Origin of the sequence: Brevundimonas sp. (assembly GCF_013912065.1) — a bacterium.
GTDB lineage: Bacteria > Pseudomonadota > Alphaproteobacteria > Caulobacterales > Caulobacteraceae > Brevundimonas.
The window spans coordinates 167,122-224,052 of record NZ_JACESA010000002.1 but is presented as its reverse complement, the minus strand read 5'-3'; the positions used below and the strand labels follow the sequence as shown (position 1 = coordinate 224,052).

Annotated in this window: 50 protein-coding genes and 1 pseudogene (1 of these 51 only partly in view); 21 read left to right on the top strand and 30 right to left on the bottom strand. The window is 68.1% G+C overall.

What is annotated here, in order from left to right:
* Positions 1–20 carry the 5' end (the start) of a hypothetical protein gene (locus H2037_RS02950; protein ID WP_292117522.1) on the bottom strand. 466 nt of this gene lie to the left of the window's left edge, so only the first 20 of its 486 coding nucleotides appear in the window; its start codon is at positions 18–20; the stop codon falls past the left edge of the window.
* A 64-nt stretch (positions 21–84) separates the two neighbouring features.
* On the opposite strand from H2037_RS02950, the gene H2037_RS02945 reads away from it, so the two are divergent.
* Positions 85–1,974 carry a hypothetical protein gene (locus tag H2037_RS02945; protein ID WP_292117520.1) on the top strand — a complete coding sequence of 630 codons (1,890 nt, stop codon included), beginning with the start codon at positions 85–87 and terminating at the stop codon, positions 1,972–1,974.
* A gap of 273 nt (positions 1,975–2,247) precedes the next feature.
* On the opposite strand, the gene H2037_RS02940 is transcribed toward H2037_RS02945, so the two are convergent.
* The 9 genes and pseudogenes from H2037_RS02940 to H2037_RS02900 form a co-directional block, all read right to left on the bottom strand.
* Entirely contained in the window at positions 2,248–2,850 is a 603-nt protein-coding gene (locus tag H2037_RS02940; RefSeq protein WP_292117519.1) for a BRCT domain-containing protein, read from the bottom strand.
* Positions 2,851–2,859: 9 nt separating this feature from the next.
* Positions 2,860–5,091, bottom strand: coding sequence for a DEAD/DEAH box helicase (locus tag H2037_RS02935; protein ID WP_292117517.1), 2,232 nt, complete (start codon positions 5,089–5,091; stop codon positions 2,860–2,862).
* Positions 5,092–5,093: 2 nt separating this feature from the next.
* Positions 5,094–6,407, bottom strand: a complete 1,314-nt coding sequence (locus H2037_RS02930; protein ID WP_292117516.1) for an ATP-binding protein — start codon at positions 6,405–6,407, stop codon at positions 5,094–5,096.
* The gene (locus H2037_RS02925; RefSeq protein WP_292117514.1) at positions 6,404–9,361 is read right to left on the bottom strand and encodes a TerB N-terminal domain-containing protein; all 2,958 of its coding nucleotides are present in this window, start codon (positions 9,359–9,361) and stop codon (positions 6,404–6,406) included. Before H2037_RS02925 ends, H2037_RS02930 begins: the two co-directional genes overlap by 4 nt.
* Positions 9,362–9,674: 313 nt before the next feature.
* Positions 9,675–10,085 carry a hypothetical protein gene (locus tag H2037_RS02920; protein WP_292117512.1) on the bottom strand — a complete coding sequence of 137 codons (411 nt, stop codon included), beginning with the start codon at positions 10,083–10,085 and terminating at the stop codon, positions 9,675–9,677.
* Positions 10,086–10,529: 444 nt separating this feature from the next.
* Positions 10,530–11,210, bottom strand: a complete 681-nt coding sequence (locus tag H2037_RS02915) for a TorF family putative porin (protein WP_292117509.1) — start codon at positions 11,208–11,210, stop codon at positions 10,530–10,532.
* A 5-nt stretch (positions 11,211–11,215) separates the two neighbouring features.
* A complete protein-coding gene (locus H2037_RS02910; protein ID WP_292117507.1) occupies positions 11,216–13,297 on the bottom strand; it encodes an ATP-binding protein in 2,082 nt (693 codons plus the stop codon).
* A 157-nt stretch (positions 13,298–13,454) separates the two neighbouring features.
* Positions 13,455–13,610 (bottom strand): annotated as a pseudogene (locus H2037_RS02905) (integrase); the annotation flags it as partial.
* A gap of 181 nt (positions 13,611–13,791) precedes the next feature.
* Positions 13,792–14,784 carry an AraC family transcriptional regulator gene (locus H2037_RS02900; RefSeq protein WP_292117503.1) on the bottom strand — a complete coding sequence of 331 codons (993 nt, stop codon included), beginning with the start codon at positions 14,782–14,784 and terminating at the stop codon, positions 13,792–13,794.
* Between the two features lie 99 nt (positions 14,785–14,883).
* Here H2037_RS02900 and H2037_RS02895 point away from each other — a divergent pair, with 99 nt between their 5' ends.
* Together H2037_RS02895 and H2037_RS02890 are read left to right on the top strand one after the other, a co-directional pair.
* Positions 14,884–15,828, top strand: a complete 945-nt coding sequence (locus H2037_RS02895; protein WP_292117502.1) for a zinc-binding alcohol dehydrogenase family protein — start codon at positions 14,884–14,886, stop codon at positions 15,826–15,828.
* 192 nt (positions 15,829–16,020) lie between these two features.
* The gene (locus H2037_RS02890) at positions 16,021–16,401 is read left to right on the top strand and encodes a hypothetical protein (protein WP_292117500.1); all 381 of its coding nucleotides are present in this window, start codon (positions 16,021–16,023) and stop codon (positions 16,399–16,401) included.
* Positions 16,402–16,598: 197 nt separating this feature from the next.
* Here H2037_RS02890 and H2037_RS02885 read toward each other — a convergent pair whose 3' ends face one another.
* Positions 16,599–17,228: a TetR/AcrR family transcriptional regulator gene (locus H2037_RS02885; RefSeq protein ID WP_292117497.1), complete on the bottom strand. Its 630-nt coding sequence runs from the start codon at positions 17,226–17,228 to the stop codon at positions 16,599–16,601.
* Between the two features lie 70 nt (positions 17,229–17,298).
* Between H2037_RS02885 and H2037_RS02880 the strand changes: the two genes are divergently transcribed.
* Together H2037_RS02880 and H2037_RS02875 are read left to right on the top strand one after the other, a co-directional pair.
* The gene (locus tag H2037_RS02880) at positions 17,299–18,051 is read left to right on the top strand and encodes an SDR family oxidoreductase (RefSeq protein WP_292117495.1); all 753 of its coding nucleotides are present in this window, start codon (positions 17,299–17,301) and stop codon (positions 18,049–18,051) included.
* 327 nt (positions 18,052–18,378) lie between these two features.
* Positions 18,379–19,305 carry an SDR family oxidoreductase gene (locus H2037_RS02875; protein ID WP_292117493.1) on the top strand — a complete coding sequence of 309 codons (927 nt, stop codon included), beginning with the start codon at positions 18,379–18,381 and terminating at the stop codon, positions 19,303–19,305.
* Between the two features lie 139 nt (positions 19,306–19,444).
* On the opposite strand, the gene H2037_RS02870 is transcribed toward H2037_RS02875, so the two are convergent.
* On the bottom strand, positions 19,445–20,341 hold the full coding sequence (locus tag H2037_RS02870) for a LysR family transcriptional regulator (protein WP_292117492.1): 897 nt from the start codon (positions 20,339–20,341) through the stop codon (positions 19,445–19,447).
* A 118-nt stretch (positions 20,342–20,459) separates the two neighbouring features.
* Here H2037_RS02870 and H2037_RS02865 point away from each other — a divergent pair, with 118 nt between their 5' ends.
* The 12 genes from H2037_RS02865 (at position 20,460) to H2037_RS02810 (ending at position 32,156) form a co-directional block, all read left to right on the top strand.
* The gene (locus H2037_RS02865; protein ID WP_292117490.1) at positions 20,460–21,446 is read left to right on the top strand and encodes an aldo/keto reductase; all 987 of its coding nucleotides are present in this window, start codon (positions 20,460–20,462) and stop codon (positions 21,444–21,446) included.
* A gap of 38 nt (positions 21,447–21,484) precedes the next feature.
* Positions 21,485–22,057: a flavodoxin gene (locus H2037_RS02860; RefSeq protein WP_292117487.1), complete on the top strand. Its 573-nt coding sequence runs from the start codon at positions 21,485–21,487 to the stop codon at positions 22,055–22,057.
* A 10-nt stretch (positions 22,058–22,067) separates the two neighbouring features.
* A complete protein-coding gene (locus H2037_RS02855) occupies positions 22,068–23,066 on the top strand; it encodes an aldo/keto reductase (RefSeq protein ID WP_292117485.1) in 999 nt (332 codons plus the stop codon).
* 23 nt (positions 23,067–23,089) lie between these two features.
* Positions 23,090–24,247 (top strand): aldo/keto reductase, encoded by a 1,158-nt coding sequence (locus H2037_RS02850; protein ID WP_292117482.1) that lies wholly within the window; start codon positions 23,090–23,092, stop codon positions 24,245–24,247.
* Positions 24,248–24,361: 114 nt separating this feature from the next.
* Positions 24,362–25,387 (top strand): carboxymuconolactone decarboxylase family protein, encoded by a 1,026-nt coding sequence (locus tag H2037_RS02845; RefSeq protein WP_292117479.1) that lies wholly within the window; start codon positions 24,362–24,364, stop codon positions 25,385–25,387.
* Between the two features lie 2 nt (positions 25,388–25,389).
* Positions 25,390–25,866, top strand: a complete 477-nt coding sequence (locus tag H2037_RS02840; RefSeq protein ID WP_292117476.1) for a heme-binding protein — start codon at positions 25,390–25,392, stop codon at positions 25,864–25,866.
* Positions 25,867–26,084: 218 nt separating this feature from the next.
* The gene (locus H2037_RS02835) at positions 26,085–26,999 is read left to right on the top strand and encodes an SDR family oxidoreductase (protein WP_292117474.1); all 915 of its coding nucleotides are present in this window, start codon (positions 26,085–26,087) and stop codon (positions 26,997–26,999) included.
* Positions 26,996–28,285, top strand: a complete 1,290-nt coding sequence (locus H2037_RS02830) for an MFS transporter (protein WP_292117471.1) — start codon at positions 26,996–26,998, stop codon at positions 28,283–28,285. Before H2037_RS02835 ends, H2037_RS02830 begins: the two co-directional genes overlap by 4 nt.
* Positions 28,286–28,318: 33 nt before the next feature.
* Positions 28,319–29,434 carry an aldo/keto reductase gene (locus H2037_RS02825; RefSeq protein ID WP_292117468.1) on the top strand — a complete coding sequence of 372 codons (1,116 nt, stop codon included), beginning with the start codon at positions 28,319–28,321 and terminating at the stop codon, positions 29,432–29,434.
* A 39-nt stretch (positions 29,435–29,473) separates the two neighbouring features.
* Positions 29,474–30,010, top strand: coding sequence for a hypothetical protein (locus H2037_RS02820; RefSeq protein ID WP_292117465.1), 537 nt, complete (start codon positions 29,474–29,476; stop codon positions 30,008–30,010).
* A gap of 146 nt (positions 30,011–30,156) precedes the next feature.
* Positions 30,157–31,005, top strand: a complete 849-nt coding sequence (locus H2037_RS02815) for an SDR family oxidoreductase (protein ID WP_292117462.1) — start codon at positions 30,157–30,159, stop codon at positions 31,003–31,005.
* 212 nt (positions 31,006–31,217) lie between these two features.
* A complete protein-coding gene (locus tag H2037_RS02810; protein WP_292117461.1) occupies positions 31,218–32,156 on the top strand; it encodes an AraC family transcriptional regulator in 939 nt (312 codons plus the stop codon).
* Positions 32,157–32,209: 53 nt separating this feature from the next.
* Here the strand turns inward: H2037_RS02810 and H2037_RS02805 are convergent, their stop codons facing one another.
* The 3 genes from H2037_RS02805 to H2037_RS02795 all read right to left on the bottom strand — a co-directional run bounded on the left by H2037_RS02805 (position 32,210) and on the right by H2037_RS02795 (position 35,326).
* Entirely contained in the window at positions 32,210–33,757 is a 1,548-nt protein-coding gene (locus tag H2037_RS02805) for a class I SAM-dependent methyltransferase (RefSeq protein ID WP_292117459.1), read from the bottom strand.
* Between the two features lie 67 nt (positions 33,758–33,824).
* Positions 33,825–34,328 carry a DoxX family protein gene (locus H2037_RS02800; RefSeq protein ID WP_292117457.1) on the bottom strand — a complete coding sequence of 168 codons (504 nt, stop codon included), beginning with the start codon at positions 34,326–34,328 and terminating at the stop codon, positions 33,825–33,827.
* Positions 34,325–35,326 (bottom strand): SDR family NAD(P)-dependent oxidoreductase, encoded by a 1,002-nt coding sequence (locus tag H2037_RS02795; protein ID WP_292117454.1) that lies wholly within the window; start codon positions 35,324–35,326, stop codon positions 34,325–34,327. Before H2037_RS02795 ends, H2037_RS02800 begins: the two co-directional genes overlap by 4 nt.
* Before the next feature lie 173 nt (positions 35,327–35,499).
* Here H2037_RS02795 and H2037_RS02790 point away from each other — a divergent pair, with 173 nt between their 5' ends.
* Positions 35,500–36,435 (top strand): AraC family transcriptional regulator, encoded by a 936-nt coding sequence (locus tag H2037_RS02790; protein WP_292117452.1) that lies wholly within the window; start codon positions 35,500–35,502, stop codon positions 36,433–36,435.
* 144 nt (positions 36,436–36,579) lie between these two features.
* On the opposite strand, the gene H2037_RS02785 is transcribed toward H2037_RS02790, so the two are convergent.
* Genes H2037_RS02785 through H2037_RS02775 form a run of 3 tightly spaced genes read right to left on the bottom strand, consistent with a single transcriptional unit; the run spans position 36,580 to position 39,497 of the window.
* The gene (locus tag H2037_RS02785; RefSeq protein ID WP_292117450.1) at positions 36,580–37,632 is read right to left on the bottom strand and encodes an aldehyde reductase; all 1,053 of its coding nucleotides are present in this window, start codon (positions 37,630–37,632) and stop codon (positions 36,580–36,582) included.
* On the bottom strand, positions 37,629–38,615 hold the full coding sequence (locus H2037_RS02780; RefSeq protein ID WP_292117448.1) for an AraC family transcriptional regulator ligand-binding domain-containing protein: 987 nt from the start codon (positions 38,613–38,615) through the stop codon (positions 37,629–37,631). Before H2037_RS02780 ends, H2037_RS02785 begins: the two co-directional genes overlap by 4 nt.
* A 42-nt stretch (positions 38,616–38,657) precedes the next feature.
* Positions 38,658–39,497: a helix-turn-helix transcriptional regulator gene (locus tag H2037_RS02775; RefSeq protein ID WP_292117445.1), complete on the bottom strand. Its 840-nt coding sequence runs from the start codon at positions 39,495–39,497 to the stop codon at positions 38,658–38,660.
* A gap of 91 nt (positions 39,498–39,588) precedes the next feature.
* Here H2037_RS02775 and H2037_RS02770 point away from each other — a divergent pair, with 91 nt between their 5' ends.
* Together H2037_RS02770 and H2037_RS02765 are read left to right on the top strand one after the other, a co-directional pair.
* Positions 39,589–40,491, top strand: a complete 903-nt coding sequence (locus H2037_RS02770; protein ID WP_292117442.1) for an SDR family oxidoreductase — start codon at positions 39,589–39,591, stop codon at positions 40,489–40,491.
* Positions 40,492–41,026: 535 nt separating this feature from the next.
* Positions 41,027–41,743 carry a YkgJ family cysteine cluster protein gene (locus H2037_RS02765; RefSeq protein WP_292117440.1) on the top strand — a complete coding sequence of 239 codons (717 nt, stop codon included), beginning with the start codon at positions 41,027–41,029 and terminating at the stop codon, positions 41,741–41,743.
* A 68-nt stretch (positions 41,744–41,811) separates the two neighbouring features.
* On the opposite strand, the gene H2037_RS02760 is transcribed toward H2037_RS02765, so the two are convergent.
* On the bottom strand, positions 41,812–42,726 hold the full coding sequence (locus H2037_RS02760; RefSeq protein WP_292117437.1) for an SDR family oxidoreductase: 915 nt from the start codon (positions 42,724–42,726) through the stop codon (positions 41,812–41,814).
* An 86-nt stretch (positions 42,727–42,812) separates the two neighbouring features.
* On the bottom strand, positions 42,813–43,316 hold the full coding sequence (locus tag H2037_RS02755) for a nuclear transport factor 2 family protein (protein ID WP_292117434.1): 504 nt from the start codon (positions 43,314–43,316) through the stop codon (positions 42,813–42,815).
* Between the two features lie 328 nt (positions 43,317–43,644).
* On the opposite strand from H2037_RS02755, the gene H2037_RS02750 reads away from it, so the two are divergent.
* Positions 43,645–43,854: a hypothetical protein gene (locus H2037_RS02750; protein WP_292117431.1), complete on the top strand. Its 210-nt coding sequence runs from the start codon at positions 43,645–43,647 to the stop codon at positions 43,852–43,854.
* Positions 43,855–43,908: 54 nt separating this feature from the next.
* Here the strand turns inward: H2037_RS02750 and H2037_RS02745 are convergent, their stop codons facing one another.
* The 10 genes from H2037_RS02745 to H2037_RS02700 form a co-directional block, all read right to left on the bottom strand.
* Positions 43,909–45,117: a DUF3363 domain-containing protein gene (locus H2037_RS02745; RefSeq protein WP_292117429.1), complete on the bottom strand. Its 1,209-nt coding sequence runs from the start codon at positions 45,115–45,117 to the stop codon at positions 43,909–43,911.
* Positions 45,118–45,478: 361 nt separating this feature from the next.
* Positions 45,479–46,423 carry a DUF2493 domain-containing protein gene (locus H2037_RS02740; protein ID WP_292117427.1) on the bottom strand — a complete coding sequence of 315 codons (945 nt, stop codon included), beginning with the start codon at positions 46,421–46,423 and terminating at the stop codon, positions 45,479–45,481.
* A 341-nt stretch (positions 46,424–46,764) separates the two neighbouring features.
* The gene (locus tag H2037_RS02735; protein ID WP_292117425.1) at positions 46,765–47,229 is read right to left on the bottom strand and encodes a GcrA family cell cycle regulator; all 465 of its coding nucleotides are present in this window, start codon (positions 47,227–47,229) and stop codon (positions 46,765–46,767) included.
* 132 nt (positions 47,230–47,361) lie between these two features.
* On the bottom strand, positions 47,362–47,775 hold the full coding sequence (locus H2037_RS02730) for a single-stranded DNA-binding protein (RefSeq protein WP_292117423.1): 414 nt from the start codon (positions 47,773–47,775) through the stop codon (positions 47,362–47,364).
* 37 nt (positions 47,776–47,812) lie between these two features.
* Entirely contained in the window at positions 47,813–48,166 is a 354-nt protein-coding gene (locus H2037_RS02725) for a hypothetical protein (RefSeq protein ID WP_292117420.1), read from the bottom strand.
* Between the two features lie 122 nt (positions 48,167–48,288).
* Entirely contained in the window at positions 48,289–52,551 is a 4,263-nt protein-coding gene (locus H2037_RS02720) for a bifunctional class I SAM-dependent methyltransferase/DEAD/DEAH box helicase (RefSeq protein ID WP_292117417.1), read from the bottom strand.
* A gap of 153 nt (positions 52,552–52,704) precedes the next feature.
* Positions 52,705–54,756, bottom strand: coding sequence for a ParB N-terminal domain-containing protein (locus H2037_RS02715; RefSeq protein WP_292117414.1), 2,052 nt, complete (start codon positions 54,754–54,756; stop codon positions 52,705–52,707).
* A 53-nt stretch (positions 54,757–54,809) separates the two neighbouring features.
* A complete protein-coding gene (locus tag H2037_RS02710; RefSeq protein ID WP_292117411.1) occupies positions 54,810–55,712 on the bottom strand; it encodes a toprim domain-containing protein in 903 nt (300 codons plus the stop codon).
* Between the two features lie 7 nt (positions 55,713–55,719).
* Entirely contained in the window at positions 55,720–55,905 is a 186-nt protein-coding gene (locus H2037_RS02705) for a JAB domain-containing protein (RefSeq protein ID WP_365832894.1), read from the bottom strand.
* Between the two features lie 92 nt (positions 55,906–55,997).
* On the bottom strand, positions 55,998–56,216 hold the full coding sequence (locus H2037_RS02700; protein WP_292117407.1) for a helix-turn-helix domain-containing protein: 219 nt from the start codon (positions 56,214–56,216) through the stop codon (positions 55,998–56,000).
* Between the last annotated feature and the right edge of the window lie 715 nt (positions 56,217–56,931).

Here is a 56,931-nt window from a genome sequence, read left to right as displayed (position 1 = left end):
TTCGGGAACACCTCAATCATTTTACCCTCTTTGCGACTAGCCGCTCTAGTCCGCAGACCTACAGCCACTGAGGGAGCCTTGGTAGTGATCGAACACGGAGAGATTGATCTGATCCCCCAAGAGGCGGATGGTCAGCCCTTACGGGGGTGGGCGATGATCCGGAACTTACATGCGCCGAAGGCGGCGTATTTCTACGACGTGGCCGAGCGTATTACCGACAAAGCCATCGATGAGCTGTTTCGTGATCTGAGACGCCAGGCGATTGAGCCTACGCAGAACCTCTTTCGCCATGATCGAGAGGCCCTCGACGGCACCCGATGGTCGGCCATCTGTTTTGCCCATCATCGGAACCCCGGCTTTCTCGATCCGCCTCCGCGGGTGAAGGAGCGGGTCTACGGCTTTCTCATGCTCGTCGAGCATGCGGGAAAGGTCGCCGTCCTCAGGTCCGGCCTCGATCTGACCACGGCCTTCAAGTCCAAGCATCTGAACCGGATCGATGCTGAACGGGTCGAGGCGGCGCTCGCCCATAGCGACGCGATTTTCGAGAAGATGCGGCTTCGCAACCTGAGCCCGTCGAAGCACGTCCTGCGGTCAAAGATGCTGGAATCGGAAGACTTGCGAAACGTCGTGGGGCCCGCCGGCAGCAGTCGGTTCGCGCCTCAGGGCTATACGCTGCGCCGCGACGACGGACACTATACGACCACGCCCAGCACGGGACGCATCTCCCAGCGATCCGACACAGCAGGGCACGAAGAGCTCGTGCCCTGGTGTGTGGGTATGATCGAGGAGCTCGAAAATCAGAACGCTCCGGTCGCGCCGTTTCTGCGGACATTCGCGCGCTCGGTCAGCCTGGCGACGTACGGAGACCGGCTGCAGCCCACCTTCTTTTCCGTCAACACGGCGTTGTTGGCCGAGGAGCTTCTGGATGAGCACGGCCCGCTGCGGCTCGTGAAGGAAGGAGAAGGCGGACCCGTCGCGCTGTCGCATAACGAGACGGCGGCAGTGCTCGATACGCTGGGTCCGAGTCTGTCGGTCCGCACGGTAAGGAAGGAGCTTCGTCTCGAGCCGACCGAGGGCCGGCGTCGGACACTGGGCAAGCTCAAGATCAACAAGGGACGCATCAGCTTGCGGAGCCTTGATCTGGCCGCCGCCGAAAGCCTGACCGTCGAACACAAAGCTGCGGCTCTTGGGCAGGATCCGAAGGCCCAGTCACTGCGGTCGTATATCAACCGCGAAAGCCGCTTCATCGTCCTCTTCCAGGATCTGGCCTTGGCTTACATCGACGGCGCCCTGTACCGCGACGACGGGTTCGCGGCGGGAGGCGACGACCTGTTGAGGTACCTGATCACAGAGCGCGCCCTTGCGGACGCCGTCAGCGAGAAGGGCGGACTGACGCCGGTCCAGACGACGTTTGATCCGACGTCGGTATTCGGGGTGGTGGTCAACCAGATCGCCCGCCAGGACGACGTGCTGCTGTGTGACGACCTCAGCGACGAGTGGGCGGATTTTATTGGCCTGAACACCACGGCCACACCGCCGACGGTGAGCTTCTACCATGCCAAGCACAAGGGCCTGTCGCTCGGCGCAACTCCCCTTCATGAGGCCGTGAGCCAGGCGCTGAAGAACCTGGGCAATATGGCGCTGCCGGAAAGCGAGATGGGACGCAAGGTCGCCTCCTGGAGGGGCGTCTACACCAAGGACAGGGTGACGTCGGCGATCCGTCGCGTCATCCGCGGCGACATCGCGACAGTCCCGGAGGCCATCGGCGCGGTGCGCTCGACGCCGGACATGATGCGACGCGCCTACGTCGTCACCTCCTCGCTGAGCAAACAGAGGGTGAGCGACGCCTTGGCCGACATCGCGGCCGGAAACCCTCCGTCACCCCATTTCGTCCAGCTCTACTGGCTGCTGATGACTTTCGTCTCAGCCTGCAGCGAAGTGGGCGCGTTCGGGCGGGTGATCTGTCAAGAGTAGGCTTGGGGCTAGCTGGCTCCACGAGGGTCAAACGAGAGGATAATGATACAGGCGTGAGGCCGCATCTTCTTCAGCACCTCAACGGCGCGTCCACTCGAACGCAACAGCGCGGTCGCGCCAATAGCAGTCATATGCAGTCCGCCAGGAACACGACATTCCGGCGTAGCGCGTGTGAGTGACGGCCGGGAGCAAGAGCTCAACGCGGGGGCCGCAGGAACCGCTAAGGAACATGCGGCCCAACCTAAGCAGGGCCTGCTGATCACACGCTATTCGTCACAAATGTGCAGTCCAGTGTGCCTCCGACACGATTGAAATCGGACTGCCTTCATCGCGCCACGCCGAGGCCTGGAGGATCTTGTTTCCAAAGCTGGAGTGCTTCCATGAGTCGGTCGCATAGGCGCCGACCACCAGGACTTGCGTCTTTCGACTTAACCCGCCGACTTGCCCGCCACGCTCCAAGACCGCGCTCTCACAGTGTTTCCTCTGGCCGAACATGAAGGTGCCGGTGAAGCAGTAGGTTCGCCCGCTGAACTGCAGGGCCGGAGCTGGATCGCAAAGCGGAAGGGTCGACGACTTGAGCACCTCTCCCAATTCGAAGTCCCTACTCGAGAAGCTGTTGAGCGTCTCGAGCAGCATCCCCTTTTCGTCATCGTCCAGGACGCCGTCGGCCAGGACCTCGTTGATCCGCGCATAGAGCGTGCGGATGACCGGCTGGTCGCTGACGACCGTATTGGCGGCCAGCCATTTCTGCAGGAACTCCACTTCCGCCTGGTTCAGATCGCCGTCGGCCGCGATGCCGCGCGCCAGGCCCACCAGTTCGTCGATCTGGCGCGCCGTGATCCGCTCGCTGCCCAGTTTGTTGATCAGACTGTCCATACGCGTGTCCTAGGTCGAGAGAAGATGAAGAGGGGGCGCGCTGCGGATCGCCTGGGCCGCCCCCGCGGCGACCCGGGGAAGCTCGGCGACGTAAGCGGCATGCCGATGCGTCCACAGCCGGCGCAGCACCTCCGGTGGCGCATAAGCGTCGAACTTCGCCTCGCTGAGATTGGCCACAAACCCGCTGAGGTCTGCTGCGGAGGGAGACTGTGCGGCGACGGCCTCGAGAAGCGCCCGCGCCCGATCTGGCGCCGTCTGCGCCAGGGTGACGCCGAGATCGTGCACCTCGGTCTCGGCCCCCACGGCCCGGAGCGCAACCGCCATGACGCTGTTCATCGCTCCGCCTCGCCACAACAGGAGGTGGGTATCGGGCCCATCGGCCAGGAACGCCTGTCGCGTCAGGTCGTAGGCGGCGAAGGCGTCCCGGCCCTCCTGCAGCAGTGCGGTCGCGGCGGGATCCGCATAGGCCGGAAGATCCTGGGTCAGATAGACCGACCGCATCTCTTGGGCGAGCCGATCCCCGAGGGGTTCGACCGACTGCCGCTCGAACAAGGGCAGTCGCCCGGCCCGGTGCGGCTCCACGTTCAGGACCTTCGCCCGGTCATCGACGCCGGTTACCCGCCACCGACGTCCCGCGAAGGCGAGGATACTGCCGACGAAAAGGACATTGGAGATCGGAATCTGGCCCAGAGCCCGCACGCCGTGCCGCAACGTCCATTCCTCGTCTGTGTCGAAGATGGCGTAAAACTCCCGATCCGAAGTCAGGCGCTCGCCCAGTTCGCCCAGCATGATCTGGCCGTCCGGCGCCTGTTCGATCAGGCGCACCGCCGGATCGCCCATACCCCGTAGCAGGGCGAGAAACAGGTCTCGATCCAGCTGGACGAGCGGCCCGGCGCCACAGAGCGCATTGAACAGCCCGCCCGCCGACACGCCCCCGCGCTCCACGATCAGGGACAGGATCTGATGGATCGCCACCGTGGCCAGGCCTACGCCGCTCTGCGGCGGCTCCACATAGCGCTGAAGCAACAGGCGAACGGCCGCTACGGCGCGTATGGTCTCGGGCCGCAGAGCGTCCAGGGGACCGGCGGCGCCGACCAGAAAACGTTCGCGCACATAGACGCGCAGGATCGCCGGCGCGCCCTTGCGCCGCCCGCTCCGTCCCAACCTCTGTCTCAGGCTGGCCAGAGAGCGTGGCGCGCCCAGTTGAGCTACAGATTTTACGCTGCCCAGATCGATCCCAAGTTCCAGGGTCGTCGTGGCCACCGCTGTCGTCGGCAGGACCGCCGCCTTTAAACGGCTCTCGAGAGTCTCGCGCAGCTCTCGCGACAATGAGCCGTGGTGGGGGAAGAACTCGTTGGGGACGGCGGCGGTTTCGCTGCGCAGCCGGAGCCCGTCGGCCAAGGCCTCGACGTTGCGCCTCGAACTGGCGAAGAAGAGGTGATTGTCGCCGCGCAGCACGCCGAAGGCGTGGTCGGCGATGTCGTCGAGCGCCGTACGCGGATCTTCCGCCTCAGGACCGTCCGCCGAAGGGCCGGTCTCGTTCGGCTCGAGATAGCCCCTGATCTGAAGATGGATATCGCTCGCCGCGGCGGCGTCCTCGATCAGCACCACCCGCTCCGGCGCCGTCGGATTCATCCAGGCCGACGCTGAAATCGGGTCTCCCAGAGTCGCGGAGAGACCGATCCGGCGAGGTCGTCGCCCCGTGGCGAGCTCGATCCGCCGCAACAGACAGGCCAGATGCAACCCGCGCGGCCCCTGGAGAAAGGCGTGGAGCTCGTCGATCACCACGGCGTCGATACGGCCGAACAGGCGGGACACCTCGGCGCTTCGGCGCAGGAACAGGGCCTCGATCGATTCCGGCGTGATGAAGACGACGCCGGCCGGGGTTTTGAGGAGCCGCTGCTTGGGACCCGCCGGCGCGTCGCCGTGCCACCGCACCGCCGGCAACCCCAGGCGTTCGCACAGTCCGTCCAGACGTCGATGCTGATCGTTGATCAAGGCCTTGAGCGGACTGACGTAGAGGATCGACAATCCCTCGTTTTCCCGCTCGGCCGCGCGCGACAACAGAGGCAGGAACGCCGCCTCCGTCTTGCCTGCTGCAGTCGCGGCCGAGATTATGACGTCCGTCTCGCTGCCCAGAACTGCATCGATGGCGCGCGACTGGATCGGACGCAGCCCCGTCCAGCCCTCGTCTCGGATCCAGCGCTGCACCTCGCGGTGCAGTCGATCAAAGCCCTCCAAGACTAGAGCCTGAACGCAGTCAGTTCATCGTCTGCCGCCTCCGGCTCGAGCGCATGATCATTGGCGCTCTCGGCGTCATTGGCCACGTCGATCCCGCCGATGAGCTCGGCCCACCCTTGGTGCGGGTTCTGTTCGAGCACCGACAGATAGTTCACGAACGCCTTGATGGTATTGCGCGGCGTGCGGAAATAGGCCTCCCCGATCCTTCCGTTGCAGTGTCTCATGAACAGCGGCAGAGCCTCGTCCGGCACGAGGTGTCGGGCGGGATCGCCCTGGGCGAACACACTGCGGATATTGGCCAGCAGGATCAGCAGGTCCTCGGGGGTCAGGCTCTGCAGACGCAGAACCGGACCCGAGAGGTCCACCAGGCCTTGTGTGGCGAAGGCGTTCTCGGCCAGGCGGGATTGGAGTGCCTGGTAGCTGTAGAGCCCACGTCGACTGTCCATCAGAAACTCCGGCGTGCCGCCGAACACGAAACCAAGACCCGAGGCGCTCCCTTGCAGGACGTCGTTGAGGATGCGCAGGATCTGCTCGAAGTTCTGATTTCGTGCCTGGGCGCTCTGCAGCTTGTAGAGGTTCACCATCTCGTCGAAGACAACGACGAGACCGGCATAGCCCGCCAGGCGCACGAAGGCCGAGAGCAGCTTGAAGCTGTCATAGACGCCATCGTCGTCGATGATGTTGCGTACGTTCAACGCCTGGCGCGCCTCGGTCTTGGTCGAATACTCCCCTCGAAGCCAGCGCAGGGCCGCCCCCGTCAGCGCCGCATCGCCCGCCTCGCTGCCCCGCCAGTAGGCCTTAAGCACGGCGGCGTAGTCGTAGCCGCCGACATGGTCCTGTAGCGGCGCGAGACGCGCATCGATGGCGGCCTCCACATCGACCGATCTGGCCTCGGCGTCCCGGACGCATTCGGTGACGAAGCGTTCGACCACCGTGCCCAAGGCCCCGCCCTCCGGCTTGGTCCGGGTCGCGAGATTGCGCACGGCCTCGGCGTAGAGTCCCCTTGCCTGCCCACCCGTCGCATGGATACGGCGGTCGGGTGCAAGGTCGGCGTGGACGGTGACGCAGCGGCGTTCCAGCGCGAGCAGACGCACCAGGTTCAGGAAGAAGGTCTTGCCCGCGCCATACTCCCCGATCACGAAGCGAAGCGCCGCTCCGCCCTCGCTGATCCGGTCGATGTCCCTGACCAGGGCGCCGACTTCACCGGCTCGGCCCACCTGCACATGCGCAAGTCCGGTCCGGGGCACCACGCCGGCGGCCAGGGCCTGCAGGATCGCATCGCGATCCCGGGTCTTCAGAGGGTGCTGAGTCGTCATGCGGCGGTCTCCAGTTCGATCAGGCGGGCGCGGAGGTGCTCCACGACGACGACCTGATCGTCAGCTTCGATAAGGGGCTCGTCGAAGACGTCGAAAGCCCACTCGTTGATGGTCTCCACGGCGCCGGCCGGGAGCAGTTTGAGGGCCCGGGCCTCGGCGTCGAACCGGTCCAGATCCGCGACACCGCCGGCATCGACCACACCCGCCAGCAAGGCGGCGTGGTGCGTGTCGAGCCCCGGAAAGCGGCCCTCCGCCGACGCGGGCGCCCGTGGCGACACAGGCGACGGCTGCGCCTCTTCCTCCTGGAAGATGGTCGAGAGCAGCGCAGAGACCTGTGAGGTCTCCTGGCGCAGCCGATCGAGGCGTGTCAGATCGAAAGCCAAAGGGACATCGCCCGAGGGACGTGCCGCCCCGTCATTGGCCGCGACCGGCGGCGACCCGGCGTCGGTGATCGTTCCCCGGTGGAGCGCCGCATAGACCTCGCCCTCGGGCAGACCGAGCGCCTTGTGCAGCTTCTCCAGAAACCGGACTTCCGCCGGCAGAATCCGACCGTCCGCAACGACGGCCGCGATGGCCGACCTGGCCGCTGCGGCGCGCTGGGCTTCGGAGGCCGTCGCCAGCCGCTTCAGGGCGCTTTGCTGGCGCGGCAGATCCCGGCTCAGCCAGAGCGCATGGGCCGAGAGCCTGCACCGGTCGTCCGGCGACAGCGCAGGCTCCGCTTCGAGGTCTGTGGAGATCTGATTCAACTCGGCCTGGACCACCTCGCCGTCGGAGGCTGAGGCGAGGATAGCGATCTCCACCTTGGCGCGCGTCGCGGCGTAAGCCGTCCGATCGCCAGGGGGCGCCGCCCCACAGCGGCCAGCAAAGAGCACCATATGCCCGCCGGTCTCGAGAGCGGCGTCGCTATGGCGGCGGTCGGGCTCAAAGGCGTAACCGAGGCGATCGAGCATGCCCGCCAACTGCTTCTGCTGCGCCGCAGGAACCTTCGCGCCTTCGCAGTCGATATCAAGCAGGCTCAGGATCGCCGACGTCGTCACGGTTCCACGCTCATCGGGTCCGACGAGCTCGACAAGCCGTGCCCGTACCGGGGCGATCAGGCCTTCGGCGACAGGGGTCTGGAGATCAGGTGGCAGGCAGAGCGCGCCCTCCAGGCTCGTGCGGGCGTCCGGTTTGCGCAACAGCAGACGACTGAGCCCTTCCAGCTCCTGCTGACAGGCCGCCAGCATATCCCGCAACCCGTTGAGCGGCGCGGTCACCGCGGCGATATCCGGGATATCGCCCGCTGATAGCTCGAGCTCGAACTCGCCACTGGCGCTGCGATAGACGGTGGAGAGCCGACGTTTCGGCGCTCGCACCTTGAGCCCCGCCGGATGGCGCGCCGCGAACCGGACCCGCCACAAGGCTATCAATTCGTCGAAACAGCGTCGCCCTGGGGTGTTAAGATAGGTCTCGGGCGAGGACAGGAGCCAGCGCAGAGCGTCATCGGCCTCGAAGGCCGCGCCGGTCGCAAGCCGCGCCCCGAGATAGCGCCGCACGGCGAAGGGCATCTCGTATTCGCCCGAACGAATATCCGGCGACAGGACGGGCTCGGCCACGGGATCGTTCCGGATCAGGCTGACCGCGGCAAGAAGACGGCGCGCATAACCGCGGAATGAGCCGTTGTCGCCGTACAGCGTCAGAAGACGGCCGACTTCGGCAACGACCTCGTCAGCGTCTCCCGCCTCCTCCCGCAACAGCCGGCGTTCCAGGCCGTAGAAGAAGAGGAAGACGTAGCCGATCCCGTAGCCGGCGGGACGCCCGAGCGACAACCACTGTAGATAGGTGTGCCGGGCGACCGGGGTCAGGCCGGAATACGAAGGCCAGTATCCGAGCGACAGCCCGTCCCGATCCTCGCCGCTGGGCGCGACCTGAAGACCAGGATGCACCAGATGGCGCGGCGCCTCCCAACTGCGAGCGAAGACGCCGGTGTAGATCATTGGGGACACGAGCCTAACGCCGCTGACGGTGACAGACGCTCCCTGACCGACCCAAGTCGGGCCTGTCGCCCCCTGCGCAGCAGAGGATGTCGGGCGAGCTGATACCGCCGGCGCTGAGGCGGTTTTGGGCGCCTGCGCAGGAGCCACCTCGGCATTGAGGCGACGCGCATAGGCGAGCGCCTGAGCCAGGGTGGTGAAGCGATGGTCACGGCAACGAAAACCGTCTCCGACACTCTCGACCCCGTACAGGACAGCCAGCATCCGATCCGTATCGCTCAACGGCGAAGATACCGGCGTCTTCTCGGCGGCCGGGACCGATCTAGCGACAGGCACGACCGGCGTCCCTGCGACGGGCACGGTGATGCGCGGCGGCGCGCTCGGCGTCGCGGTCTCCGCGGCCAGCCGGCGTACATAGTGAAGGGCCTGCCCGAGCGTGGTGAAGGTATAGCCACGACAGCGGAAGCGATCTCCGACCGGCTGGATACCGAACCTCGCCGCGAGCGCGCGATCGGCTTCGGACATGCGGTAAAAGAGGTCTTGCGGCTCTGTAGCCGGCGAATGGGCAGGGACCGGCACTTGCCGCTGCGCCGGAGTTGAGAGCGACTGCGGCTCGACCGAAACCGGCGCGGCCAACTCCATGTTCAGGCGGCGCGCATAGGCCAAGGCCTGTGCGAGGCTGGAGAAACTAAATCCGCGGCACCGAAAGCGATCGCCCTCCTGGCTGAGTCCGAAACGACCCGCCAGCGCACGATCATCGGCGCTAAGGCCGTCCAACAAATCGGCTTCGACCGAGATCGTGGGGACGGTCACGATCGACGTCCCCGCGTCCGACTGGCTCGTCGGAAGTTCGAGCACGAAACGCTGCGGCGACGGTACGGCGATCACATTGATCCCACGAGCCTGCGCGACTGGAGCCCGGCGGCTCGCCTTCTTCGTCGTTCGGTTCTTCTGCCAGACGACCAAGACGATGATCGTCAACGCAGCAATCCACACCCACACGCCTCAGCCCCCCAAGCCTCAGCGAACGCTACTCTTTTTCCGACGGGTGATCCAGCGAGAAGCGTATCGCCCCGCCGCAGAGGTTGCGTTGGGACGCTGCCCGCCAATCAACCGCTTTTCCTTGCGCACAGACTGCAGACGTTGAACGGTTCGAAATCAGAGGTCGGCCTTGCTCGTAGCCCCCTCCCTGTGAGCCACCTAAGCGCTACGTTCCGCTCAGACAGTCTCTCCCACTATCGCTCGCTGCCGCCCTAGTCGATAATCCGTCCCAGATAGCTCAGGGCGCTCGCTTTTAGGGTATTTTCACCGAGCTAGCTGTCCGCAACCGCTCAATCGCTTCCTCGACGGCTTCGCTGATGAAGTGAAGGCGTTCGACGTAGCCAAACATCGCCAACAGGCCGAGCGTCGCTCCTGCGCTCAGGCCTGCACTAACAAAAACAAGAGCCTCACCCCAGGCTTCTGTATCAAACTTGCCCACCTTCGCTAAAGCGACAATCCCCGCAGTGAGGGCAGCGAACAGGGTCTGGATGGATTTTCGACGTTCAGTCCGCGCGATTTCTGATCCGATAGAACGTTTCGCTGCTTCCATATCCAAAATTGCATGGCTGCTGGCGAGCGCACCAGCCCAGCCCAGTAAAGCAGTACGTTTTGCATCGGCTGTCGCCGCTTGAGGGTCTTCACCGCTCAATTGGAGGCTGAGCATCAAACCAAGCGGCAGAAAGAAGCCCCAGAGAGCCAGACCGGCGCCGAGCAGACTCCCCTCTGCATCGCCGTCGCCTCGCCCCAGACGCCTGAGCGTTCGAAGCCGATATCCGTCAGGGTCGCGGATTTGAACCGGACCAGACCCGCCATCTCCGCGCGCAGCCTGGGCGGCGCCTGGAGACAGGCCGCCCCATTGCCGTCAAACCGGAAACCGAAGCGCTGGCGCGAAACCTCGGAATGATAGCGCCTGTAAGCCGTGCCACCGGCGAGAATGCGCGTGCGGACCCAGTCGAGGATTCCCGACCAAAGCGGACTCTCAAATCAGCTGATCCTTGCACAGTATCTGTCCAGCAGAGACCCGTTCTGTGCGTCGGCGATGAGTTCGACTGGGTCTATGTTGGAGGTGGACGTGCGTAGCAGCTCGTTTGCTCGTCCTGCTGCCTTGCTAGAAGTTGACGAACACGGACGCCACGGCTTGGCCATTGTCGGGATCGCTGTCGATCCAAGACAGATCCAGGCTTACCCGCCCCAGGTCTCGCGCGACGCCAACCGACCAGTCGGTTTTTCCATCAGGCGCGAATGCGCCGTCCTCGTATCCGACACGGCCCGTCAACGACACCGGCCACGACGGGGGCGCGTAGGTCACAGACGTCCAGCCATAGCGGTTCTCCTCGTTGCCTAGAGCCGCCTGGGCAGGTGCAAAGGCCAGGCCGACAGTCCAGCGGAGCCATTCGTAAGTCCGGCCAATCTGCACCGGGAACTCGACATAGTTCACGTCGTCGCCGTCCGGGTAGCGGTAGGCGCTGGCAGCGACATCGACATCGAAGCCACCCACCTCACCCGCCCAGCCCACCGTCGCTGTAATCTCCACCTGGGCCCCATCACCGTCCAAGCCGGCGCCGTACTCATCGATGGTGGAGAAGAATACGTCGCCATAGAAGCCGGAAGCTTGACCTGCGGTCAGCCCGCCCTGAAGGGCCGGTCGTTCATCCGAGAGCGAATAGCCACGGTATCGATAGTCACTGACGACACCCACAGTGCCCGTCAGCGACCAGTCCGAGGTTTGCGCCCAAGCGGGACAGGCCAAACCGGCGAGGCCTAGAGCAACGATGATGGACTTGTTCATGCGTCTCAGGCGGCGGCGGCGGCGTGGTGCTGGGATAGGGCGAGGACGTGGTCGATCGCTTCGAGCAGCTGGGCCGGTCGGATCGGCTTGGGGAGATGAAGATCGGCGCCGGCCGCCAGACTTCGATCCACGTCGTCCGGCATGGCATTGGCGGTCAGCGATATGACGGGCGTGCGCAAAAGCCCGTTTGCGGCCTCATGAGCTCGCAGGAGCCGGGTGGCCGTCAGGCCGTCCATCTCTGGCATCTGAACGTCCATCAGGACGATGTCGAAGGTGGAGGCGGTCAAGATATCGACGGCTTCCCGTCCGTTCTCGACCAAGGACAGGTCGACGCCGAGCGGTTCCAGGATCATCGTCACCACCTGACGATTGACGGCGTGATCGTCCGCATAGAGCACCCGCAGCGAGCGGGATTTTGCGTCAGAGCAGTGGGCGGCGTCCGGCTCCGACATTATGGCCTCGGCGTTGCCGATCCTCGGCAGGGCCAGATGGGCGAAGAAGGTTGATCCCTTGCCTGGAACCGAGCGCACCGCGACCCGGCCTCCCATAATCTCTGTCAAGGATGCGCAGATCGCGAGACCGAGCCCTGTGCCACCATATCGCCGGCTGACAGATACATCCGCCTGCTCGAATCTTTGGAAGAGCCGGGAGGCAGTCGCCCGGTCAAATCCGACGCCCGTATCGCTGACCGACAGACAGAGACCCCGGTCGCTATGCCGCCGGGCTGTGACCTGAACCCCGCCGGCTTCCGTAAACTTCACCGCATTGCTGATCAGGTTGGATATGACCTGGGACACGCGCGTCCTATCGCCCAGATATACCCCAGATGCTTCGTCGTGTATCGTCAGTCCAAGCGTGATGCCCTTGGAGGCTGCAGTCGCACCATGAAGCTCAGCTGCCGCTTTCAGCAACTCGTCCAGTTCGAACGGCGCAGCCTCAAAATTGAGCAGTCCCGCCTCGATCTTGGCGACATCCAGAATGTCGTTGACCACATGTTCGAGCGTGTGACCAGATGAGATGACCGTGGCCGCCATTTCGCGCCCTCGTAGATCCGTCTGATGATCCCGCAGGAGCTCCGTCATGGCGATGATGCCGTTCAACGGTGTCCTCAGCTCGTGGCTCATATTAGCGAGGAATTGGGACTTCGCTGCATTGGCGGCCTCCGCCTCCGCCAGGCTGCGGTCTAGAGCGGCCTCATTGTACGCCAGATCTCGCATGAGCCGATAGACACGGGAGCCGCCTATAGCCAGCGCGGCCAGTAGGAGGGCGACCATGATCGACAGACCCGGAATGGCCCCAACCAGGAGTGAAGCTCCTGGACGATCCGGCGCCCAACGAACCGAGCCCAGCAGCTGCCCTGCATTGTCCTGGATGGGAACTGACGCTTCCGTTAGTTTCTCATCTGCTCCCACGAGCCTCGGAGCGGTCAGCATAAGATCGGTCGTGAGCGAGGAGACGAACGATCGAACCGAAACCCCTGACATGACGAAGGGACTCGGCGTGCCGGGCCGGTCATGCTCGGCATCTTCGGGGACGACGCTGGAGACGGTTATGAAATACGGCTCGTCGCCTACCATCACGGTGGCTTCTCGGGTCATGACGGCGTCTAGCCCATATTTGACGGGGCCGACCCGCTGGGCCTCGGCGCGGCGGCTAAGCTCGGCGACGATGGGCCTGGCCACGTCCAGCAGCGCCGCTTCCGTCTCGGGGGGCTTCTCCTCGCTGTCGCGCGAGGCGTAGATGGCACGCCCAGCCCCATCGAATACGACGGTCACTTCGTGGTGCATATAGTCGGCGTAGTAGTCGCCGTAATTCAGCTGCATCCATTCCCTGTCGCCGGCCAGGGTCTTCACGTAGGCGTCATTCCAGACACTTGCCGACAGAACATCATCGCGCAGGCCCTTGAGGCGCCGTTCGATCTTACGGTCGACCAGACTGAACTGGGTGCGGACAGCATGCTGGTCGATCACAGAGGCGGAATATGCGACCATCCCGCCGACGCTGATAATGAGCGCCGACACTGCGATCACGGCGAAGACCAGAATGCGCAGCAGCTGCGAGCGCGTTAAGGCCGATTTCTCTGACATGGTCCGCTCCTGGCGAACAGCGTCCCACGAAACCTCTTAAGACTAGATTTAACTACGTGTTAGTACGCAACGTTTCGTTGCGGCAGCGGGTCTGCTCCCCACCCCTGCTAGACATTAGGGCAGTCCGCTTTCCGGCAGGCGGCCCCAAGCGGACACAAAGGTCGATCCGCTCCGAAATCTCCAACGCGTCGTCCACTTCGATGCCGAGATATCTAACGGTGCTCTCCACCTTTCCGGGGCCGAGCAGCAGTTGGCAAGCGCGCAGGTTTCCGATCTTTTTGTAGATCAAGGCTACCTTTGTCCGTCGAAGGCTACCGTCCAGCCTTCGACGCTCTCTGCACTCCTAAGTCGCTGACTACACCGCGGGCGATCGCGACGAGACCTTTGCCACCGCTGTCCGCTTGAATATCGGAATAGCTACTTAGCCTTATGCGGGGTCCTGCAACTGGGGCCTGAGCAAGCCGAAAGCGGACGGTCTCAAGGTCTCAGCTGAGTCAGGTCCGCCCCCTCCCATCCCCGTCCGACGCCAACCGGTCCCGCTGCCCCGTGCCTTCCACCCTCCCTGCCTTTCCATCTGCCTCGCGTGCATACCGCCGCGGCGCCGCGCCCATGACCCGCTTGAACGCGACATTGAACGCGTTCTCGGACTCGTAGCCGACCGATTGGGCGATCTGCGCCAGAGAGTCCCTGGACGATGACAGCCGCTCGGCGGCGATGATCATCCGCCAGCGCGTCGCATAGCCGATGGGCGTCTCCCCCAGGATCTCCCGAAACCGCCGCGCGAATACCGTCCGCGACATCCCGGCCGTCTCGGCCAGCTCGCCCAGCGTCCAGCGTCGCCCCGGATCGGCGTGAACGGCGCCAAGCGCCGCGCCCAGCTGCGGATGCGCCAGAGCCGCGAGCCATCCCGTCCGGTCGTCCGGCGTCTGGGCCATGTAGAGCCGCAGGGTCTGCACCAGCATCATGTGCGCCAGCTGCTGGGCGACCAGAGCCGCGCCCGGCTTGGCCTCGCGCAGCTCCTGCATCATCAGTTCGATCGACCAGCGCAGCACGGCCTGGTCGGTCGCCTGTCGAAGATGGATGACAGGCGGCAGGGTCTGCAGCAGGCGCTCGGCGTGACGGCCGCTGACCTCGAAGCGGCTGCCGGCCAGGAAGACATCGCCGCCGCCGTTGTACACGACCGTCTCCCCGTCCCGGTCCGGCGAAAGGCTCCGGCTCGCCAACACCGGCTCCAGGGCTAGGTCGCTGGCGATGCGCGCATGGCGACCGCTGGGCAGGACGAAACAGTCCCCCGCCTCCAGATGGATCGGCGCCTCGCCCTCGCCTTCCAGCCTCAGCCAGCAACTGCCGCGGATCACGGCGTAGCATTTGATCCGGCCGGCGAGATCGTCGAGGCGCAGCGACCAGTCTCCCCCGGCGTCGAAGCCGGCGGTGATGTAGCTGCGCGGCTTCAACAGTGAGAGCAGCTCCGAGAGCGGATCCATCATTCGGGACGATCAGAAAGAAAATGGGGACTTCGGCGCGTAGTTCGTTCCAGACCGACTGTCTATCTCCTGCGCCGACCTCAAACCTAACGGAGCCGGACCATGAAGGCCGCTGTCGTCACCACCCTCGGACAACCGCCCGAGTATCTCGATTTCCAGGATCCCGTCGCCGGCGACGGCGAGACCGTCGTCCAGGTGCACGCCGCGCCCCTGAGCCCGATCGTGCGACAGCTGGCGGCCGGCCGCCACTATTCAAGCGCCGCAGCGGCGGGCTTCGTCCCCGGCGTCGACGGCGTCGGCATCGATCCGGAAGGTCGCCGGGTCTATTTCCTCTTCCCCAAGGCGCCCTTCGGATCGATGGGCGAGCGCGCCCTGGCGTCCGAAACCATGCTGGCCGCCGTGCCCGACGCGCTCTCGGACGTGCAGGCGGCGGGCATAGCGACCGGCGGCCTGGCCTCCTGGGTCGCCCTGACCCGACGGGCGCCGCCCGAGCCGGGCTCCGCGGTCCTGATCAACGGCGCCACCGGCGCGGCCGGATCGATGGCGGTCCAGATCGCGCGCCACCTCGGCGCGGGCAAGGTCATCGGAACCGGCCGCAACCGGTCGCGGCTTGATGCGCTCGATCTCGACACCGCGATCCCCCTGGACGACGGCGCCGACGACCGGCTCCGCGAGACGTTCGCGCAGGGCGTGGACATCGTGCTCGACTTCGTCTGGGGCGAACCCGCCGCCCGCGTCATCGCCGCCGCCGCGGCGAACCGCGGGTCCCGGTCCGGAGAGCCCCGCCTGCGCTACGTCCAGCTCGGGACCGTCGCGGGCGACCAGATCGCCCTGCGCGGCGACGCCCTGCGCAGCACGGGGCTGGAGCTTCTCGGCAGCGGCATCGGCAGCGTCGCGATCGACCAGCTCCTGCAGGGCGCGGGCGAGCTCCTGGCGGCAGCCCCTAGCGCCGGATTCAAGGCCCAGGTCGAGACCCTGCCTCTCTGCGAGGTTGCCGCCGCCTGGGCCGGCGATCCCGCCGTGCGCTATGTGCTGACATCAGGCTGAAGACATCGAAGACCGCCGCCGACCCGTCAATCATTGCTCTATCTTCGCGATGAGTTGTCCGATCCTCCCGGCGGGCGGTCAGGCGATGGAATGTCCGGTCGCGGCTGTCTAGCGGTGGGCGAGGCTGGGCGTCTCGCCCGGTCCGCCCGGCGCCGTGATCGCGCTCGGGCTTCCCTGAACCAGGAGATCCTCATGTCCGGCTTCCGCGCGTCTGTCCTTCCTCTGGCCGCCGTGGCGTTGATCTACGCCGGCGCGGCTGCGGCCCAGGCCGCGTCCGACCTGGCCGGGGCATGGCAGGGAGCCATCATCACCCCCGCGGGTCGGTCCGAACTGACGTTGACGATCGACGCCGAGGGCAAGGCACTCCTCGACAATCCCGCGATGGGGATGAGCGACGTTCCCGTCGAGGGCCCGACCATCACCGAAGGCGAGGTCCGCTTCGCGGTGCCGTCCGCCGGCGCCCGGTTCGAGGGTCGCCTGTCGGAAGACCGAAAGACCCTGACCGGCTCCCTCATCGCCGGCCGCCTGACGGTGCCGCTCGTCCTGGCCCATGGCCCCTTGCCCGCCGCCTAGCCGGTGACGTGACGACAGGGACTCCCGCCCACGCCTTTTACCCGCCTCGCTCGGGCCGGAGGCGCGGGCGGGCCTTCCCGATTTCGCCAGTCAGTGGCGGTCCACCTTGAGCGACGGACTCGCGCGAGGCCGCGGCCATTGGCCCGCGGACTGGACCCGGAAATTCGCCTCACGCCAAAGCCAAGGCCGACCTGACGCTAGATGCGGGCTGCGGCGAGATAGGCATGGCAAGCGCGCGGCAGCTCGACACGCAACCGCTCGAGATTGTCCTCGGACGGATCGGCCTCCATCACCATCCGCACCGATCCGCCCAGCAAGGCGGCCAGCATGAAGGCGACCGACGCCCGATCCGCAAATCGGGCGTCCGGCGCACTGGCCAGCAAGGCGTCGAACATCTCCATCAGCATTTTCGCCGCCCGCCCCATCGGCGCCGAAAGATCGAACTCGGAGGCGATCGCGTAGATCGCTCGCGACGACACGATGTCCGCCATCTTGGCGTCCAGCCACGCCGCCGCCAGCCCCTCCGCGAGGGTCTTCAGGTCCGCCCCCATGAGGCGGTCGGAGGCGGCGCACATCGCGTCTTCGATCAGCAGCAGCTGCTTCTCCACAATCCCGAACAGCAGGGCCTGCTTGTGCGGGTAGTACTGATACATCGTGCCGACCGACACGCCTGCCCGCTCGGCGACAAGCGTCGTCGTCAGACGCCCCACGCCGTCGGCCAGCAAAACCTGAAGGGTCGCCTGCCGGATCGCTTCGATCGTGGCGGCGGAGCGGGCCTGTTGCGGCGATTTGCGGGGCTGCAGCAGCGTGGGATCGGGCCGGTTCAAATGCGAATTCCAAAACTGAAGGATGCTTCATATTTTGAGGCCTCACGTCGTCCCCCGCAAGGAGTTTCCCATGCAGACCGTCCTCATCACCGGCTGTTCGACCGGCTTCGGCCGCGAGACCGCCCTGGAGTTCCTCGACAAGGGCTGGAACGTCGTCGCCACCATGCGCGACCCGACCGCCAGCACCCTGCCCGCCTCGGCGCATCTACGGGTGCTCCCTCTGGACGTCACCGATCCTGACAGCATCGCCGCGGCGGTCGCCGCCGCGGGTCCCGTCGACGTTCTGGTCAACAACGCCGGCATCGGCTGGCTGAACGCCATCGAAGGCACGCCGATGGAGACGGCGCGCCGCGTCTTCGACGCCAATCTGTTCGGAGCCATGGCGATGATGCAGGCGGTGCTGCCAGGAATGCGCGATCGGCGCTCGGGCGCCATCGTCAACGTCGGGTCCAGCTCGACCTACAAGCCCCTGCCCCTGCTGTCGATCTATCGCGCCAGCAAGGCCGCCCTCAACGCCCTGACCGAATCCGCCGATCTGGAGTTGGCTCAGTTCGGCATCCGCGCCCGTGTCGTCCTGCCGGGCAGAGCGCCCTCGACCGCCTTCGCCGACAGCGCGCGAAGCCAGATCATGTGCAGCGGCGGCTTTCCCGAGCCCTACGCCGCTTTCGCGCACGAGGTGATGACCCTGATGGCCGGCGCCGACGAACCTTTGACAACGGCCCGCGATGTCGCCGAGGCGGTCTATCGCGCCGCGACCGACCCCGACTGCCCGATGATGCTTCCGGCCGGGCCGGACGCCATTGCATGGGCCGCCGCGACGTAAACGGTGGCATGGCGGCTCGCGGCGAGGGGTCTGGCGGCGTCGGTCAATGATGGACCAGGGACGAACAAGGCGTCCGCCGAGACTGACGATCCGATACCGATCAAGGTCCGGGCGCCGCCTTGTCCCGCCAGGCGCCAGGATCGGTCCGCAGCGCACCAGCAGGGACGCTGGCTCTCAGCCCGCTCACGGGCTTTGGCCGCCAGTCGCTTCAGCGGAGAAGCTTCGGGCAAGAAACAAACAGCATCCGACATTCGCTTTTGCGACCGGTCGCGCAAGCTGAAGGCCTCCGCCCACTCCTGATGGGCCCTTCAGTCCGAGAACCCCGTCATGTCCCGCTGGACCACCGCGAACATTCCGCCGCAGGGCGGCCGAACCGCCCTGGTGACCGGCTCCGCCGGTCTCGGTTTCGAGACCGCGCGGGCGCTGGCCCGTGCCGGCGCCCAGGTGATCATCGCCAGTCGCGACGCGGAAAAGGGCGCGGAAGCGATCGCGCGCATCCGGGCCGAGACGACGTCGGCGTCGGTCCGGTTTGAGACGGTGGACCTGGCGAGCCTCGCGTCGGTGTGGTCCCTGACCGACCGCCTGAGGGGACAGACGGACGTGATCGACCTTCTGGTCAACAACGCGGGCGTTATGTCGCCACGCCGCCGGCTGGAGACGGCCGACGGCTTCGAGCTTCAGTTCGGAACCAACTACCTGGGCCATTTCGCCCTGACCGGCCGGCTGCTGCCGCTGCTTTCGAAGTCGGAACAGGCGCGGGTCGTGACGGTGTCGAGCGTGGCGGCGCGCCACGGCCGGATCGATTTCCAGGATCTTCAGTCCCGGGGCGCCTACCGGCCGATGCCCGTCTACGCAGCCTCCAAGCTGGCGGGCCTGATGTTCGCACTTGAACTGCAGCGACGGAGCCAGGTCGGCGGCTGGGGCCTGACCAGCCTCGCCGCTCATCCGGGCCTTTCGCGCACCAACCTGCTCTACAGCACGCCGGGTGGTCCGAGCCGCCTGCGACGCGCCATGCGGGGCCTGTTGGGGTTCCTGTTCCAGTCCGCGCCCCAGGGCGCCCTGCCGCTACTGTTCGCGGCGACGGCCCCCGAGGTCAGGGGCGGCGCCTACTACGGCCCTGACGGGAGGGCCGAACTGAACGGCTTTCCAGTCGAGGCGCGCATTCCCCGACAGGCGACGGACGTGGCCGCCTGCGCCCGCCTTTGGGCCGAGTCTCAAGAGCTCACCGGCGTGCGTTTCGAGAGGACGCTCTGACCCGCGTTAATCTCCCGCTGAGGCCCTGAAGCGGAGGTGCGATCGGAATCGCGTTCGTAGCCCTTCTCGAAGAAGCCCCGCCCGCGGGATGGCTGCAAAGCGACACGAGCGGTCATTGGCTCATGACCCGAAAGCGGACCTAGCCGCCCTCTCGGTATCGCAACGCCTCGACGAGCAGGGCGAACGCGGGCGAGGGATGGCGCCGACTCGGATAGTAGAGGTGATACCCGGGGAACGGGGGACACCAGTCCTCCAGCACCCGCACCAACTCGCCTGACGCGACCTGCGAAGCGACAATGTCCTCCGGCATGTAGGCCAGACCCAGTCCTCGGCAGGCTGACTCCAGGCGCGGCCGAATGGTGTTGAAGGTCAACTGCCCCTCGACACGCACCCTCAGTTCGCGCCCGTCCTTCTCAAATTCCCACGGAAACAGGCCGCCGTGGGTCGGCAGGCGCATGTTGATACAGTTGTGCTCGGTCAGGTCCTGCGGCGTCGCGGGAACAGGATGGCGCTCGAAGTAACCAGGGGAACCGACCACGGCCATGCGGACATCGGGGCCGATACGAAGGGCGATCATGTCCTTGGCGACCTGCTCGCCCAGCCTCACGCCGGCGTCGAAGCCGTCGGCCACGATGTCGATCAGGCCATAGTCCACGATCACCTCGACCCGGACGTCGGGATAGTCCGGGAGCAGCCTGGACAGGCCCGGCTGGAGAACCGAGCGCACCGGATGTTCACCGGCGCTGATGCGGATCGTGCCGCTGGGCCGTTCGCGCATGTCGCCGAGCGCGGCCAGTTCCTGCTCGATGTCGGCGAAACGGGGCGCCACGGTGTTGAGCAACCGTTCGCCCGCCTCGGTCGGCGACACGCTGCGTGTGGTTCGGTCCAGGAGTCGAATGCCGAGCCGGCTCTCCAGGCCCTTGATCGTTTGGCTCAGGGCCGACGGCGATACGCCCAGCTTAGCCCCGGCGCGGGTGAAACTTCGCTCCTGGGCCACGACGGTGAAGGCGGCGAGATCATCGAAGCGCTGGGCCATCTGTAAGCCTGACTAACAAGAGCATGCGGATTGCCCACCCTAATCAACATTATGCGCTGGCACTATCTTTCCTGGCGAACGGACGACGATGGTCCGAACCACGATGTTGAAGACGGATATGGACAAGCGCGAACTCGGCCGGAGCGGCCTTCAGGTTTCCAGCCTCGGCCTCGGTTGCATGGGCCTGAGCCACGGCTATGGCCGCGCCGTCGCGCGGGAAGACGGCGTCGCCCTGATCAGGTCCGCCGTGGAGCGCGGCGTCACCCTGTTCGACACGGCCCAGATCTACGGCGAAGCCAACGAGGAGATGGTCGGCGAGGCGCTTGAGCCGTTCCGCGATCAGGTCGTGATCGCCACCAAGTTCGGTTTCGAGCCCGGCCAGTCCTTTGGCGAGCAGAAACTGTCCAGCCGCCCGGACGACATCCGCCGGGCGACAGAGGGTTCGCTGCGCCGCCTGCGTGTCGACGCCATCGATCTCTATTACCAACACCGGGTCGATCCGGACGTGCCGATCGAGGATGTGGCGGGCACGGTTCGGGACCTGATCGCCGAGGGCAAGGTCAAGCATTTCGGCCTGTCCGAGGCCGGCGTCGACACCATCCGGCGGGCCCACGCCGTCCAACCGGTGACGGCCCTGCAAAGCGAATACTCCCTGTGGTGGCGCGAGCCGGAGCAGGAGATCGTTCCCGCGCTGGAGGAACTCGGCATCGGCTTCGTGCCGTTCAGCCCGCTTGGCAAGGGCTTCCTGACCGGCGCCATCGGCGCGGACGCCACTTTCGGCAAGGACGACTTCCGCAGTGTCGTGCCCCGCTTCGGGAGCGAGGCGCTGGGACAGAACCAGGCCCTGGTCGAGGCGCTTCAGTCCCTGGCGGCGGCGAAAGACGTCACGCCGGCGCAGATCGCCCTGGCTTGGCTGCTGGCGCAGAAGCCCTGGATCGCGCCGATCCCCGGCACGACCAAATTGCATCGGCTGGAAGAGAACCTCGGGGCCGCCAAGGTGGAACTGACGGTCGACGACCTGGCGAAGATCGAGACGGCTGTCGCCCAGATCACGGTTCAGGGCGACCGCTATCCCGCGCACTTGCAGGCGAGGGTCGGGCGATGACGGATGGCGGCGGTCATGGAGTCTCGCGGCGAGCGGCCTTGTCGGCGCCTGTGGCCATGGCCTTGATGGCGGGATCGACCACGGCCTGCGCCCAGGAGACCCAACCGGCGGCGGGGCCGACATCGAACATCCTGGTTGCCTATTTCACGCGCTCGGGAAACACCTGCGTCATCGCCGGTCAGTTGAAGCGCACGCTGGGCGCGGACCTGTTCGAAATCCTGCCCGCAGAACCCTATCCAGAGGATTATCAGGCGAACGTGGATCAGGCGCGACGCGAGCGGGACGCCGGCTACGAGCCGCCCTTGAAGGCCGAGGTTCAGAACCTGGCCGCCTATGACACCGTCTATCTGGGCTTCCCTATCTGGGGCGAGACCGCGCCGCCCGTAATCCGCAGCTTCCTGCGCCGGCATGACCTGGCCGGCAAGACGGTGCGCCCCTTCATCACCCACGGCGGCTACGGGCTAGGCTCCAGCCTGTCCGTCCTCGTCAGCCACGCGCCCGGCGCGCGCATCCTCGACGCCTTCGTGATGGAGGCCGACCAGGAACGTCGGACGATCAACCTGCTCACGGAATGGCTGGGCTCCGACGCCGGCGCCCAAGCCAATCGATAGGAGACACCCCATGAAGACACGCATCCTCGGAAAGTCCGGCCTTGAGGTCTCGGCCCTTGGCTACGGCTGCATGGGCCTGTCGTCAGCCTATGGCGACGCCACGCCCACACAGGACGCGGTGCGTCTGATCCGTGACGCCTTCGAGCGCGGCGTCACCCTGTTCGACACCGCCGAGGCCTATGGGCCGTTCGCCAATGAGTCCCTGCTCGGCGAGGCGGTCGAGCCGTTCCGCGACCAGGTGGTGATCGCCACCAAATTCGGCTTCGACATCGATCTGGAGACCGGCGCCCGCACCGGAGGGCTGAACAGCAGGCCCGAGCATATCCGCGCCGTCGTGGACGCCATGCTGAAGCGCCTGCGAACCGACCATATCGACTTGCTCTACCAGCACCGCGTTGATCCGGCCGTGCCCATGGAGGACGTCGCCGGCGCGGTGAAGGCTCTGATCGCTGAAGGCAAGGTCCGGCACTTCGGCCTGTCGGAGCCCAGCGTCGAGTCCCTTCGCCGCGCCCACGCCGTGCAGCCGGTCGCCGTGCTTCAGAACGAGTATTCGCTCTGGACCCGCGACGTCGAGGCGAACGGCGCGCTGACCGCCTGCGACGAACTGGGCATCGGTTTCGTGCCGTTCAGCCCCCTGGGCGCCGGCTTCCTGACCGGCAAGATCGACGCCGCGACCGAACTGGCGCCCGGCGACTTCCGCTCGGTCTCGCCCCGCTTCTCGACCGAGGCGCGGGCGGCCAACATGGCCTTGGTCGATCTGCTGAAAGGCATCGCCGCGCAGAAGGGGGCGACCCCCGCCCAGATCGCCTTGGCCTGGCTGATGGCGCAGCGGCCGTGGATCGTGCCGATCCCCGGCACCACCAAACTGCACCGGCTGGAAGAGAATCTGGGGGCGGCCAATGTCGACCTTACCACCGACGACCTTGCGACCATCGGCGCCGCCGCCGCCGCCATCCCGATCCAGGGCGAACGCCTGCCCGAAGCCGTTCTCGCCCAGACCGGCCGCTAATCCCAATTACCAGGAGACGACCCATGCAAACCAGTGACAAGACCAGAGGCGTCGGACGTCGGGGCCTGCTCGGCGCCGGCCTGGCCCTGCCAGCCCTTGCGGCGACGGCGGCGACCTCAGTGAGCGCGAGAGCACCGGCGCAGGCCGCCCGGACAACCCAGATCACCCCGCCGGACCGCCGCCGCCTCGGCAGCCTGGAAGTATCCAGCATCGGTCTGGGCGTGCAGAACATGACGCGCACCTATCAGACGACCATCCCGACCCGGCCGGAGATGATCAACATCATACGCACGGCCCATGACACCGGCGTCACCTTCTTCGACGCCGCCGAGGCCTATGGTCCCCATGAAGTGGAACGCCTGCTCGGCGAAGCGGTCGCTCCGATCCGCGACCGGGTGGCTATCACCTCGAAATTCGGCTGGAACATCGATCAGGAAACCGGCCAGCGTCGGCCGGGCCTCAACAGCCGACCCGAGCACGTGCGCCGCGTCGTCGACGGCATGCTCCAGCGCCTGAAGACCGACCGGATCGATTTGCTCTATCAGCACCGCGTCGACCCGGCCGTGCCGATCGAGGACGTCGCCGGCCTGATGAAAGAGCTGATGGCCGAGGGCAAGGTCCTGCATTGGGGCATGTGCGAGATGGGTCAGCAGACCCTGCGTCGAGCCCACGCCGAACAGCCCCTCGCGGCCGTGCAGAACGAATATTCTCTGCTGTGGCGCGGCCCGGAAGAGTGGGTGCTTGGCACCTGCGAGGAACTCGGCATCGGCTTCGTCCCGTGGAGCCCGCTGGGCGTGGCCTTCCTGAACGGCGCCATCGACGCCAACACCCGCTTCGCACCCGGCGACATCCGGGGCGGCGAGTCGCGCTTTTCGCCCGAGAACCTGCCGCATAATCTCACCCTGATCGATCTTGTGAAACAGTGGGCCGAGCGCAAGGAGGTCCGGCCGGGACAGATCGCCTTGGCCTGGCTGCTGGCGCAGAAGCCCTGGATCGTGCCCATCCCCGGCACCACCCAGATGGCGCACATGCTGGAGAACACCGGGGCCGCGACCGTCCGGTTCACCCCGGCCGAACTGGCCGAGTTCACGACCGCTGCCGACGCCATCGAGATCAGGGGCGCCCGCCTGCCCGACGCCGTTCTGGCCTATTCCGAGGTCGAAGCCCCACCGAGGACCTGAGGGATGCGCGGACTCATAGTCGGACTTCTGGCGACTCTAACCACGACCGGCGCGCAGGCTCAGCAGGCCGAGCCCCGGCCTTCGGGGCCGGTTCAGCAGCGGATCGCGCCCGGCATGGCCGCCTATACGGACGAGGTGCTGTTCGGACAGGTCTGGCCCGGACCAGGCCTGACCCAGCGAGACCGCAGCCTCATGGTCATCAGCGCTCTCATCGCCATCGACAAACCGGCGCAGCTTCGGGGTCACCTCGGGCGAGCGCTAGACAATGGCGTGACCCCCGTTGAGGCGTCGGGCGTGCTGACCCATCTCGCCTTCTACGCGGGCTGGCCGAGCGCGGTCATCTCGCTCGCCGTCTTCGACGAGGTTTATACGGCACGCGATGTCGACATCGCCGCCTTGGCTCCGTTCGCCGCACGCCCGGCCCCGTCGAGGCCGACACCCGCCGCCGAGGACGCCTTCGCACCAGACTTCGCCCGGCTCACCGACACGGTGATTAAGGACGACCTCTGGCGACGCACAGACCTGGTTCCGCGCGATCGACTGCTGGTGACGATCTCGGCGCTGACTGCTCTTGGTGAAGCGGATCAGATACCGGGTCTCATCCGGCAAACCTCCACGGCCGGATTGACGCGGGTCGAGGTCGGCGAGGCCCTGACCCATCTGGCCTTCTACGTCGGCTGGCCTCGAGTCACGCGGGCGCTGGAGGTTCTCGAAACCGTGCCCGAGTGGAGCGCCGCAGGGGCGGCCTCGACCGTCCCGTCCGGCAACTTCACCGGTCGCGTGGCCGTGACCTCGCCCTTCGAAGCAACTGGCGACTCCGCTCTCAGCGGGGCGACAGTCACCTTCGAAGCGGGGGCACGGTCCCGTTGGCATCGGCATCCGCATGGCCAGCTTCTTGTCGTCACCTCGGGTCAGGGATGGACGCAGATCGAGGGTGAGCCGGTTCGGGAGATGAACTCCGGAGACGTCATCTGGACACCGCCCGGCGTCTCGCACTGGCACGGCGGCACGCGCTCCAGCGGTCTCACCCACGTCGCCGTGTCGGAAGACCGCGACGGTGCCCCGGTGCAATGGCTTGAACACGTGACCGACGCGCAGTTCGTGGGGCCGGCACGACCTTTCAGCAGCAATCGGAGATGACCATGAAATTGCTGATCGCCATCGCCTGCCTGACGGTACTTTCGACACCGGCCTACGCCCAGTCGACGCCCCCAACCCCGGCGGTCTACGGCGATCCCATCAGTGCGGAACAGGCCCAGGCGATCATTCAACGCGGCTTGGACGAAGGCGCGCGTCGCGGCCTGCCGCTCGCCATCGCCGTGGTCGAACCGTCAGGAGAACTGGTCGCCTTCGTGAGGATGGACGGCGTCCCCTACGGCTCCATCCCGCTCGCCCAGAACAAGGCTCGAACCTCCGCTCGTTTCCGCACCTCGACGGTCAGTCGGGAAGAGCAGGTGAATAATGGTCGATACGCGCTGCTGACGGCAGATGACTTCGTGGCCATCGGTGGGGGTGTGCCCATCGTTTTGGATGGTAGGGTCGTCGGAGCAGTTGGGATTTCCGGCGGAACTTCAGCCGAAGACGCAGTCGTCGCAGCGGCTATTGCCGGTCCCCAATAGCGAGTTCGGCTCACCGCCCAGAAACAGACCTTGCGAAGGTCAGGGATGAGTCAGGCGCGGTCGTTCACCCACCCGAGATCTACCCTGCATCTCTCTCGCCCTCCCAGCCCTCGCCCCCAGTTCGGAGGATCAGGCAATTGATTTGATGGTTCGGACATTCGCATCGGCGGTCCGATCTCCGAATGTGCAAATGCGATCACCGCCGCATGAGACATCGAATGACCCCGTGGACCACCGCAGACATCCCGAGCCAGCAGGGCCGCACCGCCGTCATCACCGGACCCGGCGGGCTCGGCTTCGAGGACGCCCTGGCCTTGGCGAGAGCCGGCGCGAGCGTCATTCTGGCAGGGCGCAACTTCAGCAAGGGTGATGCGGCCGTCGCCGCCATCCGCGACCAGATCCCCTCGGCCGACGTCAGGTTCGAGCTCATCGATCTGGCCGACCTCGCCTCCGTGGACGCGTTCGCCGACAGGCTCAAAGGGCAACTCGACAGCCTGGAGCTGCTCATCAACAATGCCGGGATCATGGCGCCGCCGAACCGGGAGACGACCGCCGACGGCTTCGAGCTCCAGCTCGGCGCCAATCACCTCGGCCATTTCGCCCTCACCGCAGGCCTTTTGCCGCTTCTGGGCAAGGGCGAGGACGCCCGGATGATCAGCCTGTCCAGCGTCGCCGCGCGTCAGGGCGTCATCGACTTCGACGACCTCAATGCGGAGCGGAGCTATCGCCCCATGCCGGTCTACGCCCAGTCCAAGCTCGCCTGCCTGATGTTCGCGCTCGAGTTTCAGCGTCGCAGCGAGGCGGCCCGCTGGGGCGTCTCCGGCATCGCCGCCCACCCCGGCGTCTCGCGGACCCAGCTATTGTACAACACGCCCGGCGGTCACCCCATGCGCCGCCTGCGCGGAGCCCTGTGGTTCCTGTTCCAGCCCGTCGCCCAGGGCGCACTTCCGACCCTCTACGCCGCGACCTCCCCCGACGCCGTGGGTGGGGGCTATTACGGTCCCGACCGGCTGGCCGAGACCCGGGGCCATCCCGCCGACGCCCGGATCCCCGCCGCCGCGCTCGACCAGGCCGCAGCCGCCCGCCTCTGGGACGTGTCGGAACAGCTCACCGGCGTCAGGTTCGCCACATGATCGTGCCCGGGAAGCCCGCCCCGGCCCTGCCCTCCCCTGTCCAGGGCTGGCGCCTCGCCGCCCTCCTCGCTGTCCTCCTGCTCATCAACGCCCTGAGCCAGATCGACCGCATCCTGCCCTTCATCCTGGCCGAGGCGATCAAGACGGATCTGTCGCTCAGCGACACCCAGATCGGCCTGATGACGGGGGCCGCCTTCGCTGTCTGCTACACCCTCCTGTCCCTGCCCCTGGCCCGCACCGCCGATCGCGGATCGCCGCGTCTCGTCCTGTTGATCTGCCTTGTCGTCTGGAGCGCCATGACGGCCCTCGGCGGTCTGGCCGCAAGCTTTATGATCCTGGCCTTCACCCGCTTCGGCGTCGCCGTCGGCGAGGCCGGCGCCATGCCGTCCGGTCACGCCCTGATCGGTCGGCTGGTGTCCCCGGAGCGGCGCGGTCTGGCGATCGGCCTCTTCTCCATGGGTATCCCGCTCGGCACCATGGTGGGCTTCGCCGCCGGCGGCGCGATCGCCGACAGCCTGGGCTGGCGCACGGCCCTGATCGCCTTCGGCGTTGCGGGCGGCCTCGCCGCCTTGCTCGCCTTCCTGGTCATTCCGCCGACACCGCCCCAGCCCCGAGCCGCCGAGGACACCCGGCCCTTCCTCGCCTCGGCCTTCCGGCTCGCCACCTCCGCCGGCTTCCGCTGGCTGATGCTGGCCAGCCTCGCCCTCGGCTTCGGGACCGCCTCCTTCTACGCCTTCTCGGCCCCCTTCCTGATCCGCACCCACGAGTTTACCGCCGGCGAGGCGGGGCTGGCCTTCGGCCTGCTCCAAGGCCTGATGGGCATCGCCGGGACCCTGCTGGGCGGTCGCGCCTTCGACCGCGCCCGGGCCCGATCCGGCCATGTTCTGCGCATTCCGGCGATCGCCCTTCTGATCGCCGCGCCCGCGCTTGGCCTCGGCCTGTTCGCGCCGCACGGCTGGATGTCGATCGCCCTGTTCGTGCCGGGCATGTTCGCCTTCGCCTTCCTGCTGCCCGCCGCCTTCAGCGCGGCGCATCTGGTCGCCGGTCCCGGCCGTCAGGCCCTCGCCTCCAGCCTGGTGATGATCGCCTCCGGCCTGCTCGGGCCCGCCGTGGGCCCGGTCCTGGTCGGGATGATCAGCGACGCCGTCGCTGCGGCGGGTCTGGCCAACAGCCTGGGCGTGGGCCTGCTCATCGTTCCGGTCGGCGTCGCCCTGACCGGCCTGGCCTGCCTGGTCGCCGACCGGCGGATCGCCCGGGGGCTGCGGGACGGCGTCCTGACCGTCTGAGTCCGTTTCCGTCACCCAGCCGAGGAGACCGCCATGCGACAAGACATCGACGAGGGGCGTCCGCTCCCCGCCCGGCGGGACTTTCTGGGCGGGATGGGGGCGGGCGTCGCCGCCGTGACGGCCGCCTCGGTCTCGCGCCCCGCCTCGGCCCAGGCCGGTCCCGCCGGGACGGCGGGCCTCAGCGAGAGCCGCCGGGGGCGCCCCCCGCGCACCCGGACTGTCCCACGGACGGGGCAGGCCCTTACGACCCTGGGGCTCGGCACCTTCCTGACCTTCGACGCGAAACCGGGGAATGACCGCACCCCCCTGCGCGAGGTGTTTCGCCGCTATGTCGACGGCGGAGGCCGTGTGGTCGATACCTCGCCCCTCTACGGCTCGGCCGAGGTTTCGGTCGGGGCCTTTCTCGCCGACACGCCGGAAGCGTCAGACCTGTTCGTGGCGAACAAGGTCTGGTCGACCGGCGAATACGCCGGCGACGAAAGTCACGCCCTGGCCAGTCTCGAACAGTCGAAACTGCGCACCTGGCGCGACCCGATCGACCTCATGCAGTGCCACGCGCTCGTGAACGCCGGCGTCGTCGTGCCCCTCCTCCAGGCCTGGAAAAGGGAGGGCCGCATTCGCCACGTGGGCGTCACCCATCATGAGAGCGGCCAGCAGGATGCGCTGGCCGGGTTCGTCGAGCGGGGCGAGGTCGATTTCGTCCAGACCAACTATTCGATCTTCGACCGGTCCGCGGAACGTCGCCTTCTGCCGGCGGCCGCGGATCGCGGAGTCGGGGTCCTCATCAATCTGCCGCTGGAGAAGGCCCGGCTGCTGCACATCGTCCAGGGCCGCCCCCTGCCCGACTTCGCCCGCGAGTTCGAGGCCGCCAGCTGGGCGCAGTTCTTCCTCAAATGGGTCATGGGCCATCCGGCGGTCACAACCGTCCTGTGCGCCACCTCCAACCCCGACCACGCGGCGGACAATGTCGAGGCGATGTACGGCCCCCTGCCGGACGCGCCCATGCGGCGCCGGATGGTCGCCCACATGGAGACCCTCCCCGGCTTTTCCGAGATCGGCCGCATGCCCTGGTATCCCGGCAAGGACGCCCAGTATCAGGGCCTGATGCGCGCGGCCCAGGCGGCTGCTCGGGATCGCCTGCGGTCCTGACGTCCAAACCCCGTCCCATGCATCGCGCAGGAGTCCAAGATGCAACAGCCATTCCCTCGCCCCTCCGCCCGCCTCCCCGGCACGGGGCCTCGCCGGCTAGCGACCCTTTCCCTGGCCGGCGCCGTCTTCGTGGGAACGGCGACCGCAGCGGCGTCGCAGGATCGCGCTGCAACACTGCCTGAAGCTCCACAGACCATGCTGATCCTGCCTGCCGAGGCGCTTCGGGATTTTCGACCGCTCGTCGCGTCCAGCCCCAACGGCCCCAATATCGTGGCGATCGAGGGCGACCCCTACTCCACGCCGTCCATCACCCTCTTCCGATACACCCACAACTACGCGGGCAGCCGCCGGCTCCACACCCATACCCACACCTACCGGAGCATCCTCATCGAGGGCGAGATGAAGCACTGGGGGGCCGAGGGAAGCGAGGAGATAGCCACCATCCTGCGGCCGGGCGCCTACTGGCGCCAACCTGGCGGCCAGCACCACGCCGATCACTGCGTCACGGATCACTGCCTGGCCATGGTCATCTTCGAGGGCGAGATCGACGCGGACTTCCACGGCGCTCACCCCTAGCAGCGGCGGCCCGCGAGCCTGCAGCCCTCGCCCCGCTCCGACAGCTCCGCCCCCGTGGGATCAGGCAAATCATCGTTTGGATACGGCAAGACCCGTCCCTCCGCGGCGTGCTCCTCTCGGCTCACCCCAAACGGAGACCTCAGCCCATGTCCGACACCTCCCGCCGATCGCTCCTGGCCCTGGCCGCCGCGGCTGCCCCGGCCCTCGCCGTGGCCGGCGGCGCCCGCGCCCAGACTGCGTCCGCCGCCGCAGGCGCCCAAGCCCAGCCCGGAGCAGGCCGGGCCGCCATCGTCACCGGATCCTCTCGCGGGATCGGCGCGGCCACCGCTAAGCGGCTGGCGCGCGACGGGTTCGCCGTGACCATCAACTATCTTACAAACGCCGACCTGGCGGCCCAGGTCGTGCGCGACATCGAGGCGGCCGGCGGACGCGCAATCTCCCGTCAGGCCGACGTCGCCGATCCGGGCGCCGTCCGCGCCCTGTTCGAGGCCAACGAGCAGGCCTTCGGCGGCGTGGATGTCGTCATCAGCAACGCCGCCATCATGAACACGGCGCCCTTCGCCCAGTTCGAGGACGCCGCCTTCGACCGGATGATCGCCACCAATGTGAAGGGCAGCTTCAACGTCCTGCGCGAGGCGGCGCGCCGCACCCGCGACGGCGGGCGCATCGTCACCCTCGCCTCCACCTCCATCAAGGCCAAGCGGGCGACGCACGGCGGCTACGCCGCCACCAAGGCGGTTCAGGAAATCTACGCCGGCGTCCTCTCCAAGGAGCTGGCCGGGCGCCGCATCTCGGTCAACGCCCTGGCCCCCGGACCGACGAACACCAGCCTGCTGGACGTCCCGCCGCCGATGCGCGCCCAAGCCGCCCAGATGACCCCGTACGGCCGCATCGGTGAACCGGAGGATGTCGCCAACGCCATCGCAGCCCTCTGCTCGACCGACGGCGAATGGATCAACGGCCAGGTCGTCTTCGCCAACGGCGGCTTCCTCTAGAAGACTGCGGCCGCGCAGCCAAAGCGGGCCGATGCGGCGGGCCGCCGCCGCGTCGGCGCGATCATGCGTCCGGTTGAACGGCCCCGCCCGCCGAGGTGCGTCAATCTGTACTTGCCGAATCCAACGCCAGAATTGCCCAATCCTCCGCCTGCCGTTGTTCACAGTCCGTCGCAGGCGTAGGATCCGGTCATAAACAGCTGCGGACGTCGATCATGGCCATTGAACTGACCTCGGTGATTGCCGACATCCTGGACGCCCAGGGCGTGACCAACGGCGTCTACGACACGCCTGTGCCGGGCCTTCGACTGCTGCGCACCCACGCCTCCGTCGCGCCGCGTCACATGCACTACCGTCCGTCGCTCTGCATGGTCGCCCAGGGCCGCAAGGAGGTGCTCGTCGGCGACACCACCATCAGCTACGGCGACATGCAGTCGATGATCGTCACGGTCGAGGTGCCCGTCCTCAGTCAGATGGAGGCCTCGGTCGAGAAGCCCTACGTCGGCGCCGTGCTGGAGCTCAATCCGCAGATCATTCTGGAGGTCGCCACCCAGCTCGAGACCGGCGGCGCCCCGCGGGGCAAGCCGGGCTCCGGCCTGGTCGTCCAGGACATCGACGCCCACGTCTCGGCCTCGATCCTGCGCCTGCTCGATCTCGTTCGTCATCCGCACGGGGTCGAGATCCTCTATCCGGTCGTCATGCGCGAGATCTCCTACTGGCTGCTGACCGGGCCGGCCGGCGGCAATGTGGCGCGACTGGCCATCCCCGAAGGTCAGCCCGCGCGCATCGCCAAGGCGATCCAGCAGATGCGCGAAAGCTTCGACGCGCCGATCAGCGTGCCCGACATGGCCCGCACCGCCGGCATGAGCGCCTCCTCCTTCCATCAGCATTTCAAGATGCTGACCTGCATGTCGCCGCTCCAGTACCAGAAGCATCTGCGTCTGCTGGAGGCGCGTCGGCTGATGATGACCGACGGCGAGAAGGCCGGGAACGCCGCCCTGTCGGTCGGCTACGAGAGCGTGTCCCAGTTCAGCCGCGAGTTCGCCCGCATGTTCGGCAAGTCCCCGCGACGCCAGACCCGGGGATCCGAGCCGCGTCCCGCCCGTCCGGGGTCGGAGGACCACGGCGCCGGGATCGCCGCCATGGCGGGCTAGGAAATCAGTCGCCGTCTTCGGCCGACCAAGCCTGAAGGCCCGGCCTCCCGCGCTCAGTCCAGCACGCCCAGCGCCCGGTAGAGCGGCAGGACCACCCGGACGAACCGCTCAGCCATCTCGGCGAGCACCGTCAGGTTCTCTTCCGGCGTGACCATCTCCTGATCGTTCTTCACCGCCCGGTCGCCCGTGGTCTGGAAGACCGCCCAGGTCGAGGCCGCAAGCGCCGAAGCCTCGCGGTCGCCGGCGAGCCAGGCGCGCAGGAAGAGCTGCGCCGGCCGCGGACAGGCCAGGCCGCCGCCGGTCACGGGCGCCGCCAGATGCTTCAGCGCCGGACCGGTCACGGCCCGCTCCATCACATGGGCGTTGTAGGCGCGGGACCGCGTCACCGCCTCGGCCGCCGGGACTCTCGCCGGGCGCAAGACCTCCATCCCCACCAGGACGGTCAGGGCGGAGATGGCGTCCATGGTGCGCAAGGTCGTCAGACCCGTCGCCGCGACGATCTCGGGCAGGGTCTTGGGCCTGTAGTCCTCCGCCGCCAGGGCGTCGACGACGGGCCCGTAGACCTCGGCGGGCAGGACGGCCTCGCCCAGGGCGCCGCTCACCGCCAGGACGATCTCGTCGCGAACGCTGGACAGGACGAACCTCTGCTCGGCCCAGAATCGCTCCTGCTCGGGAATAGTCATGCGAACCAGGCCTTTCACCCAGACGTCGGGCCGGAAACGCTGGTTGACCATGAAGTCCCTGACCGACTCGCGCAGTTCCAGCGGCTTGCACCTGTCCAGCAGGGCGACGGCCTCCGGCGTCAGGTTGAGGTCGTTGACGCGGTCGAGCACCCGCGCCGAGGCCACGAAGCTCAGTTTCGCCTCCGCCATCCCCGCCGCGACCTCGGCGAAATAGGGAATGTGCCAGTCGGTGTTGAGATACTCGTGCGCCAGATAGGTGCGGCTCTTCTTCGGCAGGCCCGAGGCCAGGGTCGCGGCCGGCTTCACCTCCGCGAAATACCGGGGGCTCGCCGCGACCACGTCCTGCAGGAAGTCGAGGGCCCGTTCCACGCCGCCGGGATCATCGGCGCCGACCGCCGCGCCGACCGCCCGATCGCGTCCGAGCTCCAGCAGGTGACGCACCGGCGCCAGGGCCGACCAGCCCGGCTGGGCGTTGTAGCTGACGTAGGCGACGCCGCCGGGCCGCAGCCTCAGGCGGATCAGGTCCAGGATCGCCCGCCGGTTGGCTTCGGAGATCCAGCTCCACACGCCGTGCAGCGCGATGACGTCGAACATGGGCAGATCAGGCCGGACGCAGAAGTCGGCGAACCCTTCCTCGGACAGGACGACGTCCGCCCCCGACGCCTCCGCCAGCCGTTCGGCATGGGCCACGTGGGCCGGGTTGAAGTCCACGCCCCAGAAGACGCCGGCGTTCGCCGCCGCATGGATGTTGACCGACACCCCGCGCCCGAAGCCCAGCTCCAGATAGGTCGGCTGATCGGGAATGCGGCACCGGACGCCCGCCGCCTGGCAGACGAACCGCAGATGGTCCGGCGCAAGGTTGGGATAGTAGCCGGAGGTGTATTCCGTGCCGGTGTAATAGCCGTCCGTCCACTGCATGGAGCGCCCGATTTCTGAAGGCGTCGTGATGCGCCGGTGAATGATGAGAGACGGAGCTCGGCCCCGCCTAGAGGGTCACCCGGGCTTCCCGCAGCCGGCCGATCAGCACGGCGAGGGCGAGGCTCGCGAGACAAAGGTTCAGAACCGCGAACCCCGGCTCCGCCCGCGACAGGTGCAGGGCGCCGGTGAAGGCCGTCAGGCCGATCATGCCGATCACGGAGAAGGCCATCACCTGTCCCCCGCCTCTCCAGGCGGCCAGGGGCGCCAGCACCCCGCCGGCCAACGCGAGCTCGACCAATCCGACGGCCTGGACGACCCCGAGATCGACGCTCTCAGGCCAGCCGAGCAACAGGCTGAGCATCTCGTGCGGCTGGGTCAGCTTGGCGTAGGCCGCGCCCGCGAAGAACATCGCGAGCCAGGCCTGAAGCGTCCAGAGCGCCATATGAAGATAGAAGGCCTGCAGCCGCTGCTGGGCCGCGGTCGGACCCGAAGCGCCGCCGCGCCGCCGCCCCGCCATGAGACGGCCGATCCAGGATTTGGGGGCCGACGCCACACGATGCGCGCAGGTCACGGCGCGCTCCCGGTCCGGTCGCCGCCGGCGGGATTGAAGCCTGAAGACTCCGCGGCGCGACTCTTGTGCAATCCTCCGCAGTTCAACGCGGGCGCCTCTGCGCGCGACTGCGGCCGCCGCACGGCTGGGATCCCCGCAGCGGTCCAAGACGGACCGGCGGCGCCGACACCGTCCGGTCGGGCGCCGTCTGCTTGCGAGGAAGACTGCACCGCTGGAGCCCCTGACCCTGCGCCGATCCGCGCGATCGCCATCCGCGACACGGGGCCGTCGTTGAGGCGGGCGAACGCAAGCTTCGGCGCGAGCCGGCTCAGAAGGCGCAGGCGGCCCGCCGGCCCGATTACAGTCTCGATTGCTCCCCGTTCGATCCCCGCGATCGCCGCGCGCGCCACCGCCTCCGCAGACAAGGGCGCGGGACCGTGCTCGGCCCTATCACGCAGAAGCGTTTCGTGGACCGGAGGCGCAATCTCGAACACTTGGATCCCGGTTCCGGCCATCTGGGCCCGCAGCGACCGCGTATAGGCGCGAAGCCCCGCCTTGCTGGCGCTGTAGACCGGGGCGATCGCCATCGGCACATAGGCGAATCCGGAGGTCACATTGACGATCGCCGCCTCCGCCTTGACGCCGAGCAGCGGGAGGAACCGGGCGGTCATCCACATCGCCGCCTTGAGGTTCACCTCGATCTCCAGGGTCAGGTCGTATGGGTCCAGATCCGCCCGCAGATCGAGCCGCCGCATGGCGCCGGCGCAGTTGATCAGGACGTTCAGCGCAGGAAAGGCGTCGGCGAGCTCGACGTAGAGTTCGGCGACGGCCGCCGGGGCGGTGACGTCGCAGACCGCGATATGCAGGTCGGGCGTCTCGGCCTGCGCCGCCTCCAGAGCCGCCAGCCCGCGTCCAACGATGATGACGGTGTTGTCGCGGGCGACGAGTTGGCGCGCCAGCGCCAGGCCGACGCCGGAGGACCCGCCGGTGATCAGGACGGTCGCATGCCTCAGTCTCATGGGGACGAACCCTCGCCTGTTTCGCGATTCAGATCGCCGACGGCCCTAGAATGCGGATGTCGTCGGCAAAGCGAATGTCCAAACCGCCTTGTTTTTTGCCTGATGCTACGGACCGGCTTGTGGGCTTTCCGGGGGCGACCTAGGGTCGGTCATCGAATTCCGCGAGGCTGACCATGAACAGCGAGTTGAACGCCGCCATCACCCGGATTCTCGACGCCCACATCGGTGCGGACGGCTTCTACGCGACCCCGGTGCCGGGCCTGACGCTGATGCGCTCGTCCCTCACCCTGCCGCCCCAGCACATGCAGTACCGGCCCAAGATCTGTTTCGTCACCCAGGGCGCCAAGTCGCTTATGGTCGCGGACAGGACGGTGAAATACGGCGCAGGCCAGTCGCTGGTCGTCACCATCGAGGTGCCGGTCGTCAGCCAGATCGTCGAGGCGACGCCGGACGAACCCTTCACCGGCGCGACCCTCGAGCTGGACGCCGAGATCATCCTGGACGTGGTCACCCGGCTGGACTCGATGCCCCATCTGCACGGCCCGGCCGGCTTCGGCCTGGTGGTCAATGATCTGGACGCCCAGATGACGGGCTCGCTCCTGCGCCTGCTCGATCTCGTGCGTCAACCGCACGCCATCGAGATCCTCTATCCCGCGATCATGCGCGAGATTTCCTACTGGCTGTTGATCGGGCCGGCCGGCCGCAATGTCGCTCGCATGGTGCTGCCCGAGGGTCAGCCGCTGCGGATCGCCGCAGCGATCGCCTATATGCGCGACAATTTCGAGCTGCCGATGAGCGTGGCCGAACTGGCCGGCAAGGCCGGCATGAGCCCCTCCACCTTCCACCAGCATTTCAAGACCCTGACCTCCATGTCGCCGCTTCAGTACCAGAAGCAGCTCCGGCTGCTCGAGGCCCGCCGCATGATGGTCACCGAAGGGGTCAAGGCGGGCGTCGCAGCCGTGACCGTCGGCTACGAGAGCGTGTCCCAGTTCAGCCGGGAGTATGCGCGGATGTTCGGCTCGCCGCCCCGCCGCGAATCCCAGCACGCCAAGGCCGACCCGGCCCGGTTCGCCGCCCTTCAGGAGGGCGGGTCATCCTCGATCCACTGACGTAACCACGGCGCCCCCCCGCCGACCCGTCCGTTCCGGCGGGCCGCCCCGCCATCGCACCGGGAGCCACCACGGCCGCCGCGCTCGACAAGGCGCGGGTTCCCCCGCCGAGCCAACGTTCGGTCCGCCCGACGTCAACTGATATCACGCTTTCAGAAGACCCCGATCAACCATGCTCCTGGCCGCCGCGATGACCGCCGCCCGGGGCGGTCGCGGCGTCCAGCCCAACATCCGCCCCGCCTTCTCGTTCGAGGTGGCCTTGGCGTAGCCGAGATCATGGACGATCGGTCGGAGGTCTGCGTTGAAGACGGCGAGCGCCCGCAGCACCACGTTCGGGAGCGCGCGGGTCGGGACGCGCCCCGCCGCGGCGCCGATCTCCTGCCGGAGGATCGCTGCGATTTCCCGGAGGTGCAGCGCAGGGCCGTTGGACAGCAGAAAGCGCTCACCGGCGGCGTCCGCTCGGCCGATCGCCATCACATGGGCGGCGGCCACGTCTCGGACATCGATGACCGGAATGTAGAGGTCCGGAAAGGCCGGCATCTCGCCGCTCAGCAGCCGCTGGATCAGGTGGTTGGATCCCGACACGGCCTGCCCCAGCACGGGTCCCATCACCGCCACGGGGAGCATCGTCGTCAGGGTCATCGCGCCGCCCTCGGCCGCCATGAAGGCCCAGGCCGCGCGTTCCGCCAGCGTCTTGCTTCGTCCATAGGCGTCCACCCCCGGGCCTTGGAGATCGGTCCAGTCCGCCTCGGTGAAGGTGCGCCCGCTGCGGCGATGCCCCCAGCTGACGGCGTGGAAGGCCGAGGTCAGGACGACCCGTTCGACCCGTGCGTCCCTGGCCGCCCTGAGGACGCGCAGCGTGCCCTCGACGGCCGGGACGATCAGAGCGTCCTCGTCGGCGACACGGCCGGGCCGCACCGGGGACGCGATGTGAAGGACGACCTCGACATCGGCGACGGCCTCCGCCCAGCCGTCGTCACTCAGGAGATCGGCCGTGACGACCTCGAGCCTGCCCGACTCCACCATCCCGGCCTCGGTCAGGACGCGCCGGACGTCCGCTTCCGTCGCGAGGCTTCGAACGGTCGTCCGTACGCGATGGCCCTGGTCAAGGAGCTGGAGGATGCAATGTCCGGCGATGAAGCCGGACCCGCCGGTGACGAGGACACGTTTAGGGCGCATCAGGACAGTCTGGTTCATGGGTGGTCCTCGGCCTGCAGTGTGCGCCAGCGCGCCGGACTGGTCCGCTCCCACCCGCGAAAGGCGCGGGCGAAGGAGTTCGGCTCCTCGAAGCCGAGAAGCATGGAGATGGCGACGGGATCGAGCGCCGTGTTCAGGAGCAGACGGTTCGCCGTCACCCGTCTGACGGCCGCGAGCTCCTGCTGAAAGCCGGTGTGCTCGCCTTCGAGCCTGCGCTGCAGCGTTCGTCCGCTGACGCCCAGCCGACCCGCCACCGCGTCCAGGCCGGGGCGGCGACCCTCGCTCAGCAGACGGGCGACGGCCACGCGCACCTCTCCAACCACGGCCGGAAACCCGTCTCCCTCGGCGAGCCTGTCCTCCAGCCGCTGCAGCAACCGGCTGAAGGCGCCGCCGTCCGCCGTGACGAACGGCGCATCGAGCGCGTCGGCCTCGAACACCATGGCGTCGGCGGGCGCGCCGAACACCACGGTGCATCCGAAATGAGCGCGCAGGAGCGGCTCGTCCATCGGCCGGCGCGCCAGTTCGAGGCGAACGGGCGCGACACGTCCGGCCGTCCCCCGCCGCGCCAGGTCCCGAAGCGACGCCAGGGTCATGTCGACAAGCAGGCGCGGCGGCGCGGTCGTCGCCTGAAGCCAGCGATAGCGGACGACCGCCTCGCCCCCTCCGGTCTCCACCTCGATCCGCTCGGGGCAGGTCAGACGCTTGTATCGGGACAGGGCGGCGAGCGCGGCGCGCAGATCGGGCGCATGCAGGGCGACCAGCGCGCCCACGCCGTAGCCGCCGGCGATCCCCCCGGCGCCGAAACGAAGCCCCGCCGACCGGTCCTCCGACGCCGCATCGGCCGCCGCCCAGATCCGGAAGAAGTCGTCGGTGCTCCAGGCGTTGGACAGGGCCACGCCGGCCTGTTCGCAAAGCTGCTCCAGGGTCGCGCCGTGGCTCGCGAAGGCGTGGGGGGAGAGAGAAAAGGTCTCGGAAGCGAGCATGACCTCAGCCTTGGCAGGCCCTGCCGCGCCCGACAAATCCGATCACGCCACCCCCGCGTTCTCCGCACGGGCCTCGATCAGCCGGCGCAGGCGCGACGCATCGCCTTCAGTGGCCGCGTTGTAGACGACGAGCGCCAGCTCGGAGCGCCCGCTCACGGCGAAGGTCGAGAACTCCAGATCTATGCCCCCGACCTCCGGCAGGTTCAGGCGCTTGACGCCGCCGCCCGGGGCCGCCACGTCGTCGCCGCGCCACAAGGTCGCGAACTCGGCGCTTTCCCGGGACAGCTCCTCGGCCAGTTGGGCCATCTCGGCGCCCGCCCCGGCGCGGGCCGCGTCGGCGCGGAAGGTCGCCACGACGAAGCGGGCGACGCTCCACCAGTCGTCCTGGGCCGCCCGCACCCGGGAATCCCGAAAGATCAGCCTCAGCACATTCCGCTCCCGGGGCGGCAGCGCGCCGTAGTCGTTCAGGGCGATCGCGGCCCGGTTCCAGGCCACGACGTCCCAGGTCGCCGTCTTGATGATGGCGGGGCTCCAGGGCATGGCGTCGAGCACCCCCTGCAGCCGCGGTGTGATCCCCTCGCCCGGCCGGTAGCGGACATCGGGCGCCCGCCCCAGACCGATCAGGAACAGATGCTCCCGCTCCGCCTCGGTCAGCATCAGGGCCGCCGCGATCCGGTCGAGCGTATCCGCCGACGGCGCCCCGCCCCGCCCCTGCTCCAGCCAGGCGTACCAGGTCGGGCTGATGCCGGCGCGCTGCGCCACCTCCTCGCGTCGCAGGCCGGGCGTGCGCCGCCGTCCCGCCGGATAGCCGAGCGCGAGCGGCTCCAGGGTGGAGCGGCGGCTGCGAAGATAGGCCCCCAGCCGGCCCTCGGCGTCAGTCATCGGGTTAGACCTTATAACAGGATAAGGTCACGACTTTAACACGGTAATCAAAGGCGGCACAGAGGGATCCTCAGTTCAGAGGAGACACGAGATGCGCGTATTTCTCACCGGAGCCACCGGCTTCATCGGATCACGGATCACCGGCGAGCTGCTGTCCGCCGGCCATGAGGTGCTCGGCCTGACGCGGTCGGCGTCCGGGGCGGCGGCCCTCGAGGCCGCGGGCGCCGTCCCCCACAGGGGCGACGTCGAGGACCTCGACAGCCTGCGCGCCGGAGCCGCCGACAGCGACGCGGTGATCCACACCGCCTTCGACCACGACTTCAGCCGCTACGCCGCCAATTGCGAAAAGGACCGCCGCGCCATCGCGGCGCTCGGCGAGACCCTGGAACGGGGCGACCGTCCGCTGATCATCACCTCCGTCACGGGAATCGGCTCCTCCGCCCCCGGGGAACCGGCCGTCGAGGATCATCTCGATCTGGCCCACCCCATTCCCCGGGTCGCGTCCGAACAGGCCGGCGAGGCCCTCAAGGCCGAGGGCGTCAACGTCATCACCGTCCGGCTCCCCCAGGTGCACGACACGGTCCGGCAGGGCCTCATCTCTCCCTTCATCGACATCGCCCGCGAGAGGGGCGTCTCCGCCTATGTCGGCGAAGGCGCCACCCGGTTCTCCGCCGCCCACGTCTCGGATGTCGCGCTCCTCTACCGTCTCGCCCTTGAGAAGGGACAGCGAAACGCGCGCTATCACGCCGTGGCGGAAGAAGGGGTGACGCTTCGCGCCATCGCCGAGGTCCTGGGCGCCGGTCTCGGCCTGCCCGTGGTCTCGATCCCGGCGGACAGGGCCGGCGACCATTTCGGGTATATGGCGACCTTCGCCGGCCTCGATCTGGTCGCCTCCAGCGCCTGGACCCGCGACCGACTGGGGTGGACGCCCGAGGGTCCGGACCTGCTGTCGGACCTGCGCGCCATGGACTATGCGTCGCCCGCGGCGGCGTGACGGACCTGCCGGGGCGGCGTTCAGGTTTCGGAGCCCTGGGCAAGTTTCTCGGCAATACGGGCATCGCCGCCAGGCGCACCCGTCGATAGTCTTCTTCTCATGGTGACGACGACGGCGGCCCTCCGGGGTCGGGATCCCGTCACCCCGAATATCGGATCGGCCCTGCCTCTCCCCGGCCTGCCGATCCGGTAGGGATCGCCCTCTTTTCTGACCTCCGGCGATCCCCCACAAGGCCACCGAGGCGCCCCCCCGCCCTCGGTGGCCGCCCTGGGGATCCGGCGATGTAGGCCCGCCGCTCCGTTCGACACGGGTCCGCGCGGCGGCCCCGACCTGGAGCCGGCTGACGGGCGGGACCCCCTCCGAACCACGCCTCGCCCGACATTGCAGAGGAAGAGGCAAGACAAGGCGAGGATCGCGCATCCCGTTCGACCGCCCGAGCGGGGATATTGGCGTCACCGCCATCCCTTCCGCCCCCCTCCGCGCGCGTCGCCCGGAAACGGCGACGGATGCGCCGGTGTCACAGGGGGGGGGCGGATTGAACACACCGAACAGAGCGCAAGCCGTCGACCGGGTCGTGGGCGAGTTCGCCGAGGTCGGCGCCCTGACCCGATCCGTCGCGGACCGCTTCGAAGGCGTCTTTCGCACCTATCGCGGCGAACTCCAGCGGCTGGCCGATAGGGCGCCGACGGTCGCGGATGCGGCGCGCGATGTGATCGCCGTCCTAGAGGCGGCCGGATCGGGATTCTCGGCGGCCTTCCCGAACCAGCCCGCCACAGACTGCGCCGCCGGCTGCGCCTTCTGCTGTCACCTGGCGGTCGCTGTGCCGCCCGGCGTCGCGGAGATGATCGCCGACCACGTCGTCGCGACCTTTACGGCCGAGGCGCGGTCCGCGCTCATCGTCCGACTGCGCGCCGCCGAGGCTCTCGCCATCGCCGCCGCAGACCCGACAAGCCTGCGCCACCGCTGCCCGCTCCTGGGGCAGGACAACCATTGCACCGTCTATGCGGTTCGGCCGATCTCCTGCCGCGCCTTCACCTCGCCCTCGGCGACGCGCTGCGAGGCCCTGATCGCCGGAGCGGCGCCGGAAGGCGGCATCCCCCAGAACGCCTCCCTCTTCCGATTGCACCGGGACGCCACGGCCGCGCTGGAACAGACCGCGCGGGTCCGCGGCGAGCCGGCGATGCAGAAAGGCCTGGCGGAGGCCCTGCTCGACGCGATGGGCCGCCCCGGCGAGGATGCTGCGTCGTCCTAGCCGAGGAGCCTCGCGTAGAACGGCTACCGGGGCGATCGACAGCAGGAGGTCCTGCGAGAGGTCTTCACCTAACCGAACGAGACCCCGGCGAGATCCTCCGAGATGGCCCAGAGGCGCCGGGCGACCGTCTCGTCGAGCGCCTGGGGCGGAACCTTGGCCTCGGTCGGATAGCCGCGCAGCTCCCCGCCGCCGTCCGGCCCGTAGTAGACGCCCGGACGGGCTTCGGGGGCCGTGGCGGCGAACAGGGTCGGCAAGGCGCCCTGGGCCGCGGGCTGGAAGAGGAAGGGGAAGGTCTTGCGGAAGAAGCGGGGCAGGCTGCCCTCGCCGGGCGCATTGAGCAGCAGGTCCGTGCGGGAAACGCCCGGATGGGCGGCCAGGCTGGCGACGCCCCACCCGCCGGCTTCGCTGCGTCGCTGCAGCTCGAAGGCGAACATCAGACAGGCCAGCTTGGACTGTCCGTAGGCGGGCATCGACCGGTAGCGGCGCCGAGCGTTCAGATCGTCGAAGTCGATCGCGCCGCTGCGGGCGGCCACGCTCGACAGGCTCACAACCCGCGCAGCCGATGCCTTGCGCAGCAGGGGCATCAGATGCGCCGTCAGGGCGAAATGGCCCAGATAGTTGGTGCCGAGCTGAAGCTCGAACCCGTCCGCCGTTTCCACCCGCGTCGGCGGCACCATGACCGCGGCGTTGTTGATCAGGATATCCAGATGATCGGTCTGGCCGCGCAGGCGCTCGCCGAAGGCCGTGACCGAGGCCAGGTCCGCCAGATCGAGGCGCTCGAACCGCACCTGGGCCGACGGAACCTCCCGCCTGACCCGGGCGACGGCTTCGGCCCCCTTGTCCGGGTTGCGCCCGGCGATGACCACCTCGGCTCCGGCGCGGGTCAGGGCGAGCGCATCCTCCAGGCCGAGCCCGCCCGTGCCGGTCACCACGGCCGAGCGGCCGGTCTGGTTCGGAATGTCGTCGGCGGTCCAGTGGGTCATGGCGGCTCCTCTCGTCCGCCGGTCGGCGGGCCTGTTCGAGCCATCCTGCTCGAACCGCGCGGAAACCGAATACCCGATGCCCCGCTTTAATTGCCGGATCCTACGAGTGAGGAGTCAACCACGGTGCTGTAGGGCAGCGTCCGGGCCAGGGCGACTGCGCGTTTGTCCCAGTCGCCCGGCGGGGTGCCCAGAGCGAGGAAGACGTCGTCGAGCGCATATTCGAGGATCTGGACAATCCGCTCGCCTGCGATGTCGAAGCGAATGACATAGGTGTTGCGGTAAGCGGCCTTGGAATGGCTCGCCACGCCGTCGCTCTGGGCCTGCAGGAAGACCCGGGCGCCGTCCGCAGAGACCGTCCAGTCCTTGTCCACCCAGACCAGGCTGTCGAACTTGCCGAACAGGCCGAAGGTGTAGGCGAGAACCTCGTCCTTGCCCTCAAACACCCCGCTGGGATGAGCCGGGTCTGTGTTGAGCACGAAGACCTGGCGCGCCTTGGGATGCAGCAGGCGTTCGATGCCCTCCCGGTCCCGCGTTTCCACGCAGCCAATGAATTGCTGGGCGATCGCCAGCCCGTTCGTGATCGTCGACATGGGTCATCCTTGCTGGGGTCCGGGCGAGCGCCTCGGACGAAATCGGGGCGAACCTCACGCCGTCGGCAGCCGGCGTAAGCAGCGCAGGCGGCCCAAGAGGGGCTCGTCCGACGCCGATCCTCTAAACGGCCCAGCGGCCGCCGCGGTCAGCCCGATCCTCCGAGTTGTTTGCTCGATCCTCGCAAACTCGGCGCCGCGCCTTGGGCGGACCTCCGGCCACGCCGGGCGCGAGGCGACTCGTCGGGACATCGCCGACCCCGGCCGCTCGCGGTTCTCCGACCGGGCCGCCCTCTGGCGGCCCTCGAGGAGCCCGGCTAGTCTCCAGAGCATGAAACCCCACCCTCATCCGAACGAGCCCGGTCAGTGGACCCTGCTGGAAACCCGGGGCGGCGCGAGCCTCTGGAAACGGGACCGGCTGGATCCTCTGCCCGTGACCATGTTCTACGTCCTGAACCCGCCGGCCCAGGCGGAGCTCTTCTACGACGAACTGCGAGCGCGGGACCGGTTCGAAGCCCGGGTCCAGCGGGTCGAAGCCTGAAGCCGCAATCCCGTCGGATGATCCCCCGGGCCGCCATAGCCGGATCAGCGCATCCTATCGGAAGAGGTCCGCTCCCCGCCCCTGAACCACCTGCGCCAGGCCGGCGCCGGCCGGGGCCAGAACGACCGTCTTGCCGAGCTCCAGCCGGGCGGCGCCCGTCCGCAGGCGTCCATAGTGCTCCAACCCGGCGGCGTCGCGAACGATCACCCAGGGCGCCGCCCCGGCCTCGTCATGAAACCCGGTCTTCACCACCCGACCCCGCACGGCTCCCTGCGCCAGACGCCGAACGTCACAGCCGGCTTCAAGCCGCCTCTGGTTCAAGGTCCGGATCACGTCCCGCCTCAGCTGCAGCGTGCGAAGCTTCAGTTCTAGCTCCCCGTCCAGCCGGTAGCGCCGCCCCTGCCGCGTCGCCAGACCGAGGCCTTCGAGGTGACGCAGGCGCCCCCGGCTCAGCGCCGTCCAGGCGTCCGTCCCGCCCACTCCGTCCGGGACCAGGCCCTGCGGGTCCGCAGCCGCGAGGAGCCGTCGGTCGAAGGCGGTGAACCGATCCGCTGCGGTCTCGCGCCAGATCCGCCGTTCGGCGTCCACCCGGCTCAGGTCGCCGAGACGCTCCTGCGCCACCTCCTGGGCGCGGGCCCTGAAGCCGTAGCCCATATAGTCGCGCGGGATGACCAGGTCGCGCCCGTCCGACCGCCTGCCGCGCACAAGCACGTGGGCGTGAGGCTGATCGGTGTCGTAGTGACAGGTTGCGACCCAGGTCAGATCCGGCTCGCCCAGGTCCGCACACACCCTCGCCATCACCTCCCGGACATAGGGTTTGAGATTGAGTCGATCGCCATGCTCCGGGGAGACAATGAAGCGAAAATGATGCCGGTCCTGGCCCCACGCCCGAGCGGCGGCGACCACCTCCTGGGCCTCCCCTTCGCGGTCGAAGAACTCCGCCCGGCTTCCGTCGATCCCGGCGCCGTCCCGTCCCAGATAGCCGATGTGCGCCGCCAGGGCCGCCGCCCGCTCCGCGCCCTTGCCCGTGTGGCGCGAGACCAGGGCCTTGACGACGACCCGCTGGCGGACGTCCAGGCGAAAGGCGCGGCCGGAACGGTTCTGGGCCGCGCGCAGCACCCCTGTCCGATCTCCGAGGGCGAACATCCGGGAACTGGCGAGACGTTTCATCATCCCCATGCGGACGGGGTCGCGCTCGATCTTCAGGCGCAGCGGAAGCCGGACCTCCACCGTCCTGGGCTCGCCGGCCGCGGTCGACGGCAACCGGCCCTCCATAGCCTCTCGTACGAGCATGAGCCACGCTCCGTCAGCCCGGGATCCCACCGCCTGCGGACAAGTCACGGCAAGTCACCCGGCAGCATAGAGGTTCGTCCCAACAGACTGAAAGTCTAAGGGAAACGAGAACCGCCCGACACACCCTTTTATCTTGCCCTCCGGGGTTTTCGCAGATTTCCGGACACTGCCGTCAAACCTCCGCACATCCGATCAAATCTGCCGATACCCCGGCTCCCGAAGTGCGCCCGGACGGTCGTAGGGCCTGCTTACGGTCGAGGGGGTCCCCAGATGACAAACAAAAACCCGCCCGGCCGAAGCCGAGCGGGTCGTTGATGTCGTTCCCACGGAATCAGGCGGCTCGCGCCTTGATGGGCACGTGCCGCAGCCCGTTCTCCATCGCCTTCTGTCCAAGGTTGAGCGCCGGTCCGAACGGACGCTGGTCTCCCCTCGCCCGATCCACCGAATGGACCAGGGTCAGGCAGACCTCCGGCTCGAGCGCGATCAGTTCGTCGTTCGCCCGGAACGGAGCCGCCTTGCCGTGGGCGTCGAAATCCGCGCGGGCGAGGATCAGCTTCACCCCCTTCTGCTGGGCCCATCTGATCGCCAGCTTCTCGGCCCCCCTCGCCCCCGTCGTGGCCAGGGCCATGTCCGGCCATTCCGACTTCGCCCAGTTCAGGGCGTCGAAGATCCGGCCCGCATCCTCGGATGTGTCGGCCGTCGGCGCGCCCCGGAAGGCGATCACGGGACCGCCCGGATCCGCCTCTCCCGACTTCCGACTGCGGATCGCCCGGATCGCCTGCTTCGCCTCGAGCTGTGCCGCCGTCAGATGCGTGCCGCGCCGTGATCCGCGCCAGGCCGTCCAGACCTCCCCCGTCGCGACCGTCCAGGTGTCCGACGCCGCGTCCCGGATCAGTTCGCAGGCCTGCGTCGCCGCATCGCCCGCCCGGGCTTTCGCCGTCGCTTCCTGAAGCTCGGCATCCGCCGCCTCCGATCCGTCGAAGTCCCGGTCGAGCGATCGCATCGTATCGCGCGCCCGGTCCGCATCCCGTTCGATGCGTCCGGCCGCCGAATGAAAGGCGCCGATCAGGGCCTCTCCCAGGATCGTCTGATAGTCCTCCAGGGCCGTGTCGGAGATCACGTCCACGAGCTCGGTCATGAGGGCGCGCCCGAGCTGGACCAGGGCCTCCTCGGTCGGATGCGGCCGTTGATCGCCGAGCGACGCCGACAGGTCGTCGAAGGCGGAATCGGACTTCTGGGAAGCGGAGGCGATGAAGGGATGGCTGTAGAAGGTCATTGGAACATTCCTTTGAGAATGCCGTGCGCCCCATGCGCAACGACCCCGGTCTTGGCCATATCGGGGGCCCCGGCAGTCACCGGAGCGGGTCGCCGCTTGCGACCCGCGGAGGGGAACGGCGCAGCCGTTGACTTCCGGGGTGATATGACAAGATCGGAGGGCGTTGTGTGGGGGCAGGTCGTCGTCGCCCTTCGCGACGACGACACCCTTCGGCGCCGTCGCGCCGATGCGGAAGACGACGCGGCCACGGTCGGTCGATCAGGCGACGGGAAGCGTCGCCTCCGCAGAACCGCCCCCGCGAGGCACGCCGCTTGAATAGCTTCAGCCTGCAGGGCGCCGCCCTATGCCGACACGCCCTTCACCAGGCTGTCGATCGTCTGGGGCGCGCGGCGATAGGCCCGGTCGGCGTGGGGTGCGCAGAAGGCGCCCCGGCTGACGGCGCAACCGCACAGACGGAAGTCGGGCCTGCGGGGCTCCCCGATCGGCCACCGGCATTCGCCGAGCCGGACGGTCAGGATCGTCCGCGTGCCGACGCCGGGGGATGAGAGGGGCGCGTCCTGAGGAACGACAGGACGCGCCGACGTCGGTCCCGGCGCCCCTGCGGTCGACCGGCGGTTCGACCCGGGCCGCGGGCCCCGCCGGATCGCTTGGGAGCGCGCCGTCCAGAGGCCGAGACGGTGGAGCTTGCCCAGCACGGCGTTGCGACTGACGCCTTCGCCGAGCGTTCGGGCGATGACGGCGGCGGTCTGACCGTCACGCCAGAGCGCCGCCAGGCGCTCGATTCGGTCGTTGGTCCAGATGGTCATGGGCGTATCCTCGGCTAAGAGCCCGATCGGCTCGCCCACGGTCGCCCTTCCTCCCCCTCCTCGCGGCCCGGACACGCAAAATGACCCGGAGCGCGAAGCGCTCCGGGTCAAGGTCTGTTTCAGGCTTCAGGTTCAGAACGGGATGTCGTCGTTCACGTCGTAACCGCCCGCGCCGTCGATGCCCTCGGCGACCCCTGCGGGTTCGTCTGCGGTCTCCCTGCGATTCTTCAGCCGGATGTCGCCGACGATGACGCGCAGGTCGTAGTGCTCGACGCCGTTCTTGCCGGTCCAGGTGTCGTTCTCGACGTGGCCCTGGATCACAACGCGGCTGCCCTTCCGGGCGAAGGGCTCGATGTATTTCTCGGCGGTCGCCTCGTTGAAGCAGAGGCAGTTGAAGCCGGTCGTCCGTTCGCCCGGCGTGCCGTCGGCGCGCCGGAACCGGGTGGTCTCCAGCACACGGAAGCTGGCGCGCTTCCGGCCCGAGCCCTGGGCGGAGAGGATCGACGGGTCGGCGGCCAGATAGCCTTCGATGACGAGGGTTTGCATGGTCAGTCTCCTGTTGAATGAAATGAGGGTGAAGGGATCAGGCGGCGGCGCGGTCGGACGCAGAGGCGGCGTCGCGACCTTCGGCCCAGTCGAGGACGGTCAGCCGGTTGACCACCAGCTCCTTGGCCGCCCGTTCCGCGCCGTCCCTCGCCGTGTAGGTCGTGTCGATGAAGGCGCCGGTGACGAGGGCCTCGCAGCCCTGGGCCAGGCCGCGCGCGATGACCTTCTCGTTGAGGCCCTTCGACCAGCTGACGCAGTTGACGCCGACGAGCCGGTCCTTGCCGGCGCTGTCGACGCCACGCTTCTCGAGCAGCCGGAAGACGGCCTTGCCGAAATCGTCGCTGATCTGGGGGTCGGCCGCCAACCGGCCGGTGAACACCATGGTCTGCATGTCAGTCTCCTGTTGATCCGAAGCGCCGGGAAGCCGATCTCCCTCATCCCGCTTCACCCGGGACGTCCCTTCCTCCCCACTTCCCTCCCGCCAGGCGGGGCCTCCGCCCCGCCTGGCCCGGCTCACGCCGCCGCGCCGTCGAGGACTGTCTGCACCGGATGGCGACGCAGCACCGCCTCCACCCTTTTCGGCTGATCGACCGGCACGAAGACGCGCGGCGTGAAGGCGATGATCTCGACGAAGCATCCCAGGGCGACCAGAGCGTCGCGATCGATCCGGCCGCCGACCACCTCGATCCGCCACCGGTCCATGACCCGCGCCCGCTTGAGCCAGAGCCCGCCCTCCAGCGACAGCTGAACATTCCGCTCCAGCAGGATGGCGGCGGTCTTGGCGCCGTCGGCCCAGGCGTCGCCGACCTCCGTCAAGCCAAGCGCGGACTTGAGCGTCCTGGCCTGCACCGGGTCGAGCACCCGGCCCAGCCAGCGCCGCCCATCCGGCGCGCGGACGCGTCGAACCGAACACCCGCGCGCTGGCAACCGGCCCCAGATCGGCAGCAGCAGCCCGGTCGCCAGCGTCAGCTCCCGTGTCCGCCACGGGTCCGTCCCCGCGACCTCCTCGTCCCAGACCCGCCGCCACTCGGCGACATTGCCCCCCTTCCACGACGACTCCTCGAACGCCTTCTCCGGCATCGTCTGCCGGTCGTCGGGCCGGATCAGCCGCACCGCCGTCACCAGACGATCCTCCTCCGTCGCCGTGGTCAGTCCCACCTCCGCGATCGCGGCTCGCCCGGACTTCTCGTTGACGACCAGCTGGTGAGCGATGCCTTCGGCCCAGGACAGGGCGTCTTCCGAGCGCAGGATCTCGCGTCGGACCTTCAGCGAGAAGGTCACCAGAGCCGTCTCAGCACCCGTGGAGACATCGGTGCGGATGACCTCCTGGTCGGTCACTTCCAGTTCCTCGGCCTCGATGTCTTCCAGACCGCGATCGAGATCGCCCGAGGCGGCGGCCCGCTCGAGGATGCCCGACAGGATGCGATCGAAGTCGGCGAACAGGGCGTTCTGATCGGCGATGCGAAGCGCCAGCAGCCGGTTCAGGAAGGTGTGGATCGGCGGCAGGTCGTCCGAGGGCTTCAGCCCGCCGTCGGCGTCGAGCAGCTTCAGGCTGGTCCTGGCCGTGAAGGTCTCGAGCGCCATGGAGTCGAGCTCGCCGAAGGCGAGCGCCCCATAGAAGACCAGCAGCGCGCGGCGCGCCCATGGACTTTCCAGATTGTCCTCGGGCCGAAACAGACCGGCGCCCGCAGTGCGGCGCTCCCCCCGGGTCAGGGCCCCCAGCGAGTCCAGCCGTCGCGCGATCGTCGAGGTGAACCGCTTCTCGCCCTGGATGTCGGTGGTGACCGGCCGGAACAGGGGCGCGGACGCCTGGTGCGTCCGGTGACTGCGGCCCAGGCCCTGGATGGCGGCGTCCGCCCGCCACCCCGGTTCGACCAGATAGTGGACCCGGCGCTGCTGGTTCGGAACGGACAAGTCGGCGTGATAGCTCCGGCCCGTGCCGCCCGCGTCAGAGAAGATCAGCACGCGTTTCCGGCCGGACATGAAGGCGTCGGTCTCGGCGCGCGCGGCCGAGGCGCCGCGCCGCTCGACGACCCGGCGGCCGTCCCGCACGACCACGCGACGGGACCGGCCCGTGATCTCGGCGACGGCGTCCGGACCGAAGGCCTCCAGGAGCGCATCGAGCACGCCGGGCACGGCGGGCAGACAGGCCATCCGGATCATCAGAAACTGGCGGCGCTCCAGAGCCTCCCGGCTGACGACCGGGCGGCCTTCGTTCATCACAGGGACCAGGGTCACGCCCCCATCGTCATCCTCGATGGCCTCCATCAGGTGGATCGGGAAGGCCTCGCGCAGATAGTCGAGGACATATTCGCGAGGCGTCAGGTCGATGGAGAGGTTGTTCCACTCCTCGGGCGGGATGGAGGCCAGCCGGCGCTCCATCACGGCCTCGTTGGTCGAGACGATCTGGACGACGGCCGACCGCCCCGAGGCAAGGTCGTCGCGGATCGAGGCGATCAAACTCGGCGCCTTCAGCCCGGCCAGCAAATGACCGAAGAAGCGCAGCTTGGCGCCCTCGAACGCTGAATGGACCGCTGAGGCGGCCATCGGGCTTTTGGGCTTGCCGTCCTCGTCGCTCAATCCCGTGGCCCTGAGCGCCTCCGCCAGGTTGGCGTGGATCAGCTGGAAGGCGTCGGCCCACGCATCCCAGATTTCGATGTCGTCCGGCGTCAGCGGATGAACGAGCGGCGCGTATTCGACGCCCTCGAACGACAGGCTGCGCGCCACATAGAGGCCCAGCGCCTTGAGCTCGCGGGCGACCAGCTCCATGGCGGCGACACCGCCCCGGTCCATGGCGTCGAGGAAGTCGGCGCGCGACATGAAGGGGGCCTCGGGCCCGCCCCACAGGCCCAGGCGGGCCGCGTAGGCGAGGTTTTCGGCCGTCGTCGCTCCGGTCGCGGAGACATACAGGACCCGAGAGGCCGGCAGCCGGTTCTGCAGGGCCAGACCGGCCATCCCCTGCAAAGACGCCTTCTTCGTCCCCCGCGCGCCCTTGCCGCCCCCGGCGGCGTTGGCCATCGCATGGGCCTCGTCGAAGGCGATGACGCCGTCGAAGTCATCGCCGAGCCAGGCGACGATCTGGTCGAGCCGGGACGGGCGACCGCCGCGCGCCGGCTGGCGAAGCGTCGCGTAGGTGGTGAACAGGACGCCGCGATCGAGACGAACGCCCTCGCCCTGCTTCCAGCGCGACAGCGGGACGAGGTCGTGGGCGCCGCCGCCGATCGCGGCCCAGTCGCGCCGCGCGTCCTCCAGCAGGGCGTCGTTCCGGGACAGCCACACGGCGCGCACGCGGCCCTGGGCCATGTTGTCGGCGATCACCGCCGCGATCTGCCGACCCTTGCCGCAGCCGGTGCCGTCGCCGAGGAAGAAGCCGCGCCGGAACCGGATCGCGCCCTCGTCCTCGTCCCGGACCAGCACCAGCTCATGCGGGGTTTCGCCGAGGCGGAACCGGCCGGGGAGCCAGGCCCCGTGCGCCTCGCCGGCGTATATCACCGTCTCGGTCTGGGCGTCGGAGATCCGACCCTCGTCCCGGATGACCGGAGGGAGGACGGGTCGATAGGTCGGCGCCGGCGGCGCGACCGAGGCCATTGGACCCGACTCCACCAGAGGCGACGGATGCGGTCGGGGATCGGGCAGAACAATCCGCGCCAGGGCGTGGGCCTGGTAAAGGCCGACGTCCCGCTCCTCTCCCGGCCAGGCGCGCACGTCGTAGGCGAGCGGCTTCGCTCCCGAAAGAAAGGCGAGCCGCCCGCCGGGCAGGGCCAGGGCGCGATCGCGCGGGCCCAGGTACGCCGCGGCGTCCAGCGTCAGACGCACGCGCGGCTTGGCCGAGCCCCGCGGGGGCAGGCTGGCGACGATCCCGGCCATGGCCTCCAGATCGTCCGGCTGGTGAAGCCGGCCATTCCAGGCGCTCCTTTCGCCCCGGTCAATGACCAGCAGGCCGGTCTGCACCGATGTGCCGTGTTTGGCGAAGGCGCGCGGGGGAAAGGCGACGGCGCCGACCATGACGCCATGTCGTTCGAGGCTGCGTCTCAGGCCGGTATCGGCGAGCGCCGTCGAAGGGACGATCGCCGCCATGCGCCCGCCATCCGCCAGGACCTTAAGGGCCGCGATCAGATGGGCCCCGAGATCGGAGAAGGGCGGATTGCAGACGACGACATCGAAGGCTCCGGCCTCGGCGAGCAGATCGGGCAGGTGGCGACCGTCCTCACGGCGCCGCGCGGCCAGGGGGAACAGGCCATCGAGAAGCGCGGCGCGGGCGGGCGCGATCTCGTTGAGGGTCAGGTCGCCGCCGCAGGCCTCCGCCACCACGGCCATCAGCCCGGTGCCGGCCGAGGGCTCCAGCACGGTGTCGCCGGGGCGCACCTGCGCGGCCAGCACCGCGAGGGCGGCGAGCTGCGGCGGCGTGGAGAACTGGTCGAGAGCGGCCTGTTCCTCGCTTCGCCGCGAATGGGTCAGGCCCAGGGCCGACACCGCGCCCAGGAGAGCCGCGATCTCGGCGGGCGAATCCTCCAGCCGTCCGACCTGCGGCTCCAGGCGCCGTATCTGGAGCACGGTGGCGCCCTCGATGGCGTCATAGGCGTCGCGCCAGGACCATGCGCCGTCCGCGTCCGACGCGCCGAAGGCGGTGGTCATGACGCCGGCGACGAGCTTGCGGTCGAGAGGACGTGAGCGGGCCAGATGGGTCGCGAGCGCCCGAGCCGCCGCCAGGATGTTGGCGGCCACATCTGAAATGGACGGGTCGGCGAAGAGCGAGAGGTTGCGGATCGAGTTCATGGCGGGCTCCGGTCGCCTGGAGCGGAGGGCGCCTCCCTCTCGGTCCCCCAGGCCGCCTCACTCCGCCCTTCCTCCGCCTCCGGGCGCTCTTCCGGTCACAGCAGAACACCGCCCCGGCCGGGGCCGGAGCGATGTTCAGGGCCGAACGCTCGCCTAAGCCGCTGCGGGATCGAGCGCGGCCTCGCCTGCGGGGGTCAAGACGAACCCGCCGGGACCTTCACCGGGATCGTCGTCGGCGTCCCCACCGTCGTCCTCGGTGATCTCGCCATGGTCGGGTTCGCTGATGGCCGGCGCCCTGGACCAGGACAGACCGGCCGGCGCCCAGGTCCGCGACGCCGCCTGTTCGACGACCCAGTCGACCAGTTCGTCCTTCTTCAGCGCCGCCGCCCGGACGTCCTCCGCCTTCATCTCGACCAGCATGTCCAGGAGTTGCGCCTTGGAGTGGGGACGAAGGAAGGCGGCGTCCGGTGTCCAGTGGAGGGTGATGTCCGCGCCGCAGAGCTCGGCCAGTTCCGCCGCCTCCGCGCGCGCGAGCTTGCGCACACCGTCCGTTCGCGGCTCCCTGAGATCGAGGCTGATCGCGGCGAGCTCGGCGAGCAGGGCCATCTTCTCGCCGTGGGGCAGCAGGCCGACCCAGGCGAGGACGGTCTCGCCTGAGGCTTGCCAGGCGGCGCGCCGTTGATCGAGCCGTTGACGCACGACGCCGTCCAAGGTCTCGATCGCCGGATCCTTGCACGTTCCATAGGGCTCGGCGTGAAGGGTCGAGGCCGACTGGGACGGCGCCAGATTGATCCGCAGCACCAGGACAGAGAACAGCCGCGCGATCACGAGGATCAGGGCGGCGCCCGGATCGTCGGCCAGGGCGCGGATCAGGCCCCGGGTCGCCACGTCGGTCCGGACCGCGTGCAAGGCGTGCGTGACGCCTTCGGTGTCGAAGGGGGGCGTCTCGGCCTGGGGCGGCGCGTAGGAGGTCGGCCTGACCGGCGGCGCAGGATGGTCCCCCTGGTCAGCCTCCCTGCTGTCCGCCTCGTCGTTCGGCTCCGCCGGCGAATAGCAGCGGAGGTCGATTCCCGAACCGCCGGCGGGCCAGATGACGACCGCCGTCACCACCCGCCCGCCGACACCGGCCTGGTCACTGAGGATCTTGGCGCGGACAAGTCGGGTCAGGATTTCGTCGGCGCCGTCTTCGGTGGTGTCGGCGTCCCGCGCCGCGTCATAGGCCGTGACGCAGGCGTCTCGGGCCGCCCGCCATGCCGCAAGCTCGGTCTCGTCCAGGTCTTCGCTGCGGTAGCCTAGGGGCTCCAGATCCTCGGGCATGTCCGGTTCCGAGCCTGCGGTGACGTGGACCTCGACGCCCTCGGCCTCGAACGTCAAGCCGATCCGGCGCACGCGTGCGAGCCACAGGTCGGAGAGCTTGTCAGGGTCGAGCAGGACGGCGGGCATCTCATCGAACAGGTCGGTCTCGATCCGGCCGCCCGCCGCCGCATACTGGTCCGGACTCACCAGGGCGCAACGACGGTCGCGGATCGTCACGCGGCCCGAGGGCTGCCGGTCGGTGATCCGCCATTCCTGGAAGCCGTAGCCCGCCAGAGCCTGTTCCGCGATGTCGACCTGCTCCTTCCGGTCCGGGAGCCGGGTCAGGGCCCGCGCGTTCTTCAGCGTGATCCGCCCCGTCTTCAGCGCCTCGAGCGCCACCGGCGGCAGGCCGGCCAGGGCCGCCAGACGCCTGATGTCGATCTCCGCATAGCCGAGCGCACGGGCGATCCCCTCGACGCTCAGCTTGGATTTCAGCATTCGGCCGATGGCTGCGATCACGTCCGCGACGTGAATCGGGAGGGCGGTATTGGTCAGGAGCACCGCAGCGGCCTGACGCGCCGGATCGGTCTCGACATAGACCTCGACCGGATAGTCCTCGTCGATTTCCCCGGCGTCGCGCAAGAGGCCCAGCGCGAGGCGACGGCGACGCCCATCCAGCGCCATCCAGCGCTGTTCCTGCCTGCCGCGCCCCGGCCGGACAGTCAGTCGCTGAAGCTGGCCCGCCGCCCGCATCGTGGCGGCCAGGGTCGAAATGTCGTCGTCCGGCGGTTCATTGAAGCGCAGGTTCTCCCGGGCGATGCCGACGTCGCCGAGACGGACGGTGCGTTCGTCACGCGAGACGACGACCGGCATGTCGACAGGGGTGGCGGCGGGAACAAGATCGGTCATGAGGATGGTCTCCAGACGGGCGACGGGGCCATCCCCGCCGCTCCGGCGCCCCCTCACCGCCCTCGCTCCTCCCTTTCCCTGGCCGCCCGCGCGACCTCGTTCCAGTCGCCGAACGGCGGGTCGGGCCAAACGATGCGCGCGTTCAGTCCCAGGGCCTTGAGCCGTCGGAGGAGCCGGACCGCCGCGCCCTCCCCGGCCGCACCGCGGTCGGCGGCGATCAACAGGCGCCGAAGCTGTACAGGCGGAATCCAGGTGGAGAGGTTGTTCGCCGACAGCAGCGCCCAACCCGGCAGCTGGAATCTGTCGATGGCCGACAGGGTGGTCACGACGCCTTCGCCAACGAGCATCTCGGCGGCGACCGGTGAGAGCCGCACCGCTGCGCCGGGAGGCACGACGCCGACGGTCTTGCGCCCGAGCTTGAGGCCGGTCGCCGGAAGGCCGTTCGGCTCGAGGTAGGTGATCTCGACCGCCGTCAGCCGATCCTCGATGTTCGATATGCGCGCGATGAGCGCGGGCCGGGTGCGGCCGCCGTCGCGGTAGACGGAGATCGGCACGGCCGGGTTGAAGCGCAGATCGAGCGCTCCGTCGCCGCTCGCGACGTGGCGGCGCCGAAGATGGCGCGACGCCGGGTCACCGGAGGCGAGAGGGCCGCCGCCGTCCCAGAGGCGCAGCGCGGTCTCCACTCGGACTCGACGGTCCGGCGTCGGCGCCGAGGGCCCGGCGCGCCCCGCGCCGATGAGGCGACCGTCTGCCTCGATGAACCCTTGTCGACGCAGGACGTCGCGCACCTCGCGCCAGTCCGCAGCCCCGAACCCATGAATGATGACGCGCCCATCGGCGTGCAGGAGCGAGACGGAACGGTCATCGGCGCTGTGGCCCGGCGCCGGCACATTGGCGCGCAGCCCGCCCTGGTAGAGGTCGCCGCCGAGGGCCGCGACGATGGCGTGCAGGGTCACGGCCGCCTCAGAACAGGCCGAGCGAACGGAAGCTCGCCGTGCCCTCGCGTCCAATGACCAGATGGTCGTGGACCTGCAGGCCGAAGAGCTTCGCCCCGTCCACGATCTGCCGCGTCATGGCGATATCCGCCTGCGACGGCGTCGGATCGCCCGAAGGATGGTTGTGGACCACGCGATATTTCCGGATAACCATTTGATATTATAGAATTTATTCATAGATCGGACGAAGCTGGTGCCGGGAAATGGGGTATGTCCGCAATGCTCGATCGTGGTCATCACGGCTGATCACCGGTGTGCTCGGTGAGTCGTTTTGACGCAGCATTGCACCCTATTCCTCTGGTCCCACGCTTCAAGCTCGTCGATGGGGTAGAGGACGGCCTTGCCGACCTTCACAAACGATGGACCGATCTTCATCGCTCGCCAGTTTCTAAGCGTCCCGACGGACACGCCGCCGCGGTAACGCTCCACCACTTCCTCCGCAGTGAGAAATCTGATCTCCGCCATATTGCCTCCTTTTAGCGGCGATGGTTCACGCCACGTTGCCAATCGTGCGCCAGCCATTTTTCGACGTTGTCGTCACCCATTGACATCTTTGGGCTTGCCGACATCCGGTGGCTCACGCTGCTGCACGGAGACAATTGCAACACAACGTGCTTCTTGGAGAAGTCTTTTGCGGTCGGCGTAGCACGCGCGGCTACTTCCGGCTACAAATAGGACAAACTGATGCGAGAGTGCGCAACATCCGACGGTTGAGAAATACAAATGGCGCTACTACCGGATCGCTTTCGTTAGTATCGCGATAGTCGTTGGCCGCGGGAGGGCGCATCCATCAGAACTTGCGGACGCAAAAAAAAGCCGCCTGGTTGGGACGGCTGAGGTGCGATTTGGTATCTCAGTTTGAGATGGTTGCGGGGGCCTGCAATCATCTCAAATTGCTCTTTCGGTCCGCCGCTTAGCTATCTGATTGGTAAATTTTTTTTGGGCGACAATAATCTTGGCCGGTGCTGCGCAGGCTCAACGCGTATCCATCGACTGCAACTGCGGTGGCTCAACGGAACCGTTTCTCATTAGCGCAGATCATTTCTCTCTGATCACTCACGTGATGTAGCGGCCAAGCCAGCAGACCCAAAGGTCTCAAAAAGAAGCTTGTCTATCAATTCACAGATACGAAGAGTTGAAAGCGGCGTATTTTCAAGGGCCTGACGGCGCGGGATTGAGG

What these genes read in the sequence shown, in the direction of transcription:
- H2037_RS02770 (WP_292117442.1), top strand. Translation starts at nt 39,589, where the DNA reads ATGCGCGTATTTCTCACCGGAGCCACCGGCTTCATCGGATCACGGATC.
- H2037_RS02755 (WP_292117434.1), bottom strand. Translation starts at nt 43,316, where the DNA reads ATGTCGACGATCACGAACGGGCTGGCGATCGCCCAGCAATTCATTGGC.
- H2037_RS02900 (WP_292117503.1), bottom strand. Translation starts at nt 14,784, where the DNA reads ATGATGGATCCGCTCTCGGAGCTGCTCTCACTGTTGAAGCCGCGCAGC.
- H2037_RS02850 (WP_292117482.1), top strand. Translation starts at nt 23,090, where the DNA reads ATGCAAACCAGTGACAAGACCAGAGGCGTCGGACGTCGGGGCCTGCTC.
- H2037_RS02920 (WP_292117512.1), bottom strand. Translation starts at nt 10,085, where the DNA reads ATGCTCAGCCTCCAATTGAGCGGTGAAGACCCTCAAGCGGCGACAGCC.
- H2037_RS02865 (WP_292117490.1), top strand. Translation starts at nt 20,460, where the DNA reads ATGGACAAGCGCGAACTCGGCCGGAGCGGCCTTCAGGTTTCCAGCCTC.
- H2037_RS02895 (WP_292117502.1), top strand. Translation starts at nt 14,884, where the DNA reads ATGAAGGCCGCTGTCGTCACCACCCTCGGACAACCGCCCGAGTATCTC.
- H2037_RS02890 (WP_292117500.1), top strand. Translation starts at nt 16,021, where the DNA reads ATGTCCGGCTTCCGCGCGTCTGTCCTTCCTCTGGCCGCCGTGGCGTTG.
- H2037_RS02785 (WP_292117450.1), bottom strand. Translation starts at nt 37,632, where the DNA reads ATGAACCAGACTGTCCTGATGCGCCCTAAACGTGTCCTCGTCACCGGC.
- H2037_RS02930 (WP_292117516.1), bottom strand. Translation starts at nt 6,407, where the DNA reads ATGACGACTCAGCACCCTCTGAAGACCCGGGATCGCGATGCGATCCTG.
- H2037_RS02810 (WP_292117461.1), top strand. Translation starts at nt 31,218, where the DNA reads ATGGCCATTGAACTGACCTCGGTGATTGCCGACATCCTGGACGCCCAG.
- H2037_RS02875 (WP_292117493.1), top strand. Translation starts at nt 18,379, where the DNA reads ATGTCCCGCTGGACCACCGCGAACATTCCGCCGCAGGGCGGCCGAACC.
- H2037_RS02740 (WP_292117427.1), bottom strand. Translation starts at nt 46,423, where the DNA reads ATGACCTTCTACAGCCATCCCTTCATCGCCTCCGCTTCCCAGAAGTCC.
- H2037_RS02720 (WP_292117417.1), bottom strand. Translation starts at nt 52,551, where the DNA reads ATGAACTCGATCCGCAACCTCTCGCTCTTCGCCGACCCGTCCATTTCA.
- H2037_RS02735 (WP_292117425.1), bottom strand. Translation starts at nt 47,229, where the DNA reads ATGACCATCTGGACCAACGACCGAATCGAGCGCCTGGCGGCGCTCTGG.
- H2037_RS02775 (WP_292117445.1), bottom strand. Translation starts at nt 39,497, where the DNA reads ATGACTGACGCCGAGGGCCGGCTGGGGGCCTATCTTCGCAGCCGCCGC.
- H2037_RS02780 (WP_292117448.1), bottom strand. Translation starts at nt 38,615, where the DNA reads ATGCTCGCTTCCGAGACCTTTTCTCTCTCCCCCCACGCCTTCGCGAGC.
- H2037_RS02830 (WP_292117471.1), top strand. Translation starts at nt 26,996, where the DNA reads ATGATCGTGCCCGGGAAGCCCGCCCCGGCCCTGCCCTCCCCTGTCCAG.
- H2037_RS02880 (WP_292117495.1), top strand. Translation starts at nt 17,299, where the DNA reads ATGCAGACCGTCCTCATCACCGGCTGTTCGACCGGCTTCGGCCGCGAG.
- H2037_RS02940 (WP_292117519.1), bottom strand. Translation starts at nt 2,850, where the DNA reads ATGGACAGTCTGATCAACAAACTGGGCAGCGAGCGGATCACGGCGCGC.
- H2037_RS02915 (WP_292117509.1), bottom strand. Translation starts at nt 11,210, where the DNA reads ATGAACAAGTCCATCATCGTTGCTCTAGGCCTCGCCGGTTTGGCCTGT.
- H2037_RS02790 (WP_292117452.1), top strand. Translation starts at nt 35,500, where the DNA reads ATGAACAGCGAGTTGAACGCCGCCATCACCCGGATTCTCGACGCCCAC.
- H2037_RS02795 (WP_292117454.1), bottom strand. Translation starts at nt 35,326, where the DNA reads ATGAGACTGAGGCATGCGACCGTCCTGATCACCGGCGGGTCCTCCGGC.
- H2037_RS02715 (WP_292117414.1), bottom strand. Translation starts at nt 54,756, where the DNA reads ATGACCGATCTTGTTCCCGCCGCCACCCCTGTCGACATGCCGGTCGTC.
- H2037_RS02870 (WP_292117492.1), bottom strand. Translation starts at nt 20,341, where the DNA reads ATGGCCCAGCGCTTCGATGATCTCGCCGCCTTCACCGTCGTGGCCCAG.
- H2037_RS02760 (WP_292117437.1), bottom strand. Translation starts at nt 42,726, where the DNA reads ATGACCCACTGGACCGCCGACGACATTCCGAACCAGACCGGCCGCTCG.
- H2037_RS02730 (WP_292117423.1), bottom strand. Translation starts at nt 47,775, where the DNA reads ATGCAAACCCTCGTCATCGAAGGCTATCTGGCCGCCGACCCGTCGATC.
- H2037_RS02750 (WP_292117431.1), top strand. Translation starts at nt 43,645, where the DNA reads ATGAAACCCCACCCTCATCCGAACGAGCCCGGTCAGTGGACCCTGCTG.
- H2037_RS02840 (WP_292117476.1), top strand. Translation starts at nt 25,390, where the DNA reads ATGAAATTGCTGATCGCCATCGCCTGCCTGACGGTACTTTCGACACCG.
- H2037_RS02815 (WP_292117462.1), top strand. Translation starts at nt 30,157, where the DNA reads ATGTCCGACACCTCCCGCCGATCGCTCCTGGCCCTGGCCGCCGCGGCT.
- H2037_RS02910 (WP_292117507.1), bottom strand. Translation starts at nt 13,297, where the DNA reads ATGTCAGAGAAATCGGCCTTAACGCGCTCGCAGCTGCTGCGCATTCTG.
- H2037_RS02825 (WP_292117468.1), top strand. Translation starts at nt 28,319, where the DNA reads ATGCGACAAGACATCGACGAGGGGCGTCCGCTCCCCGCCCGGCGGGAC.
- H2037_RS02845 (WP_292117479.1), top strand. Translation starts at nt 24,362, where the DNA reads ATGGCCGCCTATACGGACGAGGTGCTGTTCGGACAGGTCTGGCCCGGA.
- H2037_RS02835 (WP_292117474.1), top strand. Translation starts at nt 26,085, where the DNA reads ATGACCCCGTGGACCACCGCAGACATCCCGAGCCAGCAGGGCCGCACC.
- H2037_RS02805 (WP_292117459.1), bottom strand. Translation starts at nt 33,757, where the DNA reads ATGCAGTGGACGGACGGCTATTACACCGGCACGGAATACACCTCCGGC.
- H2037_RS02855 (WP_292117485.1), top strand. Translation starts at nt 22,068, where the DNA reads ATGAAGACACGCATCCTCGGAAAGTCCGGCCTTGAGGTCTCGGCCCTT.
- H2037_RS02705 (WP_365832894.1), bottom strand. Translation starts at nt 55,905, where the DNA reads ATGGTTATCCGGAAATATCGCGTGGTCCACAACCATCCTTCGGGCGAT.
- H2037_RS02725 (WP_292117420.1), bottom strand. Translation starts at nt 48,166, where the DNA reads ATGCAGACCATGGTGTTCACCGGCCGGTTGGCGGCCGACCCCCAGATC.
- H2037_RS02700 (WP_292117407.1), bottom strand. Translation starts at nt 56,216, where the DNA reads ATGGCGGAGATCAGATTTCTCACTGCGGAGGAAGTGGTGGAGCGTTAC.
- H2037_RS02820 (WP_292117465.1), top strand. Translation starts at nt 29,474, where the DNA reads ATGCAACAGCCATTCCCTCGCCCCTCCGCCCGCCTCCCCGGCACGGGG.